This window comes from Marilutibacter spongiae, assembly GCF_014145325.1.
GTDB classification, from domain to species: domain Bacteria; phylum Pseudomonadota; class Gammaproteobacteria; order Xanthomonadales; family Xanthomonadaceae; genus Marilutibacter; species Marilutibacter spongiae.
The window spans coordinates 1-56912 of record NZ_JACHTF010000012.1 but is presented as its reverse complement, the minus strand read 5'-3'; the positions used below and the strand labels follow the sequence as shown (position 1 = coordinate 56912).

Annotated in this window: 51 protein-coding genes; 35 read left to right on the top strand and 16 right to left on the bottom strand. The window is 69.6% G+C overall.

Going from position 1 to position 56912, the window contains the following annotated elements; all coding sequences use genetic code 11:
- Positions 1-1182: 1182 nt before the first annotated feature.
- The 3 genes from H4F98_RS11685 to H4F98_RS11675 all read right to left on the bottom strand — a co-directional run bounded on the left by H4F98_RS11685 (position 1183) and on the right by H4F98_RS11675 (position 4660).
- Positions 1183-1572: an RcnB family protein gene (locus H4F98_RS11685; RefSeq protein ID WP_182687858.1), complete on the bottom strand. Its 390-nt coding sequence runs from the start codon at positions 1570-1572 to the stop codon at positions 1183-1185.
- Between the two features lie 98 nt (positions 1573-1670).
- Positions 1671-4202, bottom strand: a complete 2532-nt coding sequence (locus tag H4F98_RS11680) for a mechanosensitive ion channel family protein (RefSeq protein ID WP_182687856.1) — start codon at positions 4200-4202, stop codon at positions 1671-1673.
- Positions 4203-4429: 227 nt separating this feature from the next.
- Positions 4430-4660 carry a hypothetical protein gene (locus H4F98_RS11675; RefSeq protein ID WP_182687854.1) on the bottom strand — a complete coding sequence of 77 codons (231 nt, stop codon included), beginning with the start codon at positions 4658-4660 and terminating at the stop codon, positions 4430-4432.
- Between H4F98_RS11675 and H4F98_RS11670 the strand changes: the two genes are divergently transcribed.
- The 10 genes from H4F98_RS11670 to H4F98_RS11625 all read left to right on the top strand — a co-directional run bounded on the left by H4F98_RS11670 (position 4650) and on the right by H4F98_RS11625 (position 11691).
- Positions 4650-5258, top strand: coding sequence for a hypothetical protein (locus H4F98_RS11670; protein ID WP_182687852.1), 609 nt, complete (start codon positions 4650-4652; stop codon positions 5256-5258). The genes H4F98_RS11675 and H4F98_RS11670 overlap by 11 nt on opposite strands.
- A 101-nt stretch (positions 5259-5359) precedes the next feature.
- Positions 5360-6175, top strand: coding sequence for a hypothetical protein (locus tag H4F98_RS11665; RefSeq protein ID WP_182687850.1), 816 nt, complete (start codon positions 5360-5362; stop codon positions 6173-6175).
- A gap of 130 nt (positions 6176-6305) precedes the next feature.
- On the top strand, positions 6306-6740 hold the full coding sequence (locus H4F98_RS11660; protein WP_182687848.1) for a hypothetical protein: 435 nt from the start codon (positions 6306-6308) through the stop codon (positions 6738-6740).
- Positions 6741-6795: 55 nt separating this feature from the next.
- Positions 6796-7227, top strand: a complete 432-nt coding sequence (locus tag H4F98_RS11655) for a hypothetical protein (RefSeq protein WP_182687846.1) — start codon at positions 6796-6798, stop codon at positions 7225-7227.
- Between the two features lie 76 nt (positions 7228-7303).
- The gene (locus tag H4F98_RS11650) at positions 7304-7849 is read left to right on the top strand and encodes a lipocalin family protein (protein ID WP_182687843.1); all 546 of its coding nucleotides are present in this window, start codon (positions 7304-7306) and stop codon (positions 7847-7849) included.
- A gap of 189 nt (positions 7850-8038) precedes the next feature.
- Entirely contained in the window at positions 8039-8620 is a 582-nt protein-coding gene (locus H4F98_RS11645) for a hypothetical protein (protein WP_182687841.1), read from the top strand.
- The gene (locus H4F98_RS11640) at positions 8617-9327 is read left to right on the top strand and encodes a hypothetical protein (protein WP_182687838.1); all 711 of its coding nucleotides are present in this window, start codon (positions 8617-8619) and stop codon (positions 9325-9327) included. The genes H4F98_RS11645 and H4F98_RS11640 overlap by 4 nt, the downstream gene beginning before the upstream one ends.
- A 114-nt stretch (positions 9328-9441) precedes the next feature.
- Positions 9442-9960 carry a DUF1993 domain-containing protein gene (locus H4F98_RS11635; protein ID WP_246373136.1) on the top strand — a complete coding sequence of 173 codons (519 nt, stop codon included), beginning with the start codon at positions 9442-9444 and terminating at the stop codon, positions 9958-9960.
- 75 nt (positions 9961-10035) lie between these two features.
- Positions 10036-10914 (top strand): N-acetylmuramoyl-L-alanine amidase, encoded by an 879-nt coding sequence (locus H4F98_RS11630; RefSeq protein ID WP_182687836.1) that lies wholly within the window; start codon positions 10036-10038, stop codon positions 10912-10914.
- 6 nt (positions 10915-10920) lie between these two features.
- The gene (locus tag H4F98_RS11625; RefSeq protein WP_182687834.1) at positions 10921-11691 is read left to right on the top strand and encodes a helix-turn-helix domain-containing protein; all 771 of its coding nucleotides are present in this window, start codon (positions 10921-10923) and stop codon (positions 11689-11691) included.
- A 25-nt stretch (positions 11692-11716) separates the two neighbouring features.
- On the opposite strand, the gene H4F98_RS11620 is transcribed toward H4F98_RS11625, so the two are convergent.
- The 11 genes from H4F98_RS11620 to H4F98_RS11570 form a co-directional block, all read right to left on the bottom strand.
- On the bottom strand, positions 11717-12469 hold the full coding sequence (locus tag H4F98_RS11620; RefSeq protein ID WP_182687832.1) for a sulfite exporter TauE/SafE family protein: 753 nt from the start codon (positions 12467-12469) through the stop codon (positions 11717-11719).
- 2 nt (positions 12470-12471) lie between these two features.
- The gene (gene ccoS, locus H4F98_RS11615) at positions 12472-12681 is read right to left on the bottom strand and encodes a cbb3-type cytochrome oxidase assembly protein CcoS (RefSeq protein WP_182687830.1); all 210 of its coding nucleotides are present in this window, start codon (positions 12679-12681) and stop codon (positions 12472-12474) included.
- 21 nt (positions 12682-12702) lie between these two features.
- Positions 12703-15159, bottom strand: a complete 2457-nt coding sequence (locus tag H4F98_RS11610) for a heavy metal translocating P-type ATPase metal-binding domain-containing protein (protein WP_182687828.1) — start codon at positions 15157-15159, stop codon at positions 12703-12705.
- Positions 15160-15165: 6 nt separating this feature from the next.
- On the bottom strand, positions 15166-15762 hold the full coding sequence (locus tag H4F98_RS11605; protein WP_182687826.1) for a FixH family protein: 597 nt from the start codon (positions 15760-15762) through the stop codon (positions 15166-15168).
- On the bottom strand, positions 15759-17294 hold the full coding sequence (locus tag H4F98_RS11600) for a 4Fe-4S dicluster domain-containing protein (RefSeq protein WP_182687824.1): 1536 nt from the start codon (positions 17292-17294) through the stop codon (positions 15759-15761). Before H4F98_RS11600 ends, H4F98_RS11605 begins: the two co-directional genes overlap by 4 nt.
- Positions 17295-17317: 23 nt before the next feature.
- On the bottom strand, positions 17318-17614 hold the full coding sequence (locus H4F98_RS11595) for a hypothetical protein (protein ID WP_182687822.1): 297 nt from the start codon (positions 17612-17614) through the stop codon (positions 17318-17320).
- A gap of 4 nt (positions 17615-17618) precedes the next feature.
- Positions 17619-18566: a cytochrome-c oxidase, cbb3-type subunit III gene (gene ccoP, locus H4F98_RS11590; protein WP_182687820.1), complete on the bottom strand. Its 948-nt coding sequence runs from the start codon at positions 18564-18566 to the stop codon at positions 17619-17621.
- On the bottom strand, positions 18563-18721 hold the full coding sequence (locus H4F98_RS11585) for a cbb3-type cytochrome oxidase subunit 3 (RefSeq protein WP_182687818.1): 159 nt from the start codon (positions 18719-18721) through the stop codon (positions 18563-18565). Before H4F98_RS11585 ends, ccoP begins: the two co-directional genes overlap by 4 nt.
- 1 nt (position 18722) lies before the next feature.
- Positions 18723-19340 carry a cytochrome-c oxidase, cbb3-type subunit II gene (gene ccoO / locus H4F98_RS11580; RefSeq protein ID WP_182687816.1) on the bottom strand — a complete coding sequence of 206 codons (618 nt, stop codon included), beginning with the start codon at positions 19338-19340 and terminating at the stop codon, positions 18723-18725.
- A gap of 10 nt (positions 19341-19350) precedes the next feature.
- The gene (ccoN, locus tag H4F98_RS11575) at positions 19351-20790 is read right to left on the bottom strand and encodes a cytochrome-c oxidase, cbb3-type subunit I (RefSeq protein WP_182687814.1); all 1440 of its coding nucleotides are present in this window, start codon (positions 20788-20790) and stop codon (positions 19351-19353) included.
- Positions 20791-21050: 260 nt separating this feature from the next.
- Positions 21051-22256 carry a PQQ-dependent sugar dehydrogenase gene (locus tag H4F98_RS11570; protein WP_182687812.1) on the bottom strand — a complete coding sequence of 402 codons (1206 nt, stop codon included), beginning with the start codon at positions 22254-22256 and terminating at the stop codon, positions 21051-21053.
- A gap of 135 nt (positions 22257-22391) precedes the next feature.
- Here H4F98_RS11570 and H4F98_RS11565 point away from each other — a divergent pair, with 135 nt between their 5' ends.
- The 6 genes from H4F98_RS11565 (at position 22392) to H4F98_RS11540 (ending at position 25837) form a co-directional block, all read left to right on the top strand.
- The gene (locus tag H4F98_RS11565) at positions 22392-22580 is read left to right on the top strand and encodes a CPXCG motif-containing cysteine-rich protein (protein WP_182687810.1); all 189 of its coding nucleotides are present in this window, start codon (positions 22392-22394) and stop codon (positions 22578-22580) included.
- Between the two features lie 264 nt (positions 22581-22844).
- Positions 22845-23186: an EF-hand domain-containing protein gene (locus H4F98_RS11560; protein WP_182687808.1), complete on the top strand. Its 342-nt coding sequence runs from the start codon at positions 22845-22847 to the stop codon at positions 23184-23186.
- A gap of 168 nt (positions 23187-23354) precedes the next feature.
- Positions 23355-24077, top strand: a complete 723-nt coding sequence (locus tag H4F98_RS11555; protein ID WP_246373135.1) for an HAD family hydrolase — start codon at positions 23355-23357, stop codon at positions 24075-24077.
- Positions 24078-24228: 151 nt separating this feature from the next.
- Positions 24229-24708, top strand: a complete 480-nt coding sequence (locus H4F98_RS11550) for a hypothetical protein (protein WP_182687806.1) — start codon at positions 24229-24231, stop codon at positions 24706-24708.
- A gap of 122 nt (positions 24709-24830) precedes the next feature.
- Positions 24831-25268 (top strand): hypothetical protein, encoded by a 438-nt coding sequence (locus tag H4F98_RS11545; RefSeq protein WP_246373134.1) that lies wholly within the window; start codon positions 24831-24833, stop codon positions 25266-25268.
- An 8-nt stretch (positions 25269-25276) separates the two neighbouring features.
- Positions 25277-25837 (top strand): hypothetical protein, encoded by a 561-nt coding sequence (locus H4F98_RS11540; RefSeq protein WP_182687804.1) that lies wholly within the window; start codon positions 25277-25279, stop codon positions 25835-25837.
- Between the two features lie 108 nt (positions 25838-25945).
- Here the strand turns inward: H4F98_RS11540 and H4F98_RS16715 are convergent, their stop codons facing one another.
- The gene (locus H4F98_RS16715; protein ID WP_220479200.1) at positions 25946-26434 is read right to left on the bottom strand and encodes a hypothetical protein; all 489 of its coding nucleotides are present in this window, start codon (positions 26432-26434) and stop codon (positions 25946-25948) included.
- A gap of 668 nt (positions 26435-27102) precedes the next feature.
- On the opposite strand from H4F98_RS16715, the gene H4F98_RS11530 reads away from it, so the two are divergent.
- From H4F98_RS11530 to H4F98_RS11490, 9 genes are all read left to right on the top strand, one after another.
- The gene (locus tag H4F98_RS11530; protein WP_182687802.1) at positions 27103-30237 is read left to right on the top strand and encodes a TonB-dependent receptor; all 3135 of its coding nucleotides are present in this window, start codon (positions 27103-27105) and stop codon (positions 30235-30237) included.
- Positions 30238-30381: 144 nt separating this feature from the next.
- Positions 30382-31125, top strand: a complete 744-nt coding sequence (locus H4F98_RS11525; RefSeq protein WP_182687800.1) for a SapC family protein — start codon at positions 30382-30384, stop codon at positions 31123-31125.
- 7 nt (positions 31126-31132) lie between these two features.
- On the top strand, positions 31133-32149 hold the full coding sequence (locus H4F98_RS11520; RefSeq protein WP_182687798.1) for a cupin-like domain-containing protein: 1017 nt from the start codon (positions 31133-31135) through the stop codon (positions 32147-32149).
- Positions 32150-32166: 17 nt separating this feature from the next.
- Positions 32167-33696 (top strand): tryptophan halogenase family protein, encoded by a 1530-nt coding sequence (locus tag H4F98_RS11515; RefSeq protein WP_220479199.1) that lies wholly within the window; start codon positions 32167-32169, stop codon positions 33694-33696.
- A gap of 24 nt (positions 33697-33720) precedes the next feature.
- Entirely contained in the window at positions 33721-34422 is a 702-nt protein-coding gene (locus H4F98_RS11510; RefSeq protein ID WP_182687796.1) for a DUF6445 family protein, read from the top strand.
- A gap of 220 nt (positions 34423-34642) precedes the next feature.
- Entirely contained in the window at positions 34643-36136 is a 1494-nt protein-coding gene (gene xylB, locus H4F98_RS11505; protein ID WP_182687794.1) for a xylulokinase, read from the top strand.
- 42 nt (positions 36137-36178) lie between these two features.
- A complete protein-coding gene (gene xylA, locus H4F98_RS11500) occupies positions 36179-37513 on the top strand; it encodes a xylose isomerase (protein ID WP_182687792.1) in 1335 nt (444 codons plus the stop codon).
- 40 nt (positions 37514-37553) lie between these two features.
- Positions 37554-38969 carry a sugar porter family MFS transporter gene (locus H4F98_RS11495; protein ID WP_182687790.1) on the top strand — a complete coding sequence of 472 codons (1416 nt, stop codon included), beginning with the start codon at positions 37554-37556 and terminating at the stop codon, positions 38967-38969.
- The gene (locus H4F98_RS11490; protein ID WP_425487601.1) at positions 38966-41530 is read left to right on the top strand and encodes a glycoside hydrolase family 3 N-terminal domain-containing protein; all 2565 of its coding nucleotides are present in this window, start codon (positions 38966-38968) and stop codon (positions 41528-41530) included. The genes H4F98_RS11495 and H4F98_RS11490 overlap by 4 nt, the downstream gene beginning before the upstream one ends.
- A 58-nt stretch (positions 41531-41588) precedes the next feature.
- Here H4F98_RS11490 and H4F98_RS11485 read toward each other — a convergent pair whose 3' ends face one another.
- On the bottom strand, positions 41589-42650 hold the full coding sequence (locus H4F98_RS11485; protein ID WP_182687973.1) for a LacI family DNA-binding transcriptional regulator: 1062 nt from the start codon (positions 42648-42650) through the stop codon (positions 41589-41591).
- A 113-nt stretch (positions 42651-42763) separates the two neighbouring features.
- On the opposite strand from H4F98_RS11485, the gene H4F98_RS11480 reads away from it, so the two are divergent.
- The 10 genes from H4F98_RS11480 to H4F98_RS11435 form a co-directional block, all read left to right on the top strand.
- Positions 42764-44947 (top strand): alpha-glucuronidase family glycosyl hydrolase, encoded by a 2184-nt coding sequence (locus H4F98_RS11480; protein ID WP_182687787.1) that lies wholly within the window; start codon positions 42764-42766, stop codon positions 44945-44947.
- Positions 44944-46926: a sialate O-acetylesterase gene (locus tag H4F98_RS11475; protein ID WP_182687785.1), complete on the top strand. Its 1983-nt coding sequence runs from the start codon at positions 44944-44946 to the stop codon at positions 46924-46926. Before H4F98_RS11480 ends, H4F98_RS11475 begins: the two co-directional genes overlap by 4 nt.
- Positions 46923-48671, top strand: coding sequence for a glycoside hydrolase family 43 protein (locus tag H4F98_RS11470; RefSeq protein ID WP_182687783.1), 1749 nt, complete (start codon positions 46923-46925; stop codon positions 48669-48671). Before H4F98_RS11475 ends, H4F98_RS11470 begins: the two co-directional genes overlap by 4 nt.
- Positions 48671-51373 carry a glycoside hydrolase family 3 protein gene (locus tag H4F98_RS11465; RefSeq protein WP_246373133.1) on the top strand — a complete coding sequence of 901 codons (2703 nt, stop codon included), beginning with the start codon at positions 48671-48673 and terminating at the stop codon, positions 51371-51373. Before H4F98_RS11470 ends, H4F98_RS11465 begins: the two co-directional genes overlap by 1 nt.
- 62 nt (positions 51374-51435) lie before the next feature.
- Positions 51436-52920, top strand: coding sequence for an MFS transporter (locus H4F98_RS11460; RefSeq protein WP_182687971.1), 1485 nt, complete (start codon positions 51436-51438; stop codon positions 52918-52920).
- 17 nt (positions 52921-52937) lie between these two features.
- Entirely contained in the window at positions 52938-53975 is a 1038-nt protein-coding gene (locus H4F98_RS11455; protein WP_182687779.1) for a glycoside hydrolase family 43 protein, read from the top strand.
- Positions 53965-54813, top strand: a complete 849-nt coding sequence (locus H4F98_RS11450) for an aldose 1-epimerase (RefSeq protein ID WP_182687777.1) — start codon at positions 53965-53967, stop codon at positions 54811-54813. Before H4F98_RS11455 ends, H4F98_RS11450 begins: the two co-directional genes overlap by 11 nt.
- Before the next feature lie 39 nt (positions 54814-54852).
- Positions 54853-55893: a glycoside hydrolase family 43 protein gene (locus tag H4F98_RS11445; protein WP_182687776.1), complete on the top strand. Its 1041-nt coding sequence runs from the start codon at positions 54853-54855 to the stop codon at positions 55891-55893.
- 150 nt (positions 55894-56043) lie between these two features.
- Positions 56044-56460, top strand: coding sequence for a hypothetical protein (locus H4F98_RS11440; protein WP_182687774.1), 417 nt, complete (start codon positions 56044-56046; stop codon positions 56458-56460).
- Positions 56461-56735: 275 nt separating this feature from the next.
- Positions 56736-56912 (top strand): transposase (locus H4F98_RS11435; protein WP_182687772.1); only part of this gene is annotated, 177 nt, incomplete at its 3' end.

The window sequence follows — 56912 nt, the reverse complement described above, 5'->3', positions numbered from 1 at the left end:
GCGAAGCCGCACGCACGACGTGAGATGGGTTTTGCTTCGCGCTACCCATCCTACGAGGGGCGTGGGATCGCGAGGCAACCGCAAAGGCGACTCGCTGCGTAGGCCGGGTAAGCGAAGCGCCCCGGGGCCCTGATGTGGGGCTCAGGGCCGTAGGGTGGGTAGAGCCGAAGGCGAAACCCACCTTCGCGAAGCCGCACGCACGACGTGAGATGGGTTTTGCTTCGCGCTACCCATCCTACGAGGGGCGTGGGATCGCAAGGCAACCGCAAAGGCGACTCGCTGCGTAGGCCGGGAAAGCGAAGCGCTCCCGTGGCCCTGATGTGGGGGGCAGGGCCGTAGGGTGGGTAGAGCCGAAGGCGAAACCCACCTTCGCGAAGCCGCACGCACGACGCGCGATGGGTTTTGCTTCGCGCTACCCATCCTACGAGGGGCGTGGGATCGCGAGGCAACCGCAAAGGCGACTCGCTGCGTAGGCCGGGTAAGCAAAGCGCTCCCGGGGCCCTGATGTGGGGGGCAGGGCCGTAGGGTGGGTAGAGCCGAAGGCGAAACCCACCTTCGCGAAGCCGCACGCACGAAGCGCGATGGGTTTTGCTTCGCGCTACCCATCCTACGAGGGGCGTGAGATCGCGAGGCAACCGCAAAGGCGACTCGCTGCGTAGGCCGGGTAAGCGAAGCGCCCCGGGGCCCTGATGTGGGGGGCAGGGCCGTAGGGTGGGTAGAGCCGAAGGCGAAACCCACCTTCGCGAAGCCGCACGCACGACGTGAGATGGGTTTTGCTTCGCGCTACCCATCCTACGAGCGGCGTGGGATCGCAAGGCAACCGCAAAGGCGACTCGCTGCGTAGGCCGGGTAAGCGAAGCGCCCCGGGGCCCTGATGTGGGGGGGCAGTACTTGGGCCGCAGGACGGGGTTCGGCCGTGCCGTGGCTGTTGCGACATCGCCGGGCTCAGGGCCGTAGGGTGGGTAGAGCCGAAGGCGAAACCCACCTTCGCGGAGCCGCACGCACGACGCGCGATGGGTTTTGCTTCGCGCTACCCATCCTACCTTGCTACGACACCACCCACCGTCATCCCAGCGAAAGCTGGGATGACGGCATGCGCCACCCGCTCCCGGGTTACGAGCAGAAAAAAGGCCCCGCGTCGGCGGGGCCTCGTGTGGCACGATGCGTGCGACATCGCCGGGATCAGTAGCCCAGCACCTCGCTGATCACGCCGGTGGCGATCTCGACCAGCAGGTAGCGGCCGTCCATCGGGCGGACCCAGCGGTAGCCGCGCGGCGGCGCATGCAGGTGGTAGTCGCGATAGTCATCGAGGTAGTAACGCGGCTCGATGTAGGCCAGCGGGACGCGGTCGCCGCGCTTCCACTGCTGCTTGTACCAGCCCAGGTGCTGGCCGTTGTCGTGTCGGCCATTGTCGTGCGGGGCATTGCCCGGCGGGCCGTGCTCGACATGGGCCGGCGGACCGCCGTGACCCTTGTTCTTGCCCTGGCCGTTGCCATTCCCAGCCAGGGCCGGCGTGGTGGCCAGGGCCAGCACGGCGATGACGGTGGCGATGTGGGTGCGTCGATTGTTCATGGCATTCCTCCTTGCAGAGGCGTTCGGTGGACATGGGACCACCCTAGGCGGGGTGGCGTGAATGTTCGGCCAGAATTGGCTGAATACGCTACAACGGTTCAGGTGGCCGGTTCGGGACCGGCGTCGGACTTCGATTCGGGCGGCGGCGGGCCCAGCGCGGCGCGTGCCGCCTCCGATACGCTGCGCAGGTGGAGGTCCTGCTGCGGGAAGGGGATCTCGATCCCGTTCTCGTTGAGCACGGCATAGATCCGGGTCAACAGGCGGCTGCGGATGCCGACCCAGTTGTTGTAGTCGCGCGTCCAGGCCCGGATCGAGAAGTCCAGTGAACTCGCGCCGAAGGCCATGAAGAACACCGTGGGTTCGGGGTGGCGGGAAATCGACTCGTCGGTCGTGATCACTTCGGTCATCAATTCGATCACCTGGTTGGGGTCGGCGCCGTAGGCCACGCCCAAGTTGATCTCGATGCGTCGGAACATGTCGCGCAGGGTCCAGTTGACCAGGTTCTCCGAGAGCAGGGTGCCGTTGGGCACCACTACGTCGGCGCCGTCGAAGGTCTTGATGACGGTCGCGCGCATGCCGATCTCGCGCACGCTGCCCGAGGTGCCGGTGATGTCGACCACGTCGCCGGGCTGGATCGGGCGTTCGAACATCAGGATCAGGCCGGAGACGAAGTTGTTGACCACGTTCTGCAGGCCGAAGCCGATGCCCACGCCGAGCGCACCGAACACGAAGGCCAGCTGGCTGACCTCGAAGCCGGTCGCGGTGAGGGCGAGCATGAAGCCCAGCAGTAGCACCGCGTAGTAGGACAGCGAGGCGACGCTGTTGTCGACGCCGCGCGGCAGCGACATCTTCGGCAGCACTTCTTCGTGCAGCACGAAGCGCACCAGCTTGGCCGCCCAGAACGCCACCACGACCGACACGATGAACACCAGCACGTGCCCCAGGGTGATGCTGAGCGCGCCGATGGTGAACTCGTGCGACAGGATGCCGCTGGCCGTCGAATAGATCGGCCGGAACAGGCGGAAGCGGTTGGCGGTGAAGCCCAGCCAGGCGATCACCGCGACGACGCCGAGCAGGCGGCTGAAGCCGCGCATCATCGAGCCGTCGCGCAAGCGTGCCATGCGCAGTTTCGACAGGCCGGGCTGGGCGAAGGTCAGTCGCAGCAGCGCCAGGAACACCGCGACCGCGGCGTAGAGCATCAAGGCCATGTAGCCGCTGTCGAGCAGTCCGCCGGTGAGCATCTCCGCCAGCGAGACATTGCCCAGCACGTTGGACAGCGCCGACACCGCCAGCATCCCGACGCCGGTCCAGCCGACGACGTGGATCGCGGTGCGCGCCCGGCCCTGCAGGCCTTTCGTGGGTGCCTTGCGCCGCGAGCGCCACAGCAGCCACAGGGTCAGGGCCAGGGCCAGCAGGGTGATGGACAGCGAGTACGTCCGGTACATCAGGACGTTGCCCATGAACAGGAAGCCCAGGCGCTGCAACAGGTACAGGCCGGTGGCGACGTAGGGCCAGGGCCCGAACAGCTCGAACACGCGGGCGGGCAGCAGGCGCAGCGTGGGCACCAGGGCGATCAGCATGACCATCTGGTGCAGCAGCAGCGGGGCGTCGGGTTCCAGCGCCAGCACCGCCATCATCGACAGCAGCAGCCACGCCGAGATGGGCCGGTGGAGGACGTTCTCGGAAGCTTCCAGCAGCGAGGCCCGCCCCGCGGTCGCGGCGTCCGCCCCGGACCCATGTGGGAGCCGTGCCTGGTGGCGTCGATAGTAGAAACTCAGCCAGACCAGCAGCGGCAGCAGGAGCAGCTGCACGATGTTGAGCAGCCGTTGGTGGTCGACGTTCGAGGCGCTGTACTGCTTGAGGAAGTCGGCCTCGATCGTCAGGCCGGTCTTCAAGGCCGCCAGCGAGGCGTCGGACTCGTGACCGCTGCCGCCCAGGGCCCAGATCGGCGGCGCGTCCATGTGCACCAGGCGACGGTCGATGTCGGCGATGGCCGCCGCCACTTCCTGGCGCCCGGCGTCGATCCGCGCCTCCAGCGTGTTGGCCTGGCGCCCCAGCTCGATGTACTGCGCCAGCGGCGCGGACAGTGCGCTCTCCGCCCGGCCCAGATAGCCCAGGACCTCGTCGATGCGGTCCGACAGCGCCTTGGGCATGCTGCCGTCGGCATTGGCCGCGCGCGTGGCCTCCCAGGCCGCGCGCCGGGTGGCGATCTCGGCCGCGGACTCCACGTAGGGCGCGCTCGCCTGCTTGAGGTCGGCGCGCCAGCGCTCGAACAGGCGGGCATCGAAGCCCCAGTGCCGGTCCAGGCTCTCCAGCCGCAGGACGGGCAGCGTCTGCAGGTCTTCGCCTTCGGCCAGTCGCGCCTTCTGTCGGGTCGAGCTCTCGATCGCCGCCAGGCGTTTCTGCAGCGACGCCACGGAGTCGCGCCGCCTGGACTGCAGCACCACCCCCTCGGCGAAGCGCTCATCGGCATTGGCCTGGTCGGGGATGTCGGCGAATTCGATCGCCTTCGGCGCTTCATTCTCCTCGCCGGTCAGTACGCTGGCGATGTCCTGGGCCGCCACGGCCGGTGTCGATGCAAGTGCCCAGGGCAGGAGCAGGCAGGCGAGGAGGGCGAAGCGACGCGTCATCGGGACTCCCGGGGCTGGCATGGCCGGAGGCGCCGGGACCGCGACGCGAGGCGCTCGCGTGGTGTTCCGGTGCTGCCGGAAGTCTAGCAGCGCCGACGAGGGCGGCGCGCCGCGGCGCGGTTGCATCCTGGCGGCACGCGAGACCACGCGGGTGCCCGGTGTCGGCTCGCCGTCAACGCGCCGTCGATGCGCCGCCGCCCCGGCGGCCGGGGCGGCGGCACCTCCCCTCAACGGTTGTCGCGCTTGCCCTGGGCGTGGCGGTCATGGGTGCTGATGCTGCCCTGGATCGCCTGGACGCGGCTCTCGGCGGCGTGCAGGTCGACCGCCTTGCTGCGGGCGGCATCGGACTGGTAGCCCGCATGGTCGACATGGCCATGGTGCTCGCCGATCTCCTGCCACGGCGCCGGCTGGCGGTCGTGTTCCTGCTTGGCGGCGAGCAGCTTGCGGGTGTTGGCCAAGGCCTGCCGCGGCGTGATCCGGCGCTTGGCCGCCTTCTTCGCGGTCTTCTTCGTGGGGGTTTTGCGGACAGGGGTCGGCTTGGCCGTGGCGACTTTCTTCGTTGCCGCCTTCTTCGTGCCGGCGGACGTGCGCGCAGTGGATTTGGCGGCGGCCTTCTTCGGCGCGGCCTTCTTCACGGTCTTCTTCGTCGCTGGCTTGCTGGTCGCGGCCTTCTTCGCCACCGTCTTCCGGGCTGCCGGCTTCCTGGTCGTCGTCTTCTTCGCGGAGGCCTTGGCTGCCGGGGTTTTCTTCGTGGCCTTCGCGCCCGCGCTGCGTGCCGGGGCGGCGGCCTTCTTCGTGGTTTTCTTCGTCGCGGGGGTGGGCGTGCCGGCCCGGGCGGTGCGCGCACGCTTGCTCGCCTTCAGGGCCTTGGCTTCCTTCTTCGCGCTTGCACTGGCGTTGCGCAGCGACGCGCGCGCCGTGCTCACGGCCTTGCTTGCGGTCTTCTTGATGGCCTTCTTGGTGGCCGCCGCCTTGCGTGTGGGTGTTGCCATGGGTGCCTCCGTCGTATGCGGTCCATGCCGCGTCGTGTCCATGGGGTATCACGCGCGGCATTGACGGCAGGTGATGGCGAGCCGGAGCGCGTGGCCTTCGCGGCGGGATGCACCGTCGCGCGCAAGCCGGTAGCGTGTCCGCATTCCCCGGCGATGGAGGTCGCGATGACGTTCCGGTCCATGCGTGGCGTGATCGCCGCAACCTGGCTGTTGCCGGCGCTGGCGGTCGCGCAATCCGCCACCGACGAACTGCAGGCCTGCGTCGCACGCGCGGCCGCGGCGCTGCCGTCGAAACCCGCGTCGGCCCTGCGCGGGATCGACGGCCTGCCGCGCCAGCTGTTGGCCCTGCGTTCGTACCTGCGGGCCGGGGATGTCGGCGCGCGCTGGAGCTGGACCGACGCCGAGGTCGGCGCATACGAGCAGTCCCCGGCGCACGAGGAGGCGCTCGCGGCCCTGGCCTGGGCGCAGGCGCGCTTCGCCGAGCGCAATCCCGGCTACAGCCTGTACGTGAACACCCGCGCGCGCAGCCTGGATACCCAGCTCGAGCGATGGAACACGAACGCCTCGGTCGGCGTCGCGGCCGAGGCCATGGCGCGTGCCGCCGCGGAGGCGTGCGTGGCGGCGCCTTCGACGTTCGCCGAATGGGTACGGGGCTGGCGGCCCGATCCGCCCGCCAACCTGGCCGCGCCGGGCCTGTCCGCGCATGGCCAGGCGCGCGCCTTCGATTTCCAGGTCTTGCAGGGCGAGGTGCTGGTCGCGGGTACCGATTCGCGGCGCATCGATGCGGACTGGATCGAGGGCGGCTGGGCGCGCAGGCTGGCCGAGGTCATGGCCGAATCCCCAGCCTTCGAAGGCCCGCTGCGCAGCCCGCGCGAACCCTGGCACTACGCCTATGCACCGGCCGAGGGGGCCTCGCCGGACGGCCATGCGTCCTGCGATGCCGACCCCGACGCCCCCGTCGACGCGACGGACGCCGACTAGGCGCGAGGGCGTGGCGCGCGGCAGCTGAACGCACGCCGCGCGTGGACTCCGCCATCGGCCGTGGCTCGGGTAAGCTGGCCCGGGCGGCGCGAGCGACCGCCCAGACCATCCAGAGCCGGCAGGGGGCCCCATGTCCAGACAGTCCAAGGCGCGCCGCGACATCCGCCGCAAGCAGGCTCCCGCGCGTCCCATCCGTCGCCTGGGCGGGACCCTGCAACCGCATGCGCAACTGGTCGGAGACGATGGCGGCGTGGTCGGCGGCGCCGGGTTCCGCGACGGGGAATGGGTGCTCGTCCTGGGTGGCAAGTCCGTGACCGCCACCGAAAGCCCGGCGATGATGCTGGCCATGCTCAAGCACGCCGTCGCGGTGCAGGAGCGCACGGGCCGCAACCTGGAGCTGCACGTGTCGGCGGCCCTGGACACCGCGGCCACGCACGAGGCCACCGCGGCGGGGCATTCGTTGCCCCGTTACCTGGACATGCTCGAGGCCGAGCGGGTGGAACGCCTGTCCGAGTCCGCGCCGGGCGCCGGTCCCGCCGGCGGGGCGCCGCCGCTCGCGCACTGAGCCCGCCGCGGCCCGCGGGCGTATGCTGGCGCCCAGACCGGATCGGGAGCGGGACATGGCAACTTCCAACAAACCGTCGAAGGGGTTCTGGATCGTGGGCGCCATCGCGCTCGCCTGGAACCTGGTGGGCGTGGCGACGTTCATCGGTCAGGTGACCATGTCGCCTGCGACGCTGGCGGCGTTGCCGCCCGGCCAGCAGGCGCTCTACGCGCAGATGCCGGTCTGGATCGAGGCCAGCTATGCCGCCGCGGTCTTCGGCGGCACGCTGGGTGCACTGGCGCTGCTGTTGCGCAAGCGCATCGCCATGGCCCTGTTCCTGCTGTCGGCGATCGGCGCTGCGTTGCAGTTCGGCGGCGTGTTCGCGCTCACCGACGCCTACCGCGTGCTGGGGCCGAGCAGCGTGGTGATGCCCATCGTGATCGTCGTCGTGTGCGTCGCGCTGTGGCTGTATGCGCGACGCTGCACCGCGCGCGGCTGGCTTGGCTGAATCGCGGTCGCGCGCATCACGCCGCGACGACGCGGCAGCGACGAAGGTCCGGGGTTTCGACGACCCGGAGTCTCCGATGCGCACATCCCTGCTTGCCCTGGGCCTGGTCCCGGCCCTGCTCGTGGCGCCCGTGCGCGCCGCCGACCCGCTCCCCAACGTGCCGGTCGAAACGCTCGACCTGCAACGCTACAGTGGCCAGTGGCACGAGATCGCCCATCTGCCGATGTTCTTCCAGAATCAGTGCGTCGGCGACGTCACCGCGACCTACACGCCGCGCGAGGACGGCCTGATCGGCGTGCGCAACGCGTGCCGCACGGACGACGGCAGCATGGATGTCGCCGAAGGCACCGCGCGGCCGGCGGGCGATGCCCAGGGCCAGCTCGAGGTCCGCTTCGCCCCTGACTGGCTGTCCTGGCTGCCGATGGTCTGGGGCGACTACTGGGTGCTCGAGACCGGGCCGGACTACGAGTGGGCGGTGGTCGGTTCGCCGGGCAAGGACTACCTGTGGATCCTCTCGCGCACGCCGACGATGGACCGCGAGCGCTTCGAGGCCCTACGCGAGCGCGCCGCGCAGCGCGGATATCCCGTCGACGAGCTGGTGATGATGTCGCAGGTCGACTGAGGCCCAGGGCCCGGAGGGGCATATCCGACCGTTCGGCGGCCCGCTACGCCCGTTCGTGCCGCGCTGGCGTCGTCGTCGCGGTCCTCCTGTGGCGATACTGGGCCGGGGAGCGCGCGCGGCGGATGGCGGGATTTCCGTACCGATTGCGTTCGTGATTGCAGGCAGGGCGTTGACGCCGGGGAGGCATGCATGACGAAGGAACGGATCAGGCGGTACCTCGGGGCCTGCGTGGCGGCGTCGCTACTGGCGATGCTGGCCGGGCTGGCGGTGGCGCAGGAGGCCGGCAAGCCGATGACCATCCGGCTCGAACCCAAGGCGCTGGCGGGCGTGGACACCGGCAAGGCCGTGGTCGTGAAAGGCCGCGCCGGCCGCACGCCGCAGCGTTTCCTGCTCGAGGGCATTTCCTACATGAACCCCGTCGGGGTGGTGCTGCGACCGGTGGAGGCGGGCGACGAGGTCGCCCTGTCGATCACCAAGTACGCCTGGAACCAGCCCCTGCGCGAGGGCAGCACGGACGAAGCCCCCCTGCGCTTCCTGTTCCGCACCGAGGGCGAATTCCAGGTGTCGGTCAGTGCCGACGAAGCCGACACGCCGTACCGGCTGCTGGTCTGGGTGGGCGAGGAGACCAAGCCCGACTTCGCCCCGGTGGTGGTGGATGCCAGCGCCTTCGACGGCGGCGGCGGATTCCCCTGGACCTGGGCGGTGATCGGCCTGCTGGTGCTGGCGGTCGCGGTGATGGCGGTCCTGATGATGCGGAGGAAGCGGACATGAAGCGTGCACGGGGCGGGATTCTGGCCGGGCTTCGGCTCGGCGTGCTTGCGATGGCGGCACTGGTCGCGGTGGCCGCCTCCGCACAGTCGGGCGACGGCCCGCCGGCGACGGAGGGCGACTGGGAGAGCTTCTTCGATGGCATGGACGGCGATCGCGCGCTGGACATCATCGACGTGCTGGTCGACAGCGATGCGATCGGCGTGGCGCGCGACGCCAACACCTTGCTGAACGACCTCGACGCGCTCGACGCGACCGAGGCCGGCTGCGGCTCGGCGTATACCGACAGCTCGGGCCCCACCGTGCCCTCGCATTGCGCCGAGGGCGATGCGTGCCGGCAGTGCTACGAGGAAGCGGTGCGCAAGATCGACTTCAACCGCTTCTACATCGAGCGCGCGCGCTGCATCACCGCGGCCAACGTGAAGATGGCCAACTCGGCGATGGCCTTCGGCGACAGCGCGTCGGGCATCCACGCCGTCTCCGGACTGTCCTGGCAGCTGCAGGGCAAGCCGCAGATCGAGCAGGCCGTCGGCAAGCTCAAGCAGACCTACACGCACAAGGCCGGCCAGTACCTCGACGGCCTGCAGGGCGCGCTGAAGGAGCTGGGCCAGTGCGAGGCCGAGCACTACGGCGAAGACGACTGGTACCAGCGCTACGGCTGGATCTACCACAACTTCATGCAGGCCAAGTACGGCTCGCCGCCGGAGTGACCGGCGCGCGTGGGATTGTCCGCGCCGCGGGACGCTGATTCCCGGCCTGCCGCCTGTTCGCGTCCGTGGGCGCGGCGTAGCCTTGCCGCTCCCCCACCGCGAACAGGAAGGCGCATGACCACGATCTCCATGTACACCGCATCGGTGCCCGGCTTCATCCAGGGCCTGCAGAACCTGGCGCATGTACTGCGCAAGGGCGAGGCCCACGCGCAGGCGCACGAGTACGCGCCCGAGGCGCTGCTGCAGGCCAGGCTCGCCCCGGACATGCTGCCGCTGGTGAGGCAGGTGCAGATCGCCACCGACATGGTCAAGAACGGCGCCGCCCGCCTGGCCGGGATCGAACCGCCGGCGTTCGCCGACGACGAAACGGATTTCGCGCAGTTGTATGCGCGCCTGGACCGCGCCATCGCGTTCCTGCGCAGCCTGTCGCCCGAGCAGGTCGACGGCAGCGAAGCGCGCGACATCCAGCTCAAGTTCGGCCCGCGCACGCTCGAGTTCAAGGGGCAGGACTACCTGGTGGGCTTCGTCTATCCGAACTTCTACTTCCATGCCAGCATCGCCTACGCCGTGCTGCGCAAGTCGGGCGTCAGGCTGGGCAAGCTGGACTACATGGGCGCCGACATCGAGCGCTGAGCCGCGCGCGTGCCGCGCCCGCGCGACGCGCGATGAAGTAGGGTGGGCATCCGGCCCACCCGCATCGACCCCGCCATGCGCCTGATCCGTCCCGTTTTCCCTCGAGGGCTGCTTGTCGCGGCCCTGGCCTGCGCCCTGCTGGCGGCCTGCGCCAGCGCGCCGCCGCGCAATCCCCTGGCCGAATGGCGTGGCTCGCCCAACCACGACGTCCGCCGCGCGCGCCTGGTGGTACTGCACCACACCGACATGGAAAGCGCCGAGGCCGCCCTGCACACCCTGCAGACCGGGAATGCCGGCGGCCCGGTGAGCGCGCACTACCTGGTCGGCCGCGACGGCCGCCTGTACCAGCTGGTGCCCGAGCAGTTGCGTGCCTGGCACGCCGGCGCCGGCCGGTGGCAGGGCCAGGACGACCTGAACTCCGCCTCGATCGGCATCGAGATCGACAACGACGGCCATTCGCCGTTCCCGGACGCGCAGCTCGAGGCCCTGCTGCGCCTGCTGGAGGACATCGTCGCGCGTACCGGCATCCCGCGCGCGCAGGTCATCGGCCATGCCGACCTGGCACCGGCGCGCAAGCGCGATCCCAGTGCCGTGTTCCCGTGGGCGCGACTGGCCGAAGCCGGCTTCGGCCTGTGGCCGCGCGCTGCGCCCGCGCCCGCGCCGGACGACTTCGACCCCTGGCGGGCCCTGCGCCTGGTCGGCTACGACCTTGCCGACCCGGAGGCCGCGCGCTGCGCGTTCCAGCGGCACTTCCGCGCCCATGAATGCACGCTCGAAGAAGACGGCCACATGGCCCGGGGCGCGTGGCGGCCCGGCGACTTCGACATCCTCCACGACCTCGAACGCCAGCGCCTCGGGCGCGGCGACCGGGCCCTGCCCGGCCTCGCGCCGGCGCCGGACGACGAGGCGGCCGCATCGGCAAGGGCGACCCGCGGCGGCGGCGTGCGACAATAGGCGCCGATGAACGAAGCCGTCTCCGTCGACCTGGCGCACCTGCGTCGCAGCTGCGCGCACTGTTCCTTGCAGCAATTGTGCCTGCCCGCCGGCATCGGCGTCGATGCGCTGGCACGGCTGGAAGCGATCGTCCGTCGCCCGCGCACACTGCGCCGCGGCGAGCGCCTGTACCGGATCGGCGATCCCCTGGGGGCGGTCTTCGTCGCCAGCGGCGGTGCCTTCAAGACCGCCAGCCTCAGCGAGTCGGGCGAGGAGCAGATCACCGGCTTCCACCTGCCCGGCGAACTGATCGGCCTGGACGGACTGGGCGAGGGCGCGCATCGCTGCGAAGCGGTCGCCCTGGTCGACTCCAACGTCTGCGAGGTGCCGCTGGACCGCTTGACGGCGGTGGCCCTGCAGCTGCCCGGCCTGCACGAGCAGCTGTTGCGCGTCATCGGCCGCAGCATGGACCGCGACCACATGCACACCGACCTGCTGGTCCGGCGCCAGGCCCACGAGCGCCTGGCGTTGTTCCTGCTGGGCCTGTCCGAACGTTACGCCCAGATCGGCCAGTCCGCGCGCGAGTTCCGCCTGCCGATGAGCCGAGAGGAGGTCGCGCGCTACCTCGGCCTCGCGCTCGAGACCGTCAGCCGCGGGCTTACCCGCATGCAGGAAGACGGCGTGCTGGCGGTGCACGGGCGGCGCGTGGAGGTGCTCGACGGCGAGGCGCTCAGCGCCCTCGCGCACGCACGCAGCGGCTGCGCCGAGACCGAGCCCGGCAAGCGCCGGCAGGCTTGAGACCCGTCGCCGTGGCCTGCGCCGGCTAGGGCGCGGGCAAGCTGCCGCAACCCAGCGCCGCCAGCAGCCCGTGCAGGGCCGGAACCCGCATCAGCCAGGGCGCCGACAGGGTCAACAGGCCCGCCGCCAGCACCAGCAGGGCCGCCGGGACGCGCCAACGCGGGTCCTTCAGGTGACGGCCCACGTGCGCACCCGACCAGGTCAGGGGCAGCATCACCGGCAGCGTGCCCAGGCCGAACGCGGCCATCGTCAGTGCACCGTTCAGTGCGTCGGCCTGCAGCCAGGCCGCCAGCAGCAGGGTCGTGCTCAGCCCGCAGGGCAACCAGCCCCACAACATGCCCAGCGCCAGCCGGCGTGGACGGGTGTTGGCCGGCAGCAGGCGTGCCTGCAGCGGGCGGATGCGTTGCCAGAAACCCTGTCCCAGCCGGGCGAGGAAGGCGAGGCGCCCGCCGCGGTCGAGCAGGCGCAGTGCGACCAGCACCAGCACGGCGCCGACCAGCATGCGCAAGCCGGTCGCCAGGCTTTCGACCTGGGCGACGCGCAGGATTCCCTGGCCGACCCCGCCGGCGATGGCGCCGGCCACCACGTAGCCAGCGACGCGACCGAGGTTGGCGTCCAGCGCCGGCGCCCAGCGTGCGCGCGCCGGCACGGCGGCGGGACTAACCCCCTGCAGCGCCGGGAAGCCGGTGGCGATGCCGCCGCACATCGCGGCGCAGTGCAGGCCGCCCAGCAGGCCGCTGAGCAGGGCCGCGCCCAGGGTCAGCCAGTCGATCGGCATGTTCAGGCCGCTCCGTCGTTCCCGTCGCCCTCGGGCTTCGCGTCGGACTTGGACGCATCCCGGGGCCGGGGCAGCGGGTCGTCGCGCAGGATGTCGAGGGCCGGTGTGTCCAGGTCGTCGAACTGGCCCTTGCGCACCGCCCAGGCGAACGCCCAGATCGCGGCGACGAGCAGGCCGAGGCTGAGGGGGATGAGCAGCAGCAGGACGGTCATGGTCGGGGCGGTTCCGGCGGCTCAGGGCAGGGCGGTGGCGGGGTGCGCCGACGCGTCCGGGGCCGCGCGCGGCGCGCGGGCGAGCCGCAGGGCATTGAGGGTCACCAGCAGGGAGGATACCGCCATCCCCAGCGCGGCCATCCAGGGCGTGACGTGGCCGCTCGCGGCCAGGGGCAGCGCGAGGACGTTGTAGGCCAGCGCCCAGGCCAGGTTCTGGCGCACGATGGCGCGGGTGCGGCGGGCCAGGGCGACCGCTTCGGGGATCCGCGACAGCGACGGACTGGTGACCACGAAGTCGGCGGCGCGCTGCGCCAGCGCGGCGCCGTCGGCCATCGCCAGCGAGACGTCGGCGCCGGCCAGCACCGGGGCATCGTTGAGCCCGTCGCCGACCATCGCCACGACATGGCCGTCGGCCTGCAGGGCGCGCACGTGCGCGAGCTTGTGTTCGGGCGACTGGCGCGCCAGCGGGGCGTCCACGCCGAGCGCCGCGGCGAAGCGCGCCACCGGCGCGGCGGCGTCGCCGCTGCAGATGCCGACCGCCAGGCCCAGCCGTCGCAGCGAGGCGAGCGCCGCCGCTGCATCGGCGCGCGGGGTCTCGCGCACCTCGAAGCGCGCGGCCGCGACCGTGCCGTCGCCCAGCCACAGGCCGCCGTCGTCGTCGCGGTCCTGGCAGGCGAAGCCGGCGCGACCCAGGTACCAGTCGCGCCCGTCGACGCATCCCTGCAGGCCATCGCCCGGGTGCAGCCGGGTCGCCTCGGCCGGCGGCACCTCGCCGACATGGGCGAAGGCGCGCGCCAGCGGGTGGCGGCTGTCGCGTTCCAGTGCCGCCGCGATGCGGAGCGCGTCGCCGGCATCGATCCCGGCAGGGTCGAAGACCGCCACGCCGTCCAGCACCGGCCGGCCATCGCCGAGGGTGCCGGTCTTGTCGAACACGATGCAGTCGGCCCGCGCCAGTGCCTCCAGCGCGTCGCCGTGCAGGCCCAGCACGCCCATCCGGGCCAGTGCGCCATGGGCGGTGGTCAAGGCGGTCGGCACGGCCAGCGCCAACGCGCAGGGGCAGCTGACCACGAGCACGGCGAGGGTGACTTCGAGCGCGCGCGAGGGATCGTACAGGCGCCAGCCCAGGTAGACCGCGACCGCGACCAGCAGCAGGGCGCTCACGAAATGGCTGGCGATGCGCGCCGTGGCACGGGCGAGGCGCGGGCGGTCGGCCTGGGCGCGGTCGACCAGCCGGGTGAGCTGCGAGAGCCGGGTGTCGCTGCCGGTGCGGGTCAGGCGCACGCGCGCCGGCAGCTCGCGGCAATGGCTGCCGGCGAGCACGGCCTCGCCCGGACGGCGCGGCACCGGCTCGGACTCGCCGGTGAGCAGGGCTTCGTCGAAGGCCGAGGCGGTGTCCAGCAGGATGCCGTCGGCCGGCACCGCCTCGCCGGGTACGATGCGGACGATGTCGCCCGGCTGCAGGTCGCCGAGCGGGACCTGCTCCACGTGCATCGCGCCGTCGCATGCGTCCATGCGCTCGCGCGCGGCCAGCGCCGGCCGCGCCCGGGCCAGCGCGTCGACCTGGGCGCTGGCGATCCCCCGGGCACGCTGCTCGAGCATCCGCGCGACCAGCAGCAGGAGGACGAACATCACCGCCGCGTCGTACCAGACGTGGACGCCGCCGCGCACGGTCTCCAGCAGGCTGGCGAAATAGGCGAGCAGGGTCGAGCCGGCGATCAGCGTGTCCATGCCCGGCTGCCGGCCGCGCAGTTCGTGCCACATGCCTTCCAGGAAGGGCCATCCGGAATAGAACACGACCGGCGTGGACACCAGGAACGCCAGCCAGCGGAAGAAGTCGCGCGTGGCCAGCGACATCGCCTGCTCGGTGTCCAGGTACAGCGCCTCGGCCAGCATCATCGCCTGCATCGCGCCCAGCCCGGCCACGCCCAGGCGCAGCAACCAGCGGCGACGCTCGCGGCGGCGCGCTTCCTCGCGAGCCTCGCCGGTGGCCAGCCAGGGGCGGTAGCCCAGCGCGGCCAGGCGCGCCATCAACGGCGACAGCCGGGTCACGTCGGGATCCCAGGCCAGCCGTATGCGCCCGGTCACGGCGTTGGCGGTGATGTCGATCACGCCGGGGACCCGACGCAGGGCGCGGTCGATCAGCCAGGCGCATGCCGCGCAGCGCATGGCGTCGGTGAGCACCGTGATCTCGCGGCCGCCGGCGACCGTCCGGCTGTGCTCGGCGAGCACCGCGTCGCGGTCGAAGGCGGCGTAGTCGGGCAGCTCGCTGCCCACCCGACCTGCCGGTGCTTCGCGCAGGCGGTAGTAGTCGTCCAGGTCGGCGCTGTCGATCCATTGCGCGGCGGCCGCGCACCCTTCGCAGCAGAAGCGCCGAAGGATGCCGGCGACATCGGCCTCGACCCCGCCGCGCGGCGCCGTCGCCGACAGCGTTTCGCCGCAGTGGTAGCAGGCCTCGGGAGCGGGCGGGGCGGTGGACACGCCGGTCTATTCCGTCGCCAGCGACGGTCCCAGGCGGGTGGCCTGCTGGCCGGCGACCAGGCGTCCGTGCAGGCGCCACTGGGTGTCGGGCGGCGTCAGCTGCACCAGCCAGTCATGGTCCGTGTCGAGCGGCGCGGGCAACTCGACGCGCCAGCCCAGCGCCTCGGGCTGCATCTGCAGGCGCAGGTCGCGCGCCGCATCGGTGGGGTGCGAGAGCACCAGTTCCAGCGGCTGGTCGTGCGCGGTGGCGTCCTGCGTGCGTCGCGCGGCGTCGCCTCCGGCTTCGTCGGCGTCGCCCGCGGCGTCTTCCCCAGGCGTCGAGCCGGTGGTGTCGCGCACCCAGTCGCCGCTGGCCGGCAGCAGCCTCAGTCGCGGGCCGTCGACCTGCAACACCGCCGAGAGCTTCAGCGCCTGCGCGCGCGCGTCGGGGCCGAGTTCGGCGGTCTGGATCTGGGCGGTGCGCGCGACGGTATCGATGACCGCGTCGCTGCTGCCGCTGCGGGTGGCGATCACCAGCAGCGCGATGCCGGCGACGACGGCGACGACGGGCAGTCCGATCACCAGCCAGACCATGGGTTCGCGAAGCGGCGGGCGCGGGCTCATTCGACGGGTCCGAAGAAACTGGATTCGACGTCTTCGCGGGCCTGGCCGTCGACGGACGCGATGTTGAAGGTGATCGGCTGGCGGCCGCGGACCGAGGCATCGGCCGACAGCGCCAGCGGGATCTCCATCACCTGCTCGGCAGCGGCCTCGATATGGCGCTCGCCGCCGACCAGCTCGATCCCCGCCGGCGCCTGCAGGGTCAGGGTGTAGCGTTGCGGCGCGACGGTCTTGTTGACCAGCTTGAGCGTGTAGCCGTTCTCGATGCGGCCGCCGGCGACCTCCCGATAGAGGGCGTTGCGGTCGCGCAGGACCTCGGCGATCAGCGGGCTGCGATGGGTGACGCCCCAGGCCCAGGCCGCGCAGAGCCCGGCGAGCAGCAACCCGTAGACGAACACGCGAGGCCTGAGCACGCGCGAGGGCTTGCCGTCGATCGCGTTCTGGGTCGAATAGCGGATCAGGCCCCGCGGATAGTTCATCTTGTCCATCACCTGGTCGCAGGCGTCGATGCACGCGCCGCAGGCGATGCATTCGATCTGCAGGCCATTGCGGATGTCGATCCCGGTCGGGCAGACCTGCACGCAGAGGGTGCAGTCGATGCAGTCGCCCAGCGCTTCGGGCTCGAACTTCGGCAGGGGTTCGGCCTTGAGTCCCGCGTCGACGAAGGACGTGGTCCCGGCGCTGGCCACCTTCTGCGTGGCATGCGCGAAGCGGAACACATAATCGGTCGCGGCGTCGAGCCCGAGCAGGCCGCGACCGCGCTCGAGGACGCTGGCCAGGCCGCGCCGGCGCGGACCACGCGGCTCGCCCCGCATGGGATCGTAGGCGATCAGCAGGGTGTTGCGATCGAACATCGCGCTCTGGAAACGCGCGTACGGGCACATGTACTTGCAGACCTGTTCGCGCAGGAAGCCGGCGTTGCCCCATGTCGCCAATGCATAGAACAGGACCCAGAACACCTCCCAGGCGCCCCAGCCCAGGGGCGCGCGCGCGGCGAGGTCGTGGATGGGGGTGAAGAAGCCGGTGAAGGTGAAGCCCGTCCACAGCGCGAACAGCAGCCAGAGCACGTGCTTGCCGCCCTTGCGCAGCCACTTGTCGCGGTTCCAGGGGCCGGCGTCGAGCTTCATGCGGCGGGCGCGGTCGCCCTCGGTCCACTGCTCGATCCAGAGGAACACCTCCGTCCACACCGTCTGCGGGCAGGCGTAGCCGCACCACAGGCGCCCGGCGAGGGTGGTGAAGAAGAACAGCGCCATGCCGGCGATCACCAGCAGCATGGCCAGGAAGATGAAGTCCTGCGGCCAGAAGTTGAGCCCGAAGACGTAGAACTTGCGCGCGGGCAGGTCGAACAGCACCGCCTGGCGCCCGTCCCAGGACAGCCAGGGGAAGACGTAGAACATGCCCAGCAACACGAACACGGCGATCTTGCGCAGGCGCTGCAGGCGGCCGTCGACGTCGCGCGGGTAGACCTTGCGCTCGCTGACATACAGCGCGCTGCCGCCGTCGTCGAGCAGGTCGATGGGGATTTTGTCAGTCATGGGCGACGCTCATCCCGCTGCCGTCATTCCGGCGGCAGGGGCTTGTTGTAGCGGCTCGAGGGACGCAGCAGGATCCAGGTGAACAGGCTCGACGAGGCCGTCGCCAGCCAGAACATGAAGAAGCCGATGCTGTAGCCCACCGCCCGCGTCAGCGGGAGCCCGGGAAAGGTCAGGTCGCGCAGTTCCAGCGGGTCGACGTGGGCGAAGAAGACCATCGTGCACACGCAGGCGGTGAAGAAGCTGGGCCAGACGATGGCGCCGACCCGCTGGGCGAGCGGGCGCGGCGGATGGTCGAAGCGCGGGGCGGTGAAGTCGGGCATGGCGTCAGCGGGCCCCGGCGGCGGACGCGTCGGTGTCCTTGTCGGCGCCGCCGTGCGACAGCGACCAGACATAGGCGGCGACCAGGCGCGAACGCGTCTCGCCGAGCAGCGCCCCATGCGCCGGCATCACGCCATGGCGGCCGTGGGCGATGGTCTGGTACAGACTGGCCTTGCTGGTGCCGTACATCCAGTAGCCGTCGGTCAGGTCGGGCGCGCCCAGCTCCTGGTTGCCCTTGCCGTCGGGGCCATGGCAGGCCACGCAGACGCCGTCGTAGAGCGGCTTGCCCTGGGCGGCCATGAAGTTGTTCTGCATCGAGGCCGGGTCCGACAGGGTGCGCACGTAGGCGATCACGTAGTCGACCGCGTTGTCGCCCTTCATGCCGGTCAGGACCTTGCCCCACTCGGGCATCACGCCCTCGCGGCCGTGCATCACCGTCTCCAGGATCCGCTCGGGGCTGCCGCCCCAGTGCCAGATGTCGTCGGTCAGGTTCGGATAGCCGATCGCGCCCTGGGCGGACGAGCCGTGGCAGGTCGCGCAGGTGTTGCTGAAGATCGAGCGGCCCAGTGCCACCGCGTTGGGGTCGCGCGCGATCACGTCGATGCGCTGGCCGACGTAGGGCCGGAAGGTCTCTTCGAGGGTGGCGTCGAAGCGCTCCTTGTCCAGCTGGTGCTTGCCGGCCGAGGTCCAGTTGCCGATGCCGGGCAGGTTGCCCAGTCCGGGGTAGTAGACCAGGTAGCCGATCGCGAAGACGATGGTGATGTAGAAGAGGTTGATCCACCACTTCGGCATCGGCTTGTTGTATTCGGTCAGGTCGCCGTCCCAGTAGTGGCTGGTGTCGGTCGGCGCCGGGTCGCCCGGGCGGCGCTTGCCCGTCCACCACAGCAGCCAGACGCAGCCGAAGATGTTCAGCGCGATCAGTGCGATCACATACCACGACCAGCCAGCGCTCATCGCTGCGTCTCCTCAGGCGTCGGGAGGGGGGCGTCTTCTTCGAGCGGCAGGCGCGCGGCCGCGTCGAGCTCGGGTTTCAGGCGCGGGTTCCACAGGCGGATCCAGCCGCCGACGAACAGCACCAGCAGGATCAGGGTGACGATGCCCGAGACCATGTCACTCGCCTCCCCGTGGCGCGTGCCGCCCCAGTCCCTGCAGGTAGGCGACCACGGCGTCGAGTTCGCTCTTGCCCGACACCGCCTCGCGCGCGCCGGCGATCTCCTCGTCGCTGTAGGGGTCGCCGATCGACTGCAGGGCCTTCATCTTCTTCTCGACCAGCGCGCCGTCGACCCGGGCGCCGGCCAGCCACGGGAAGCCGGGCATGTTGGACTCCGGCACCAGGTCGCGCGGGTTGATCAGGTGCACGCGGTGCCAGTCGTCGGAGTAACGGCCGCCGACGCGGGCCAGGTCGGGCCCGGTGCGCTTGCTGCCCCACTGGAACGGGCGGTCGTAGACCGACTCGCCGGCGAGCGAGTAGTGGCCATAGCGTTCGGTCTCGAAGCGCAGCGTGCGCACCATCTGGGAATGGCAGTTGTAGCAGCCCTCGCGGACGTAGATGTCGCGCCCGGCCAGTTCCAGCGGCGGGTAGGGCGTCACGCCCGGCAGCGGTTTGATCGTCTCGGCCTGGTACATCAGCGGCACGATCTCGGCCAGGCCGCCGAACGAAACCGCCACCGCGATCAGCACGGCCATCAGGCCGACGTTGGTCTCGACTTTCTCGTGGGAATGGCTCATCCGTCGGTCCTCAGGCGGTCGCTTCGGCACGGTCCGGCGGCAGCACCGGCGTGGGTTCGAGCGCGGGGGCGCGCTGCCAGGTCCGCACCACGTTCCAGCCCATCAGCAGCATGCCCGCCACGATCAGCAAGCCACCGGCCAGGCGCCCGAGGTAGTACGGGTAGGTCGCGTTGAGCGCCTCGACGAAGCTGTAGGTGAGCGTGCCGTCGTCGTTGGTGGCGCGCCACATGAGGCCCTGCATGACGCCGGCGATCCACATCGAGGCGATGTAGAACACCACGCCGATGGTGTGGATCCAGAAGTGCACGTCGATCGCCTTGACCGAATGCATTTCCTTCTGCCCCAGCAGGCGCGGCAGCATCGAGTAGATCGAACCCAGGGTGATCATCGCCACCCAGCCCAGCGCGCCGGCATGGACGTGGCCGATGGTCCAGTCGGTGTAGTGCGAGAGCGAGTTGACCGTCTTGATCGACATCATCGGCCCCTCGAAGGTGGCGATCATGTAGAACGAGATCGCGACGATGAGGAACTTCAGGATCGGGTCGGTGCGCAGCTTGTGCCAGGCGCCCGACAGGGTCATCAGGCCGTTGATCGCGCCGCCCCAGCTCGGCGCCAGCAGGACCAGCGAGAACACCATGCCCACCGACTGCACCCAGTCCGGCAACGCGGTGTACTGCAGGTGGTGCGGACCGGCCCACATGTAGATCGCGATCAGCGCCCAGAAGTGCACGATCGACAAACGGTAGGAATACACCGGTCGCTGCGCCTGCTTGGGCACGAAGTAGTACATCATCCCCAGGAAGCCGGCGGTCAGGAAGAAGCCCACCGCGTTGTGGCCGTACCACCACTGCGCCATCGCGTCGACCGCGCCGGTGTAGAGCGAGTAGGACTTGCCCATGGTCACCGGGATGGCCATGTTGTTGACGATGTGCAGCAGCGCGATGGTCAGGATGAAGGCGCCGTAGAACCAGTTGGCGACGTAGATGTGCTTGACCCGGCGCTTGGCGATGGTGCCGAAGAAGACCACCGCGTAGGCCACCCAGACCGCGGTGATCAGCAGGTCGATCGGCCATTCCAGTTCGGCGTATTCCTTGCCCTGGGTCAGGCCCATGGGCAGGGTGATCGCGGCCAGCACGATCACCGCCTGCCAGCCCCACATGACGAAGGCCGCCAGCCTGTCGGAGAACAGGCGCACGTGGCAGGTCCGCTGGACCACGTGGAAGCTGGTGGCCATCAGCGCGCTGCCGCCGAAGGCGAAGATCACCGCGTTGGTGTGCAGCGGCCGCAGGCGGCCGTAGCTGAGCCAGGGCAGGTCGAAATTCAGCGCCGGCCAGTACAGCTGGGCGGCGATGAACACGCCGACCGCCATGCCGACGATGCCCCAGATGACGGTCGCGGCCACGAACTGGCGCACCACCTTGTCGTTGTAGGTTTCCACCGACGTTTGCATCCGCACGTTCCCCAGTCCAGGCGAGTTCAGGCAACTCAGACCGATCGGTCGGGTGCGTCGGACCGACCCGCGGGGGTCGGTGCCTGCAACTCGGGCCCGTGGTCGCCGCGCAGCTTAGTCCCCGGGTCGCGAGTCGCGTTTGACATGGATCAAATCGCCCGGCGGGAGCCAGGCTCCCGCCGGCGTCTCCGACGCCCGACCCCAGCCTGCCGCAGGCGATGGCAGCGTGATGTGAAGGTGAACAGGGGCGTGCGGAGGGCTCAGGGCTCGGCAGGGGCCACCGGCGCCGGCGGCGCGACCAGTTCCAGCAGGCGCGCGCCGTCGCCGTCCTCGAGCAGCCACAGGTGGCCCTGCGGGCCCTGCTCGATCTCGCGCATCCGGTGGCCCATGTCGAAGCGCTCGGCCTCGCGCGCGCCGCCCTCGCCGTCGAACGCCACCCGGACCAGCGATTCCGAAGACAACCCGGTGATGAGGGCATTGCCCGTCCAGTCGGGGAAGGCGTCGCCGCTGTAGATCACCAGGCTCGACGGCGAGATCACCGGCGTCCAGGTGATCACGGGCGCGTTGTACTGCGGCTGGGTGTCGTGGTCCGGGATGGGACGGCCGTCGTAATGGTCGCCGTTGGAGACGATCGGGTACCCATAGTTCCCGCCGCGTTCGACGCGGTTGAGCTCGTCGCCGCCCTTGGGGCCCATCTCGTGGTTCCACAGCTGGCCGTCGGCGTCGAAAGCGATGCCCAGGACATTGCGGTGGCCCAGCGACCAGACTTGAGCGGCGACCTCGCCCTGGTCGGGGAAGGGGTTGTCCGCCGGCACGCTGCCGTCGTCGTTGAGGCGCAGGATCTTGCCCAGGTTGCTGGCCATGTCCTGGGCCGGATCGAACTTCTGCCGCTCGCCCGAGCTGATCCACAGGTGGCCGTCCGGACCGAAGGCCAGGCGGTGGCTGTAGTGGCCCTGGCCCGTCACCTTCGGCACCTGGCGCCAGATCACCTTCAGGCCCTCCAGCCGGCCGCCACCCTGGTTGTCCAGCACCAGGCGCGCGCGCGCCACCGCCGCGCCGCGGGTGTCGCCGTCGCCCGGTTCGGCATAGCTGAGGTAAACCAGGCCGTTGTTCTTGAACTTAGGATGCACGATCACGTCGCCCAGTCCGCCCTGGCCGCCGTAGTCCACCTCCGGCAGCCCGGTGATCTCGCCGACCGCACCGGCCGCGTGGGTGCCGTCGGGCAGGGCCTCCAGCGCCAGCAGCTTCAGGTGGCCCTTCTTTTCGGTCACCAACAGGCGGCCGTCGGGCAGGAAGCTCATCGCCCAGGGCTCGTCGAAGCGCGCGACTTCGTGGCTGGCGAACGGGCCGCTGGCGGCCTCGGCCGGCGGCGGCGCGGTGGTCGCCGCCGTGACGTCGCCATTGCGGGAGCCGCATGCGACGAGCAGCACGGCGATGCAGGCGAGGCAAAGCGGACGTACGGTCATTGAGGGCTCCGGTGGCAGGCGGGTGCCATGCGATGGCATGCCCCGATTCTCGCATCCGTGCCCGCGGATGCAACGCGCCTCGCGCCCGGGCGCCCACCCATGCCACAGTCGGCACACCGCCGATGGAGTTCCGCCATGCTGCCCAGCGCCGAAGTCCACTGCCCCTATTGCGGGGAAGCCCTGGAGCTGCTGCTCGACGTGGCGCCGGGCACGCAGCGCTACATCGAGGACTGCCAGGTCTGCTGCCGCCCGATCACCGTCACCGCCAGCCTCGACGAGGACGGCGCGCTGCATGTCGAGGTCGCGGCCGAGGACGAGGCCTGAGGCCGCTGCGCGTTAATGTTGTGTTTCGTTCATCCGCGCGCGACGCGCGAAGCTGGCGCGCAATCACAGCTTGCGCAGGGCCGGGGTCACGTTGTGCCGCATGGCTAGCGCGCTCGCGCGGGGAAGGGGTTAAACACTTGTTTTGCAGTGTTTCGCGCAGGTCTTTGCGTTCATGCGGGGATTGGCAGTGTGTGTCCCGTACGGTCGACTCACGAAAACAACAAGGACCGTGCGGTTCATTTCATATCCCCCAGGAGGAACACCATGAACAAGTCCAACCGCAAGCCGCTGATCGTTGCCCTGGCCCTGACGGCCGCCATGTCCAGCTCGATGGCTTTCGCACAGGAACAGGACGCGACCGCCACCGAGGGTGCCCAGCAGGCCGAGACCGCCACCATGAACGATGCCGAGGCGCCGCGTAAGAGCTGGGCCGACATCGACGTCAACCAGGACGGTTCGGTGAGCAAGGACGAGGCCGCCTCCGTGCCGGCGCTGAGCCAGGTGTTCGACGAAGCCGACGCCGATGCCGACGGCAACCTGACCGCCGACGAGTACAAGGCCTACGTGGCCAAGGCCCAGGGCGGCGAGGCCTCTTCGGGCCAGTAAACCCCGCAACGACGGCCTGGGACGAGCAGGCCGGCAGCATGCAGGCACTCCATTGCCTGTAGTCGCGTCCATTCCCCCTGTTCTCCCCTGACAGGACGCGACCGGAAGGGCGGCCCCGTGCCGCCCTTCCTCCTGTCCGGATCCGCGAACGCCCGGCATACTGGGCGCATGACACGCATACGCATGGTCGGCTTCGACGCCGACGACACCCTGTGGCGCAGCGAGGACTACTTCCACGCCGCGCAGGCGGAATTCGAACGCATCGTCGGCACCTACGTCGACCTCGACGACGTCGGCGCGCGGTTGTACGCGATCGAGAAGGCCAACATCGAACTGTTCGGCTACGGCGTGAAGGGCATGGCGCTGTCGATGGTCGAGGCCGCGGTGCAGATTACCGATGCGCGCATCCACGCCCGCGACCTGCACCGCATCGTCGGCCTGGCCAAGGAGCTGCTGCAGCACCCGGTCGAGCTGCTGCCGGGCGTGCGCGAAGCGGTGGAGGCGGTCGCGCGCGACTTCGATATCGTGCTGATCACCAAGGGCGACCTGTTCCACCAGGAAAAAAAGGTCCGCGACTGCGGCCTTGCGGGCCTGTTCCGCCGCATCGAGATCGTGAGCGAGAAGGACACTGGCACGTATGGCCGCCTGCTGGAGGAGTTCGACTGCCAGGCCCGCGAGTTCCTGATGATCGGCAATTCGCTGCGTTCGGACATCGCGCCGGTCCTGGCGTTGGGCGGCTGGGGCGTCCACGTGCCCTATCACCTGACCTGGGCGCATGAGACCGAGGCCGAGGTCGCCGCCGATGCCCCGCGCCTGCGCGTCGTCGAGGACGCGCGTGGCATCCCCGCCGCCGTGGCCGCCGCGGCGCGCGAGGCCGCCGCCCTCGCCTGAACCTGAACGGCGAGGGTGCGCATGAAGGGCGCATCACGCCGCGGTTAAAAAAAGGTTCACCGAGCGCATCGCAGGGTGGAGTCGCGCCAGCCCGACCCGTCCCCCCTCCCGGGGCCGGCCTGGCCTCCACCCCGACCATGGAGCGCGACACATGACGATTCTGCCCCGCTGGCTCATCCCCACCGCCCTGGCCGCAGGCCTGGGCATCGCTTCGCTCCTCCCGGCGCCCGCACGTGCGAGCGACGACCTGGTCCGCGTGCTGGTCGATATCGCCGACGTGGTCTACCACAGCGGCCAGCCGTACTACCGCCATGGCAACTACGGCCGCTACGACCGCGTCATCGTCGTGCGCGATCCGCGTGGCTATCGCCGCTACTACCGCGACGTGCCCCGCTACATGTACCGCCCGGGCCCGCCGCAGCGCGTGGTGTACCGCTACCCGGCCGTGCGCTACGACCGCAAGTGCAACCCGCATGGAAAGTGCAAGGTCCATTACTACGACCCGCGCCACGACGACCGCCGCTACCGCGACCGCCACGATCGCCGCTACGACGGCCGCTACGACGTCGGCTATCGATACGGCGACGACGACGATCAGGGCCATCGCCGCCATCGCCGTCGCGGCGACTGAGCCGCCGGCGTGTCCCTCACGCCGGATCGACCCCGGCCGGTGCTAGCCTAGCCTTCTGGTCGACGTGCGCCGGGCACCGCCCGGCGCGCGCCACGCCGTCCCTCGCCGTACCGGAGAAGCCCATGTCCCTGCATCGTCTCGTCCTGATCGGCAGCCTCGCCGCCGTGGGTGCGTTCGCCACCGTCCCGGCCCAGGCCGGCGAAGTGGATTGCAAGCTGCATTTCAACCTGTCCGGCTGGTCGGTGTTCTACAAGACCGCCTCCGGCAACGGCACGATCACCTGCGACAATGGCCAGAGCATGGCCGTCAAGATCGAGACCCGCGGCGGTGGCCTGAGCTTCGGCAAGTCGAAGATCGAGAACGGCGTCGGCGAGTTCTCCGGCGTCAACGGCATCAGCGAACTGCTGGGCACCTATGCCAGCGCCGAGGCGCATGCCGGCGCGGTCAAGTCGAGCAAGGCCCAGGTGGTCACCAAGGGCGAAGTGTCCCTGGCCCTGGCCGGTACCGGCGAAGGCTGGGACATCGGCGTGGCCTTCGGCAAGTTCGTGATCTCCCGCTGAGCGCGTCCATGACGGCGCGGCGCTCCACCCGGGCCACGTCGCGCCGGATCCTCCCGGTCGTCCTGCTGCTCGTCGCCTGCGCCTTCGCGCCGGCCTGGGGCCAGGACGACTGGAGTCCGCGCACCGGCGATGCCTGGGTCGATGCCTGGCTGGGCGACATGAACCGTTACGGCGCCAGCTATCCCGACGCCTTCATCGACGAGATCGTGCGTTACCAGGAGGCGCCGCGCGCGCTGGTGCGCGAGTTGCTGCTCGATCGCGGATGGCGACCGGGCGACGTCTATTACGCCTGCGGCCTGGCCGCGGTGAGTGGCCGGCCCTGCCGCCACGTCGCCGACCGCTGGCAGCGCGACGCGGCAGGCGGCTGGGGCGCGATCGCGGTTGAACTCGGCGTGGAGCCCGGCTCGGCCGCCTTCATGCGACTGAAGAAGGGCTTCGTGCCCAGCTACGACCGCTGGGGTCGGCCGATCCGCGTCGACGATGCCCTCGCGCGCGAATTCCCCGGTCGCGAGCGCATGCCCGCACCTGCCGGGAACGATGTCGGCGAAGAGGCGAAGTCCGGCAACTGAGTCCCCTGGGCCCGCTGCGGGAAAGCGCAGGCGTCGCGGCGCGAGCCCCTTCAAGACGGCGTATCGGAAACGCACCGCGGGAGGGGCCCCGCGGTGCGTCGGTGCCGTTCAGTTGGCGAGCGTGCAGACGCCGTTCGCGCCGCCCTTGCCGGTATACGACACCGACAGGCTGCCGTCGGTATTGGTCGATACCGAGATCGTCACGCCACTGGCGTCGTCGCGGGCTTCGTAATAGGCCTCGCTGAAGGACTTGTACGAGGCTTCGTTGCCGTTGACGAAGACCGGGCCGCCGTCGTCGGCGTGCACTTCGATACCGCCCGGGCAGGTCGCGTTGAACAGCGAGATCTTCGCCTTCGGCGCTTCGTCCGCGGGCGCGGGGGCGTCGAGCGGCGCGGTCGCTTCTTCGGGAGCGGGCATCGTCTCGTCCGGCATCTCACTGGTTTCGGGCGCCGGCATCGTCTCGGGCGCATCCGGTGCCGGGGTCGTGGCGTCGGGCGTTGCGTCGGTGGCCGGCGCCGCGGCCTCCGGCGTTTCGGACGGACCACTGCAGGCAGTGGCGACCAGGCACAGCGGCAACAGCAGGTAAGCGACTCTCATCGGATGTCTCCGTTTGAAAGGGGAGTGGACTGGCCACGCGCGCACCCCCTCGCACAGGGGCGAACACGGACCGAGCGTAAGGCCGTCGGGGTTAAGGCGGCATTGACGCTTCCCGATGGGCGTGCGAGCGCCCCGACGTCTGCACCCTGGCAACGGCCACACGAGGCGCGCGTCGCCCCGGCCAACGGGCCTGCTGCAGGCATGCCCATGGGATGCCGAACCCGGACGGCGATGCCCCAGCCGTGGTCCGCGCCCGCTGCGGTCGGGGCGCCTGCGCGCCCGGTGCAATGGGAACGACATCGCTGTCATCCGTTGCAGCCCGCTGCCGGCGACGGCACCGGCCGGCGATCCGCGGGACTTTGTTGCGCTGCACGGTGACAAGTGCGGAGGCCCGTGATTAGTCTGCGTCCATCGTGATGGTAGCGCTACCACCAAGTCCGGCCGGAGGGGCCGGCGGGAGCGCCGCCACCGCGTCGTCGTTCGTCACGTTGGAAGCCGGAACTCGCGCTACGGAAGCCTGCCGGATGTTTCCGTACCCATACCCGGCCAGGAAGACGGGCCCAGCCCGCGGGTGCCCCTTCGGGGGCGAAACATCCATCGATGCAGCGAAAGGGGAAGTCCATGAACGCGTGCAGTTTCCGTGCAACTCCAGACCCGAGGGCACGTCAATGAGCCGTAAGTTGGCGACACTCAGATCGAAGGCCATGTTCACCTTTGTCGGGGGCGTGCTGGTCATCAATCCCGCTTTCGGCCAGGAAGCACCGACCCCGGCCGCGCCGACCGAGCAGGCCCAGGCGCAGCCCGAGGCGACCGACCTGGACGCGGTGGTGGTCACCGGCATCCGCAACAGCCTCAGCCAGGCCATGGACGTCAAGCGCGATGCCACCGGCGTCGTCGATGCGATCAGCGCGGAGGACATCGGCAAGTTCCCCGACACCAACCTCGCGGAGTCGTTGCAGCGCATCACCGGCATCTCGATCGAGCGCCGCGACGGCGAAGGCGCCCAGGTCACCGCACGCGGCTTCGGCCCGCAGTTCAACATGGTGACCCTCAATGGTCGCCAGATGCCGGGCGCCGACGCCTTCGGCGCGTCGGGGCAGGTCGCCATCGGTGGCGTGGACGGGGGCACGCGCGCGTTCAACTTCGCGCAGCTCGCCGCCGAAGCGATCAACGGGATCGAGGTCTACAAGACCAGCCAGGCCCAGGTGCCCAGTGGCGGCATCGGTGCGACGATCAACATCCTCACCGCGAAGCCGTTCAACTACGACGGCATGGTCGCGAGCGCCGGAGGCAAGCTGGTTTCGGACGAGAGCCAGCCCTTCGACAACGACATCACCCCGGAGCTGTCGGGCATCTTCAGCTACGCGAACCCGGACAAGACCTTCGGCGTCAGCCTCAGCGGCAGCTACCAGAAGCGCGAGGGCGGCTCGGTCCAGGCGACCGAGAACTACTGGAACGTGCAGCCGTGGACGGGGACCATGCCCGGCAACCCGACGGTGGTCAACGCACCGGGGATCGGCGAACTCTATGCTCGGCCGAACGACCTGCGCTATGCCTTTTCCGAGTTCGAACGCGAGCGCGTGAATGGCCAGGCGGTCGTCCAGTTCGCACCGACCGACGCGCTGACGTTCACCCTGGACTACACCTACTCGACCAACGAGATCACCGAGAACCGAGGTGAGCAGGCGATGTGGCTGCAGAACAGCAACTACACCGACGTCGAGTTCGACACCAGCGGCGCCGTCGCCACGCCCATCTACATCCGCGAGATCGCGGGCACCAAGGACTTCGGCCTCGAGCAGCAGCGCAGCGCGCAGAAGTACAAGCTCGGATCGCTGGGCTTCAATGCCGAGTGGTTCGTCAGCGACAACTTCCGCCTCAGCTTCGACGCGCACGATTCGAAGAACGAGAGCCTGCCGAACGATCCGCTGACCGGCGGCGGCTCGATTTTCATGAGCATCGCCGGCACCAACAACTGCACCACCGGACCCCATTGCGGCGGCTCGTGGGTGCAGGAGCTGATCTTCAACGACGGCCTGCCCGTCGGGATCCAGACCTGGTATCCGTCCACCACGGACGCGGTGGCAGGCACCAACGGCGTGGTCAATCCCGGATTCGTGGAAGGCGAGGTCGGATCGCAGGTGTTGCGCATCAACGCGCAGACCCAGATCAGCGAGATCAAGCAGGCCCGCATCGACGGCGAATGGCTGTTCGACCAGGGGCGCTTCCAGTTCGGCGTGGACACCAACAAGTCCAGCACACATCGCATCCAGGCCGCGGAGGCCTACTCGACCCTGGGCGACTGGGGCGTGGCCAACGTGGACTCGGACACGGCGGCGGGGCTGATGGACCTGCTCCGTCCGGTCAACATCGGCGGCCTGTTCAGCGACTTCAGCGTGTCCAGCTGGCCGGGCTGGCGCGGCGACGCGGGCGAGCTCGCGCAATGGGCGTCCGGCGTGTACGGGGTGGGCCTGGGCGTCAGCCCGCAGCGTGCCGCCGACAACCGCGTGGAGGAGAAGACCCACTCGGCCTACATGCAGGTTGAGCTGGACGGCTCGCTGGGCGACATGCGCACCAACACCCGCCTGGGCGTGCGCTACGAGACCACGGATGTCGTGTCGACCTCGGTGATCGCGATCCCGGAGGCGATCGAGTGGCAGGCCAACAACGATTTCCGCATCGTGCTGTCCGATGAGCAGCAGCCCTTCAGCGAGCGGGCGAGCTACAGCTACATCCTGCCCAACCTCGACTTCAGCATCGATTTCACCGAAGACCTCAAGGGCCGCGCTTCGTTCGGCAAGAGCATCGCCCGCGCGCCCTACGGCAACCTGTACGCCGGTCCGGGTGCGCAACAGCCGTTCGGCTCGGTGCTGATCGATCCCTCGACCCGGGCGAGCGGCAACGCGCAGAACCCGAGCCTGGAGCCGCTCGAGTCGGACAACCTCGACCTGGCCCTGGAGTGGTACTTCGCCGATTCGAGCTACGTGTCGGTGACCTATTGGAACAAGTCGGTCGACAACTTCATCGGCAACACGGTCGGCCAGGAGTCGCTGTACGGCCTGCGCGACCCCACGTCGGGTCCCGATGCCCAGGCGGCGCTGGACTTCCTGACCAGTGCGGCCTGCCTGGCGCAGGTCGGTCCGGCCAACGCGTCCGCGTGTTCGGCCAACGACACCTCGCTGTTCACCGCGCTGGCGCTGCTGCGCAACGACCCCGCGGGGCTGGCGGCGTACAACGGCACCGATGCCCAGGTGCTCACCACCGAGGCGGCCTACGACCTGTACGGAGAAGCGGACGATCCGTTGTACATGTTCAACGTCAACCGGCCGATCAACCAGAACAAGGCCAAGCTGCACGGCTGGGAAATCGGTGGGCAGTACTTCTTCGGCGACAGCGGTTTCGGCATCCTCGCCAACTACACCGTCGTCGACGGCGACGTGGGCTACGACGACGGCGGCGACCCCGGACTGGACCAGTTCGCGCTCACCGGCCTGAGCGACACGGCCAACGCCATGCTGATGTACGAGAAGTACGGCTGGTCGGTCCGCCTGGCCTGGAACTGGCGCGACGAGTACCTGATCCTCGCCAACCAGGGCTCCAGTCGCAATCCGTACTACGTGGAGGAGTACGACCAATGGGACCTGAGCGTGAACTACACGCTCAACGACCACTGGTCGTTCGGCCTGGAGGCCATCAACCTGACCGGCGAGGACGTGCGCTGGCGCGCGCGTACCGAGGAGATGATCGTCAAGCTGGCCGACCAGGACCCCCGCTACATGCTGGGCGTCCGCTACAAGTTCTGAGTTTGGCGACTGATACCCTCTCCGCGTGTCGCCGGACGGGACCGCTGCGCAAACAGCGGTCCCTTTTTGAGGATGCCCCGGGGTAGCGGCGCCGGCGCGACCGGCGGGCGCTAGTATGGGGAACGGCTTTCCACAAGGCTGACGATGGCCCGCTACGAGCTGCTCAACAACGTGACCCACAAGGACCTGCGCGTCGCCACGGGGTTTGGTCCCGAGTTCGGCGACGACGTGGGCATGGTGCCGGCGTTCCCCAGCGAGTTCGCGGAGCTGCAGCGCGAATACCCGATCTTCCTGAAGAAGGGACCGGGGGAGGGCGAGTGGCAGTCGGTGGCCCTGCTCGGCTTCGAGCAGCGCGAGAACCTGTTCCTGCGCGACGGGCGCTGGAATGCCTCTTACCTGCCGGGCGCCGCGGCCAAGGGGCCGTTCCTGATCGGCTTCCAGGAGCAACGCGTCGACGGCGAGGCGATCATGGAACCGGTGGTGCACGTCGACGTGGAGCATCCGCGGGTGGGCCGGGACGAAGGCGAGCCCCTGTTCCTGCCGCAGGGCGGCAACACCCCCTACCTGGAGCACGTGGCCGGCATCCTGCGGGGCATCCACGACGGCAACCGCTTCGGCCAGCGGATGTTCGCCGCGCTGGACGCCGCTGGCCTGTTGGAGCCGGTCGGACTGGACGTGCAGCTGGACGCCCAGCACCGGGTCGCCGTCGGCGGACTGCATGGCATCGCCCGCGAACGACTCGCTTCGCTGGACGCGCCGGCGCTGTTCGAGCTCAACCGGGCGGGTTACCTGGAGGGGGCGTACCTGATGCTGGCATCGCTGCACAACGTGCGCCGGCTGATGGCGGAAAAGCAGCGCCGCCTGCGCGAGCAGGACGGCAAGGGCTGACGCCCGGATGGACGGCACGGCGATCAGGACGCTGCGCGGGATCGCGGCCGATGCGCTGCCGCTCGATGCGCTGGTGGCCGATGGCCAGCCGGTCGTGCTGGAGGGCATCGCCCGGGACTGGCCGCTGGTGCAGGCGGGCCTGCGCTCCACGCAGGGCGCGATGGCCTGTCTGCGCGACCTGGATGCGGGCCTCCCGATCCAGTATTCCCGGGGCGGGCCGGAGATCGGCGGGCGGCCGTTCTACAGCGACGACTTCACCCGCCTGAACTTCGAGGTGAAGCGAGGCCGCCTGGGCGACGTGCTCGACGCGATCCAGGACCACCTCGGCGATCCACGGCCGCCGACCTACTACGTGGCGTCGCTCCTCGTCGACTGGGCATTGCCCGGCTTCTCGCGAGCCAACGGACTCGGGCTGGAGGCCCATGGTATCCACGCGCCCGCCAGCATCTGGATCGGCAACCGGGTGGTCGCGTCCTGCCATTTCGATGCGCCGGAGAACCTGGCCTGCTGTGCCGTGGGACGCCGCCGGTTCACCCTGTTTTCCCCGGACCAGGTCGGGAACCTCTACCCGGGGCCGCTCGAACCCACGCCCGGCGGGCAGGTCGTCAGCGTGGTCGATTTCGACGCGCCGGACTTCGAGCGCCATCCGCGCTTCCGCGAGGCGCTCGCCCATGCGCAGAGTGCGACGCTGGCACCGGGCGACGCGATCTTCATCCCCAGCATGTGGTGGCACCACGTACGCAGCCTGGAACCCTTCAACGTCCTGGTCAACTACTGGTGGCGCCGCTCGCCCGAGCATCTGTCCTCGCCCTTGCCGGCGCTCCACCATGCGCTGTGGACCATCCGGGACCTGCCCGAGCGCGAGAAGCAGGCCTGGGCCCATGTCTTTGAGTACTACGTGTTCGGCCCGGCCGGACGGGCAGGGGCGCACCTGCCCGAAGAGGCCCGCGACATGCTGGGACCGATGGACGATACCCGGGCCAGGCGCATGCGCGCCATGCTTCTGAACCGCCTCAACCGCTGACGCACGGAGCCACGCCCTTGGATGCCACAGACGCCCCGAAAGGCCCGGTCCGCAAGGTGGTGATCGCAGGCGGCGGTACCGCGGGCTGGCTGGCCGCCTGCGCGCTGTCGCACCAGTTCCGTGAGCGGCTCGAGATCACCCTCGTGGAGTCCGAACAGATCGGGACGGTGGGCGTGGGCGAATCCACCGTGCCTCCCATCCGGACCTTCCACCGTTTCCTGCAGATCGACGAACAGGAGTTCCTGCGCGCGGTGGCCGGCACGTTCAAGCTCTCGATCTCGTTCGAGAACTGGCGCCGCCCGGGCGAGCGCTACATTCATCCGTTCGGGATCACCGGGCAGGGCACCTGGGCGGCGGCGTTCCATCATTTCTGGCTGGACAGCGTTCGACGCGGGATGCCGTCGGAGCTCGGCGACTTCTGCCTGGAGACCGTCGCCTCGCGCGGCGACCGGTTCTCGCTGCAGACGCAGCCCCAGGTCAACTATGCCTACCACTTCGATGCGAGCCTGTACGCGCGGTTCCTGCGCCGCATCGCCGAGGGCCATGGCCTGCGGCGACTGGAGGGCAGGATCCGCGAGGTCAGGCAGCACGCGCAGGACGGTTCGGTGAGCGCCCTGGTCCTCGAGGACGGCACCGTGGTCGAGGGCGACCTCTTCATCGACTGCACCGGCTTCCGTGGCCTGCTGATCGAGCAGACCCTGCAGACCGGCTACGAGGACTGGAACGAATGGCTGCCCAGCGACCGCGCCGTGGCGGTGCAGACCGAGTCCGTCGGCCCGCCGGTCCCCTACACGCGCGCGATCGCGCACGAGGCCGGGTGGCGTTGGCATATCCCGCTCCAGCACCGCGTGGGATGCGGGCTGGTGTTCTCCAGCCGCCACATGTCCGACGACGAGGCCCGCGCCAAGCTGCTGCGCGACGTCGGCGCGCCGGCCATCCGCGAGCCCTGGCTGGTGCCGTTCCGCACCGGCCGGCGGCTGAAGGCCTGGAACAGGAACGTGGTGGCCCTGGGCCTGGCGAGCGGCTTCATCGAACCGCTGGAGTCGACCAGCATCCACCTGGCCATCAGCGCGGTGGTGCGCCTGGTCCAGTTGTTCCCCTTCGATGGCATGGCGTCGTCGCTGGTGGACCTGTACAACGACGTCAGTCGCGCGGAGATGGAGCACGTGCGCGACTTCATCATCCTCCATTACCACGCCACCCGGCGCGACGAGCCGATGTGGAAGGCCTGTCGCGAGATGGCGCTTCCCGATTCGCTGGAGATCCGTTTGCGCGCCTGGCGCGAGCGCGCGCATGCCTGGCAGGATCCCGACGAGCTCTTCCGCATCGACTCCTGGACCCATGTGTTGCTGGGGCAGGGGATCGAACCCGGCCCGGCCCATCCGCTGGCGCGCGCGCTGGGGGACGAGGGCCTCCGCTCGCTGCTGGATTCCATCCGCCGGCCCATCGACCGGGCGGTGGCCACGATGCCGTCGCAGCAGGCGTTCATCGATGGCTATTGCAGGACCGGCGCCGATGTATGGGGCGGCCGCCCCGCGCCCCGCTGACGCACGCGGGAACGGGGCGGACCGATGCTGCTCGACACGCATCCCGGGTTGCGCATCAGCCGGCGGCTGATCGGTCGCGAGCGGGCGCCGCTATTGGTCATCGACCAGCTGCTCGCCGACCCCGAACGCATGGTGGGCAAGGCCATCACCCGCCACTACGGGAAAATGGCTTCGATGTTCCCGGGCCTGCGCGCCGCCGCACCCCTGTCGTACGGGCGATTCCTGGAGTCGGTGCTCAATCCGTTGCTGGCCGAGTGCTTCGACCTGGCGCCGGGGCGCTTCGTGTTTCCCATGTGCCATTTCTCCCTGGTCACCCAGGCCCCCTCCAGCCTGCACTACCTGCAACGCATCCCCCATATCGACTCAGTGCACCGGAACGGCCTGGCGACCGTGCACTACCTGTTTCGAGGCGACTGGGGCGGCACGGACTTCTACCGGCACCGTGCCACCGGGTTCGAGTATGTCGACGAGGGGCGCCATGCGGCCTACTTCGCGCGCCTGGAGGAAGAACGCCGTCGCGAGGCAGGGGTGGCCGAGGGGGGCTACATCGATGGCGACACCCCGTTCTTCGAGCGGATCGACGGCGTGGAAGGCGTGTTCAACCGGCTGATCGTGTACCGGCGGAACTCGCTGCACTCGGGCCGGATCGGGAACGATCGCGCCCTGCCGTCCGATCCCGCCACCGGTCGGCTGTCGATCAACAGCTTCATCGATGTGACGGCGTGAGCTCGCGAACCGGCCTGGCGGGGACGGCGATACGCCTGCAAGTGATTGTCCCAAATGAAATTCCGCGGTGCAGCACGCTTTTTCGGGCGACGCTGGGTAGAGTGTCCCCAGGACCGGTGGGGGCGCACCCGGCATGCCGTGGAAGGGGCAATCGACCGATTCCCCTTTTTCTGGGGAACGGAATGGTAGCGCTAACTTTTTTGTTCTGGAGGTGGGTGGGATGGCTTTTGCCGCGGGGATCGATGCGGGCACGCAGAGCCTGAAGGTGGTGGTCTACGACCCCGCCGACCGTGCGCTCGTGGCGACAGCCAGCGAGCCGCTCGACCTGATCAGTGGCCAGGACGGCCGCCGCGAACAGCATCCCGCCGACTGGGTCGCGGCCATGCAGGCCTGTTTCGACCGCATCGACCCGTCCGTGCGCGCGCGCATCGTCGCGCTGGCGGTGTCCGGACAGCAGCATGGCTTCGTGCCGGTGGATGCCGCGGGCGAGGTGCTGGCGCCCGCCAAGCTCTGGTGCGATACCAGCACCTCGGCCGAATGCGCGCGGATCATGGACGCCGTGGGCGGCGTCGCATCCACCATCGAGCGCGCCGGCAATCCCATCCTCGCCGGCTACACGGCGTCCAAGCTTCCCTGGACGAAGACCCATCGTCCCGAGGCCTATGCGCGCCTGGCCACGATCCTGTTGCCGCACGACTACCTCAACTTCGTGTTGACCGGCGAGCGCTTCTGCGAACATGGGGACGCCTCCGGCACCGGCTGGCTCGATGTCCGCACCCGGACCTGGTCGGCCGACCTGTTGGAAGCGACGGACCCGGAGCGCGACCTGGCGTCCTGCCTGCCCCCGATCGCCGCACCGGATGCCCTTTTCGACATCGCCCCGGCAACCGCCGCCCGACTCGGATTGCCCGCGACGGTGAAGGTCGCCGTCGGCGGCGGCGACAACATGATGGCCGCGATCGGCACCGGCTGCGTGGAGGAGGGGCGGCTGGCGATGAGCCTGGGCACCTCCGGCACCCTGTTCGCGCACTCGGATACGCCCGTGGTCGATCCGGCGGGCGCCTGGGCGGCGTTCTGCTCGTCGACCGGCGGCTGGTTGCCGCTGGTCTGCACGATGAACTGCACCCTGGCGACCGAGCAGGTCGCCCGGGCGTTCGGCCTGGGCGTGCGCGACGCCGACACCCACCTGCAAGCCACGCCGCCCGGTGCCGATGGCCTGGTCATGCTGCCGTTCCTCAATGGCGAGCGCACGCCCGACCTGCCGCTCGGAAAGGGCGTGCTGGCCGGAATGGACACGACGAACCTGTCGCCGGCGCATGTCTTCCGCGCGGCGATGGAAGGCGCGACCTACAGCCTGAAATACGGCTACGACGCCTTCGTTCGCGCGGGCATGCGCTTCGATCGCATCGTGCTGACCGGCGGCGGCAGCCACAGCACGGCGTGGCGGCAGATGGTCGCCGACGTGTTCGGCCTGCCGGTCGACGTGCCCGCGCAGGCCGAGGGCGCTGCGTTCGGCGCCGCACTCCAGGCGATGTGGGCGTGGGGCCGTGCACGTGGCGACGGTGCGTCCATCGCCGAGCTCGCGCGGGTGCACGTGGCGGTCGATCCCACCCTCTCCGCCACGCCGGACGCGTCCCGCGCCGCCGCCTACACGACGGCGTACCGCCGGTTCCTCCAGTACCTCGACGCGGTCAGCCCGCTGCAGCGCGGCTGACGCCCCAAACATCATTTCCCGTTCAACCACAGGACCCCCACCATGAGCACGCAGCCCTTCATCGGCGCCAAGGAGTACTTTCCCGGCATCGGCCGCATCCCGTTCGAAGGCCGCGGTTCGGACAACCCGCTGGCGTTCAAGGTCTACGACGCCGGCAAGAAGATCGGTGGCAAGACCATGCAGGAGCACCTGCGCTTCGCGGTCTGCTACTGGCACACCTTCGGCAATGCCGGCCACGATCCGTTCGGCCCGGGCACGCGCCATTTCCCCTGGGAGGCCGGCGCGCCGATGGCCACGGCCGAGGCCAAGGTCGACGCGGCCTTCGAATTCTTCACCAAGCTCGGCGTGCCGTACTGGTGCTTCCACGACGTCGACCTCGCGCCCGATGCCGACGACATCGGCCAGTACGAGAAGAACCTCAAGCACATGGTCGGGTTGGCCAAGGCGCGCCAGGACGCCACCGGCATGAAACTGCTGTGGGGCACGGCCAACCTGTTCTCGCATCCGCGCTACATGAACGGCGCGGCGACCAATCCCGATTTCGCCGTCGTCGCGCGCGCCGCGGTGCAGGTGAAGGCGGCCCTGGAGGCGACCGTCGAACTGGGCGGCGAGCACTACGTGTTCTGGGGCGGCCGCGAGGGCTATGCCTCGCTGGTCAACACCGACATGAAGCGCGAGCTCGCGCATTTCGCCCGCTTCCTGGCCATGGCGCGCGACTATGGAAGGAGCATCGGCCTGAAGGGCAACTTCCTGATCGAGCCCAAGCCGATGGAGCCGATGAAGCACCAGTACGACTTCGACAGCGCCACGGTCGCCGGCTTCCTGAAGGCGCACGGGCTGGAGAAGGACTTCAAGCTCAACATCGAAGCCAACCACGCCACGCTCTCGGGCCATACCTTCGAGCACGACCTGCAGGTGGCCGCCGACCACGGCCTGCTCGGCAGCATCGACGCCAACCGCGGCAACGCGCAGAACGGCTGGGACACCGACCAGTTCCCCACCGACCTGTACGACACCGTGGGCGCGATGCTGGTGGTGCTGCGCCAGGGCGGGTTGGAAGGTGGCCTGAACTTCGACGCCAAGCCACGCCGCGAGTCGACCGACATGGAAGACCTGTTCCTGGGCCACATCGGTGGCATGGATGCGTTCGCGCGCGGCCTGGAGGTCGCGCATGCACTGCTGACCGACTCGCCGTGGGAACAGTGGCGCCGGGAACGCTACGCCAGCTTCGACGCGGGACAGGGCAAGGCGTTCGAAGGCGGCGCGCTGGACCTCGCCGGCCTGGCGGCACTGGCCGCCGGCCAGGGCGAGCCGGTCCAGGCCAGCGGCAAGCAGGAACGCTACGAGAACCTGCTCAACCAGTACCTGCTGCGTTGAGCGCCACGGCGCAACACCACGACGATCGAGGAGGGGGGCGATGACGGGCCAGGCGACGAGGGGAGGCGAGAACACCCGGCTGATCATCATGATCAGCGTGGTGGCGACGATCGGCGGGTTCCTGTTCGGGTTCGACAGCGGGGTCATCAACGGCACGGTGGATGGCCTGCAGCGGGCGTTCGACTCGGACTCGGTGGGGACCGGGTTCAACGTCGCCTCGATGCTGCTGGGGTGCGCGGTGGGTGCCTTCTTCGCCGGTTGGCTGGCCGACCACTACGGGCGCCGCAACGTGCTGATCGTGGCGGCGGTGTTCTTCCTGGTTTCGGCCTGGGGCTCGGGCATCGCCAGCGGATCGCTGGAATTCGTGCTGTACCGTGTGCTGGGTGGTCTTGCGGTGGGCGCGGCCAGCGTGATGTCGCCGGCCTACATCAGCGAGGTCTCCGCCGCGCAGTACCGGGGCCGGTTGGCGACGGTGCAGCAGATCGCGATCATCGGCGGCCTGTTCGCGGCCTTCCTCAGCAACTACCTGCTGGCCCGCATGGCCGGGGGGTCGGTGACGCCGCTGTGGGGCGGGCACGAAGCCTGGCGCTGGATGTTCTGGGTGGAGATGCTGCCGGCAGCCCTGTTCCTGCTCGCCCTGCTGTTCATTCCCGAGAGCCCGCGCTACCTGGTGGCGCGGGGCAGGAAGGTGCAGGCATCGGCCGTGCTGCATCGCCTCTACGGAGAAACGGAAGGCAACCGCAAGCTGGCGGAGATCGATGCCTCGCTGGCGTCCGACCACCACATGCCGCGCTTGTCGGACGTGGTGAACAGGACCACGGGCCGCATCCGCCCCATCGTCTGGGTGGGCATCGGCCTGGCCACGTTCCAGCAACTGGTGGGCATCAACGTCGTCTTCTACTACGGCGCGGTGCTGTGGCAGGCGGTGGGCTTCTCCGAAAACGACGCCTTGCTGATCAACGTGATCTCCGGCGCGCTCAGCATCGGCGCGTGCGTCGTGTCGATGTTCCTGGTGGACAAGGTGGGGCGCAAGCCGCTGCTGTGGACGGGTTCGGCGGGCATGGCCGTGACCCTGGGCCTGGTCGCATTCGCGTTCGCGAGCGGCGAGCTGGACGGCGCCGGCACGCTGCGGCTGTCGGACGGCATGGGCGTGCTGGCCCTGGTGGCCGCCAATCTCTACGTGGCGTTCTTCAACATGTCCTGGGGGCCGGTGATGTGGATCATGCTGGGCGAGATGTTCCCGAACCAGATCCGCGGTTCGGGCCTGGCCATCGCCGGACTGGCGCAATGGTCGGCCAACTTCCTGGTCACCTGGACCTTCCCGATGCTGCTGGCCGGCATCGGACTGGCCGGCGCGTACGGCATCTACACGCTGGCCGCGGCGCTGTCGGTGGTCTTCGTCCTGAAGTACGTGCACGAGACCCGGGGCAAGGAGCTGGAACAGATGGAGGGATGAGCACCATGACGAACCGGACTGCGATGCGGCGGCCCACGGCCGCGCTGGTGGCCGCCGTCGTGCTGGCACTGGGCGCCTGCCAAGGCGGCGAGCCGGCGGCGGCACCCGCCACGGCCGATGCCAATCCATGGCCGCGGGTGGACTGGCCCCTCGCCGGGGACCCCGCGCTCGAGCAGCGCATCAGCGAACTGATGGCCACGATGACCGTGGAAGAGAAGGTCGGGCAGCTGGTCCAGGGCGACATCGCCAGCCTCACGCCGGAGGACGTTCGCAAGTACCGCCTGGGATCGATCCTCGCGGGCGGCAACTCCGATCCCGGCGGCCGTTACGACGCCTCGCCCGCCGAATGGCTGGCGCTGGCGGATGCCTTCCATGAAGCGTCGATGGACACCTCGCAGGGGGGCAAGGCGATCCCGGTGCTCTTCGGCATCGACGCGGTGCACGGGCAGAGCAACATCGTCGGCGCGACCCTGTTCCCCCACAACATCGGCCTGGGCGCCACGCGCAATCCGGAACTCTTGCGCCGGATCGGCGAGATCACCGCGCTGGAGACGCGCGTCACCGGCATGGAGTGGGCGTTCGCGCCGACCGTGGCCGTGCCACAGGACGATCGCTGGGGGCGTACCTACGAGGGCTACTCGGAATCGCCGGAGATCGTCGCCCGCTATGCCAGCGCGATGGTCGAGGGCCTGCAGGGCAAGGTGGGCACGCCGGCCTTCCTCGACGGACGCCACGTCATCGCCTCGGTGAAGCACTTCGTGGGCGACGGCGGCACCGCGGACGGCAAGGACCAGGGCGACACCCGCATCAGCGAGGCCGACCTGGCGCGTATCCATGGCGCCGGCTACCCGCCGGCGATCGCCGCCGGCGCGCAGACGGTGATGGCCTCGTTCAACAGCGTCAACGGCGAGAAGATGCACGGCAACGCGCCGTACCTGACCGATGTGCTGAAGGGCCGCATGCGCTTCGGCGGTTTCGTCGTCGGCGACTGGAACGGCCACGGCCAGGTGAAGGGCTGCACGAACAGCGACTGCCCGGCGACGATCACCGCCGGCCTGGACATGGCGATGGCGTCCGACAGCTGGAAGGGCTTCTACGAGACCGCGCTGGCGGCCGCGAAGTCGGGCGCGATCAGCCAGGAGCGGCTGGACGACGCGGTGCGACGGATCCTGCGGGTGAAGTTCCGCCTGGGCCTGTTCGAGGCGGGCAAGCCGTCCTCGCGCGAGATCGGCGGCGACTTCGCCCTGCTCGGCTCGCCCGAGCACCGTGCCGTGGCGCGCCAGGCGGTGCGGGAGTCGCTGGTGTTGCTGAAGAACGCAGGTGGCGTCCTGCCCCTCGCTCCTGGCCAGCGCATCCTCGTCGCAGGCGACGGCGCCCACGACGTCGGCAAGCAGGCCGGCGGCTGGACGCTCAACTGGCAGGGCACCGGCACCGTGCGCAAGGACTTCCCCAATGCCGACTCGATCTACGAGGGGATCGCACGGCAGGCGAGCGCCGCGGGCGGCGAAGCGCTCCTGTCCGAGGACGGGACGTACACCGACAAGCCCGACGTCGCGGTGGTGGTGTTCGGGGAGGACCCGTACGCGGAGTTCCAAGGCGACCTCCAGACCCTGCTGTACAAGCCCGGCGACGACACCGACCTCGCCCTGATCAAGCGCTTGAAGGCCGACGGTATCCCGGTGGTGGCGGTGTTCCTCAGCGGCCGGCCGCTGTGGGTCAACCGCGAGATCAATGCGGCCGACGCGTTCGTCGCGGCCTGGCTGCCGGGCTCCGAGGGCGAGGGCGTCGCGGACGTGCTGCTGCGCAAGGCCGATGGCAGCGTCCAGTACGACTTCAGCGGCAAGCTGTCCTTCAGCTGGCCGCGCACCGCGACGCAATACGTCAACAACACCGGACAGGAGGGCTACGACCCGCTCTTCGCCTTCGGTTTCGGCCTCGGCTACGCCGACGACGGCGAGCTGCCCGCGTTGCCGGAGGACCCCGGCCCGGTGGGCGACGCCGGTGCGAGGGGCGTCTACTTCGCGCGCGGCGAAGCGGCGTCGGGCATGGCGTTGCGCCTCGAAGGCACGGGCGGCCAGAGCGTCACCGTCACCCAGGTGCCGGAGGCGTTGGACGGCGACCTCGTGCGCGTGACCGGCGTCGACCACATGGCGCAGGAAGACGCACGCCGGCTGGCCTGGTCCGGCGCGGGCGAAGCGGTCGTGGCCCTGCAATCGCATGTGTCGCTCGACGTGCAGCGCGAAAGCAACGGCGATGTGATGCTGCTGACCACGCTGCGCGTTGACGCGCCGCCGCGTGGCGAGGCCTGGCTGTCGGTGGGCTGCGGACCGGGATGCACGGGGCGCGTTGCACTGGGACCGACCCTGGCGAAGCTGCCCGCCGGCGAATGGACACGGGTCGGCGTGCCGCTCAAGTGCCTGGCCAAGGCCGGCGCGGACGTGGGCCGGCTGGACCGGCCCTGGTCCATCGGTACCGACGGGGCGATGACCCTGTCGGTGTCGCGCGTGGCCCTGGGGGCACTCAATGAAGCCCAGGCGAGCGTGGCGTGTCCCGACGCATGAGCCCGTCGCGGCGCCTGTCCGCGCTGTCGTGGCCGCCGGTCACGGGGGCGCCCGCGCGCTACTTTCGCTTGAGTGGCGCCGCCACCGAATCGCGGGTGACCAGGCCGTGAGGCACGACATGGTCCATCAGCACGCGCGCGCTGTCGCTCCTGCGCTTGATGCTGCGCAGGAGGATGTCGATCGCCGTGTCGGCCATCGAGGCGATCGGCTGGTGGATGGTGGTGAGCTCGGGCCATACCGTGGTCGCCGCCGAGGTGTCGTCGAAGCCCACCACCGACAGGTCGCGCGGCACGTCGAGGCCGCGGCGATGCGCGACCGAGATGGCGGCCGCCGCCATGTCGTCGTTGCTCGCGATGATGGCGGTGGGCGGATCCCCGTGCTCGAGCAGCTTCTCGGCGGCGGCGAGTCCGGCGCGGTACGTGTAGTCCCCGTCCTGGACGAGCTCGTCGGCGACCTCGAGGCCCGCCTCGTGCAGGGCGGCCAGGAAGCCATCGTAGCGGCGCGCACTGGCATTGAGATCGGTGCGGCCGCGGATGAAGCCGATACGGGCGTGGCCCCGCTGGATCAGGTGCTCGGCCAGCTCCTTGCCCGCGCGGAAATCGTCGATGCGGACGCAGGAAATCTCGTCGCTGAGCCGGCCGGATGCGATCGCGACGACCGGCACGCCGCCCTTGACGAATTCGGCCACCGCCGCGCGCGACTCGCACAACGGCGGCGGCAGGATCACCCCATCGACGCGCTTGCACAGGCCGCGGGCGGCCTTGCGTTCGGCCTCGGCATCGAGCTCGTCCCAGTAATCGACGACCAGCTGGACCGCCGTGCGCGAAGCGGCGCGCAGCACGCCCAGCAGGAGTTCGCGGAGGTAGGCGCCGCTGGGGTTGGTGTAGATGAGTGCGATGCGCGTGTGCTGCGCGGCCGCCAGCGAGCTCGCCGCGAGGTTGGGCGTGTAGTCGAGCTCGCGCACCGCGTGCATGACGCGCTCGCGGGTGGCGTCGCGGACCTTGCCCTGGTTGTTGATGACCCGCGATACGGTCATCGGCGACACGCCGGCCAGCGCGGCCACTTCGTCGATCGTCACGCCACTGCTTTTCCGGCGGATCGATTTCTTCGGCTTGTTCAACACGCGTTCCCTTCTGCGACCATGACGGTGCCGCGCAGCGGCCGACCGATCCGGACCTCGCTCAGGAACGGATGATGATGCATATCGTCGCCCACGGTCCGTCGGATCGAGCAATGTTACCGCTAACTTCGCGTTCCGGTGAACGTTGGCGGGTCGTGCTGGCCGGTGTGCTGGCGTGGCTGGCCTTCGGAGCCGCCGCGCGGGCCGAGGATGGCCATGCCCTGTGGTTGCGATACGCAGAGGCCGGCCCCGTCAGTCTGGAAGCCTCGGGGATCGGTCTGGGCGATGTCAGCGCACCCGATTCCACGCCCATCCAACGTGCCACCCGCGACGAGCTTCGCCGGGGATTGGCAGGTCTCCTGGGCAGCGCGCCCCGGTTCCGCGAGGGGGATGGGAGACCTGGTGGGCTGGTCGTGGGGACGCCGGATGCCTCGCCGTGGATCGCGCCGATGCGAGCGGAACTGGACGGGCTCGGCGAGGAGGGCTACCTGCTTCGCGAGACGCGCGTGGGCGGGCGGAAAACACTGGTGGTCGCGGCGCGTCGCGACATCGGCGTGCTGTATGGGGTGTTCCACCTGTTGCGGCTGCTGCAGACCGGCGTCGAACTGGACGGGCTGGACGTCCGCGAGGTGCCGCACGTCAAACTGCGCGTCCTCGACCACTGGGACAACCTGGACGGCTACGTGGAGCGCGGTTATGCCGGCCGCTCGCTGTGGGACTGGCACACCCTGCCGGGCTGGCGCGATCCGCGCTATACCGACTATGCCCGCGCGAATGCGTCGGTGGGCATCAACGGCAGCGTCCTCAACAACGTCAACGCCGAGGCATTGAGCCTGTCGCACGAGTACCTGCGCAAGGCGGCCGCGCTGGCGGACGTGTTCCGGCCCTATGGCATCCGTGTCTACCTCAGTGCCCGCTTCAGCGCGCCGATCGAGCTGGGCGGGCTGGACACCGCCGATCCGATCGATCCGCGCGTGCAGCGCTGGTGGCGCGACAAGGCCGACGAGATCTACGCGCTCATCCCGGACTTCGGCGGATTCCTGGTCAAGGCGAACTCGGAAGGCCAGCCGGGCCCCCAGGACTATGCGCGCACGCACGCCGAAGGCGCCAACCTGCTCGCCGATGCGCTGGCACCGCACGGCGGCGTGGTCATGTGGCGTGCATTCGTCTACGCGCCCGACGCTCCGGAGGATCGCGCCCGGCAGGCGTACAGCGAGTTCGCCGGCCTGGACGGCGCATTCCGCGACAACGTGCTCGTGCAGGTCAAGAACGGCCCCATCGACTTCCAGCCGCGGGAGCCCTTCCATCCGCTGTTCGGCGCGATGCCGCGAACGCCGCTGATGATGGAGTTCCAGGTCACCAAGGAATACCTGGGTTTCGCCACCCACCTGGTGTACCTCGGGTCGCTGTACGAAGAGACCCTGCGTTCGGACACGCAAGCTCAGGGCGCGGGGTCCACCGTCGCGAAGGTGGTGGACGGCTCGCTGGATGGCCATGCGCTGTCGGGCATCGCCGGCGTGGCGAACGTCGGCGACGACCGGACCTGGAGCGGCTCGCACTTCGACCAGGCGAACTGGTATGCCTTCGGCCGGCTGGCGTGGAACCCCGACCAGTCGGCGCGCGACATCGCGGCCGACTGGGTGGCCATGACCTTCTCGCGCGACCCCGGTGTCGTGGCGCCCGTCGTCGACATGATGATGGGCTCGCGCGAAGCCGCCGTCGACTACATGACCCCGCTCGGCCTGCACCACCTGATGGCGCGCGGCCATCACTATGGACCGGGGCCGTGGGTCGACGGGGGGCCGCGCGCGGACTGGACGTCGGTGTACTACCACCGGGCCGATGCCCGCGGTATAGGTTTCGACCGCTCCAGTACGGGCAGCAACGCGGTGTCGCAGTACGCGCCGCCGCTGGCAAGGACCTTCGACGACGTCGAACAGGTGCCCGAAGCGCTGCTGCTCTGGTTCCACCATGTCCCCTGGGATCACCGCATGCATTCCGGGCGTTCGCTGTGGGACGAGATGGTGCATCGCTACACGCGCGGGGTGCAGTACGTCGAGGACATGCAGGCCACGTGGGAAACGCTTCGCGGCCGGATCGATGGACCGCGCCACGCGCACGTGGCCGCGTTCCTGGCCATCCAGCGGGCCGAAGCGCAATGGTGGCGCGATGCCAGCATCGCGTACTTCCAGTCGATCAATGGCCTGCCGCTGCCCGCGGGGGAGATGCCGCCACCGCACCCGCTGGCGTACTACGAGGCGTTGCGGTTCCCGCATGCGCCGGGAGACGGACGATGAGGCGAACGCATCTTCCGCTTGTGGCCGCGACGCTGATTGGGCTCGCCTGCGCCCTCGGTGCCCACGCGCAGGCACCGCCGCAAGCCCCGTTGCTGCATCCGCTTTTCCAGGACCACGCCGTGTTGCAGCGGGGCGCGCCGATCCTGCTGTGGGGCCAGGCCACGCCGGGCGCCGCGGTCACGGTGAGGTTCGACGACGAGGACGTCGCTGCCCGCGCGGGCACTGATGGTCGCTGGGAGGCCCGCTTCACCGCCCGCCCCGCCGGCGGTCCCCATGAGCTGGAGGCGAGGGTCGGGGAAACGGTCCAGGTCGTGCATGACGTCCAGGTCGGCGACGTCTGGCTGTGTTCGGGACAGTCGAACATGGAGCTGCCGGTGTGGCGGTCGCTGGACGCGGAAAACGAAATCGCCTCGGCAGCGGATCCGGATATCAGGCTGCTGGTGGTCCCGCGTGCGGCCGCGGTGGAGCCTCAGCCGCGCTTCGCAGCGCCCGTGCGCTGGATGCCGGCATCGCCCGATAGCGCCCGCGACTTCTCCGCCGCCTGCTTCTACTTCGCGCGGGAACTGCGCAAGACCGTCGACGTGCCGATGGGACTGATCCAGGCGGCGTGGGGCGGCTCGCGCATCGAGGCCTGGACCAGCGCCGCGTCATTGCGCGCGCAGGGCGGCATGGACGAGGCACTCGATGCGCTGGCGCTCTACGAAGAAGACACATCCGCCGCGCTCGCGCAGTGGGGCGACTACTGGCAGCACTGGTGGACCACCCGCGCCGGCACGGCAAACGATGAAGCGCCCTGGCGACCCGAGGCGAATGACGCGCGCTGGCGCGATGCGCCGATGGACCTCGGTGCCTGGGAGCGCTGGGGCATCCCCGCGCTGGCCGACTACAACGGCATGCTGTGGTACCGGACCCACGTGGACCTGACGGCCGGCCAGGCCGCGCGCGTGGCCACGCTCGAGTTGGGCGCGGCCGACGAGACCGACATCACCTGGGTCAACGGCACCGTCGTCGGCAGCCTCTATGGTCCCGGCGACACACGTGCGTACGCCGTTCCGCCCGGGCTGTTGAAGGCCGGCCGCAACACCGTGGTGGTCAACGTGATGGACACCTGGCGCGACGGTGGGCTTGCGGGCCCGGCGGACGCGCAAGCCCTGCGCTTCGACGACGGCACGCGCGTGGTCCTGGACACGCCCTGGACGTACCTGTCGTCGCCCGACGCCGGCGAACCGCCGCGCGCACCCTGGCAGGCGGCGACGGGCCTGGGCACCTTGTACAACGGCATGATCGCGCCGCTGGGCCGCTACGGCATGCGCGGCATGCTCTGGTACCAGGGCGAATCCAACACGGGCGAGGGCGCTGACTACGCCACGCGACTTCGCGCCTTGCGTCGCGACTGGCGCCGTCGGTTCGGCGACGTGCTGCCGATGCTGGTGGTGCAGTTGGCCGGATACGGCATGCCGCCGCGCGCACCGACCGAAAGCGGCTGGGCGCAGGTACGCGAGGCGCAGCGCCAGGTCGTCGCGGAAGACCCGCATTCCGGCCTCGTCGTGAGCATCGACATCGGCGACGCCTTCGACATCCATCCGCCGAACAAGCAGGAACTGGGGCGCCGCCTGGCGCGCGCCGCGCGCCATGTCGTCTACGGCGAGCAAGCGATCGCGGCCTCGGGTCCGGCGGTGCGCTCGGCCTGGCAGGCGGAGGACGGCATCCGGGTCGCTTTCGACGATGTCGCCGGCACCCTGGCGACCACCGGTGCCGACGGCCCCATCGGCTTCGAGCTCTGCGGTCCCGCGCATTGCGAGTATGCAGAGGCCTCGATCGATGGGCAGCAGGTCCTGCTCCAGGCCCGCCGGCGACTCGCGCCCGAACGCGTGCGCTACTGCTGGGCGGACGGCCCGGTCTGCACGCTGCGCGACGAGGCCGGGCATCCGGTCGGCCCTTTCGAAATGCCCCTCATGGCCCACGAGGTGTCCCGATGAAGGCATCCCCGCATCGCCTGCTGGCCGGGCTTCGCCGCGCCGCCTGCAGGGGCGTCGCCGGCTGCGCCCTGGCGACCGCGCTGCTGCCGGCGTCCGCCGCGCAGCCCACGCCATCGTCTTCGCCGCCCCCGGTGTTCTTCGACTGGTTCGAATACGCCGGCCACGACGCCGCGTTCGAGCCGCCGCTGCCCGCCGGCCACTACCGCAATCCGGTCCTGGCCGGCTTCCATGCCGATCCCGGCATCGTCGCCGCCAACGGCCGCTTCTACCTGGTCAACTCCAGCTTCACCTACTTCCCCGGCATCCCGGTGTTCGAGAGCAAGGACCTGGTGCACTGGAAACAGATCGGCAACGTCATCGACCGTCCCACGCAGCTGGACTTCGACGGCCTCAGCGTGTCGCGGGGCATCTTCGCGCCCACCATCGAGTTCAACGCCGGCACGTTCTACGTGGTCACCACGGCGATCGACAGCGGCGGCAACTTCATCGCCACCGCGAGCGATCCGGCCGGTCCGTGGTCCGATCCCCACTGGCTGCCCGGCATCGGTGGCATCGACCCGTCGCTGTTTTTCGACGACGACGGCAAGGTCTACCTGCTCAACAACGACGCGCCGCCCGGCCCGGCGCGCTACGACGGCCACCGCGCCATCTGGATGCAGCAGATCGACCTGCAGCGTTTCGAGCCCATCGGTCCGCGCCAGGTGCTGATCGACGGTGGCGTGGAACCCGACAAGAATCCGATCTGGATCGAGGGGCCGCACATCTACAAGCGCGAGGGCTGGTACTACCTGTCCGACGCCGAAGGCGGCACCGGCCCGCAGCATTCGCAGGTGGTGCTGCGCAGCCGCGAGGTATGGGGGCCCTACGTGCCCTACGCGAAGAATCCGATCCTGACCCAGCGCGACCTGCCGGCCGATCGCCCGCTGCCCATCACCAACGCCGGGCATGCCGACCTGGTGGAGGGGCCCGACGGCAGCTGGTGGGCGGTGTTCCTCGCAAGCCGCAATTACCAGACGCGCCACTACAACACCGGGCGCGAAACCTACCTGCTGCCGGTGCACTGGCGCGAGGGTTGGCCGGAGATCCTGCCGCCGGGCGAGGCGATTCCCTATGTCGTCGGCGCCCCGTCGTGGATGCGCGGCAAGGCCTCGCAGGCGCCTTCGACCGGCAACTTCGTGCGACGCGATGAATTCGATGGCGACGCGCTGTCGATGGAGTGGATGCGCGTACGCGTACCCAAACAGGCCTGGGCCGACCTGGCGACGCGGCCGGGTGCCCTGGCGGTGCATCCGTTGACCGAGGACCTGGACACCCTGCGCAATCCCGCGTTCCTCGGGCGCCGCCAGCAGCACCTCCGCTTCGAAGCGAGCACCTCGATGTCGCGACCGGCTCCGGGCGTTGCCGCCGGCCTGGCCGCCTTCCAGAGCGAGGCCTACTGGTACTTCCTTGGCGTCCGGAGCGCCCCCGGCGATCGCGTGAGCGTGTTCCTGGAGGGCCGCGATGGCACGGGCACCACGCGTACCCTGGCCACGCGCGTGGTGGACGCCGCTGACGAGCTTCGCCTGAAGATCGGGGCCGACGAAGGCGACTATGCCTTCTCGTTCGACACTGGAGACGGCACGGGCTGGCAGACGCTGGCCGGCCAGGTCGACGGCACCGTACTGAGCACCGATCGCGCCGGCGGCTTCGTCGGCGCCCTGCTGGGACCATTCGCGCGCGATGAGCGCAACCTGGGGAACGACTGATGATGGACACGAACCCATGCATTCCAGCGGCGCCGCGTGCGGCTTCCGGCCTGCGCGCCACTGCGCTGGGCATCGCGCTGCTGTTCGCCACCTCCGCGCAGGCTGGCGGAGAAGAGGCCTGGCTCGACCCCTCGCGAAGCTTCGAGGACCGCGCCGCCTCGCTGGTCGCCGAGATGACGCTGGAGGAGAAGGTCGCGCAGATGCAGAACGCCGCGCCGGCGATCGAACGCCTGGGCGTGCCGGCGTACGACTGGTGGAACGAGGCCCTGCACGGCGTGGCCCGGGCCGGACAGGCCACGGTGTTCCCGCAGGCCATCGGCCTGGCGGCGACCTTCGACGTACCGCTGATGGGGCGGGTCGCCACGACCATCAGCGACGAGGCCCGCGCCAAGCACCACCAGTTCATCCGCGACGGTTCGCACGGGCGCTACGAGGGCCTGACCTTCTGGTCGCCGAACATCAACATCTTCCGGGATCCGCGCTGGGGCCGGGGACAGGAGACCTACGGCGAGGATCCCTACCTCACCGCGCGCATGGGCGTGGCCTTCGTCCAGGGCCTGCAGGGCGACGATCCGGTCTATCGCAAGCTGGACGCGACCGCCAAGCACTTCGCCGTCCATAGCGGGCCGGAGGCCGACCGCCACCATTTCGATGCGCGGCCCAGCAGGCGCGACCTCTACGACACCTACTTCCCGGCCTTCGAGGCCCTGGTGAAGGAGGGCGACGTGGACGCGGTGATGGGCGCGTACAACCGGGTGTACGGTGAATCCGCGAGCGCCAGCCAGTACCTGCTGCAGGACGTGCTGCGCCGCGACTGGGGGTTCGAGGGCTACGTGGTCTCCGACTGCTGGGCCATCGTCGACGTGTGGAAGCACCACCGCATCGTGGAAACGCGCGAAGAAGCGGCAGCGCTGGCGGTGAAAAGCGGTACCGAGCTCGAATGTGGCGAAGAATACGCCACCCTCCCCGAGGCGGTGCGCAAGGGCCTCGTCAGCGAAGCCGAGATCGACGCGTCGGTGACGCGGCTGTTCGCCGCGCGGATGCGGCTGGGCATGTTCGATCCGCCCGAGCGCGTGCGCTGGGCGAGGATCCCGTACTCGGTGAACCAGGCTCCCGCGCACGACGCGCTGGCACTGGAGGCCGCGCGGGATTCCCTCGTGCTGCTGAAGAACGACGGCGTGCTGCCGCTCTCGCGCGAGCTCAAGCGCATCGCCGTGATCGGGCCCACCGCGGACGACACGATGGCGCTGCTCGGCAACTACTACGGCACGCCGGCCGCCCCGGTGACGATCCTGCAGGGCATCCGCGACGCCGCGGGCTCCGTCGACGTCAGCTATGCGCGCGGCGTCGACCTGGTGGAAGGGCGCGACGGCCCGGCGGCCACGCCGCTGATCGACACCGCCTACCTGCGTCCGTCGGCCGGCTCCAGCGAGCGCGGCCTGCGTGGCGAATACTTCAGGAACCGCGAGCTGACGGGCACCCCGGCCCTCGTGCGTACCGACGCGCGCATCGGCTTCCGCTGGGACCGCGGGTCGCCGACCGACAACCTGCTGGCGCGTGGCGAAGCCGCGCCGGGGCAGGATGTCCCGGACGATGGCTTCGGCATCCGCTGGAGCGGCCAGCTGCTGCCGCCGGTCTCGGGCCGCTACCGGCTCGAAGTCGCGGCCGACGACGGCTACCGGCTGTACCTGGACGGCAAGCGGGTGCTCGAACGGTGGACCCAGGCCGATCGCCTGAGTGGCGACGGCGTGGACGTCGAGCTGGAAGCCGGGCGCGCCTACGACCTGCGCCTGGAGTACTACGATGACCAGCGTGACGCCGCAGTGCGCCTGGCGTGGCGCATGCCCGGCGCGAAGCCGCCGTTCGAGGAAGCCCTGGAACTCGCCCGCGACGCGGACGCGGTGGTGTTCGTCGGCGGCCTCACCGGCGACGTCGAAGGCGAGGAAATGACGGTCAGCTATCCGGGCTTCGCCGGCGGCGATCGCACCGACCTGCGCCTGCCCGCGACGCAGCGCACGCTGCTGGAAGCCCTGCAGGCCACGGGCAAGCCCGTGGTGCTGGTGCTGACCGGTGGCTCCGCGCTCGCGGTCGACTGGGCGGACGCGACCCTTCCGGCCATCCTGATGAGCTGGTACCCCGGCCAGCGCGGCGGCACCGCCGTGGGCGAGGTGCTGTTCGGCGACACCAATCCCGGCGGGCGCCTCCCGGTCACGTTCTACAAGGCCGACGAGGCGATGCCGGCGTTCGACGATTACGCGATGGAGGGCCGCACCTACCGCTACTTCCGCGGCACGCCGCTTTATCCCTTCGGCCATGGCCTCTCGTACACGCGCTTCGACTACCGCAACCTGCGCACAAGCGCGCAGGAGGTCGCGGCCGACGGGCGCCTGCGCGTGCAGGTGGACGTGGCCAACGCCGGCCAGCGCGCCGGCGACGAGGTGGTCCAGCTCTACGTGCGACCCGTGCGTCCGGCCCCCGGCGATTCACTGCAGGAGCTGCGCGGGTTCCAGCGCATCCACCTGGCCCCCGGCGAGCAGCGGACCGTCGAGTTCGAGCTGGAGCCGCGGCAGGCCTTGCGCCGCTACGACGCGTCGCGCGACGACTACGCGGTCGCGCCCGGTGCCTACGAGGTCCGCCTGGGCGGCTCCAGTGCCGATGCACGGGTCCATGCGACCTTCAAGGTGGAGGCGGCGCAGGAATGAACCCGACCGCCACCGCCACCGCCACGCGCCCTTCCACCGACGACAGCCCGGACCTCGCTCGCATGGCCAGCACCGACCACACCTTGTCGATCCGGGAAAAGCTGGGCTACAGCCTCGGCGACCTGGCGGCGAACCTGATCTTCCAGACGCTGGTGACCTACCTCGCGTTCTTCTACACCGATGTCTACCGCCTGCCGGCATCGACCGCGGCGACCATCATCTTCGTGGTCGGCATGCTCGGCGCGTTCCTGTTCACGCCGATGATCGGCATCCTGGCCGACCGCACGGCGACGCGCTGGGGTCGCTTCCGCCCCTGGATCCTGTTCACCGCGGTCCCGTTCGGCGTGCTGTCGCTGCTGGCCTTCACCACGCCGGACCTGGGCGAGGGCGGCAAGGTGGCGTACGCGCTGGTCACCTACGCCCTGCTGGTCCTGGTCTACGCGGCCAACAACCTCCCGTACTCCGCGCTCAGCGGCGTGCTGACCGGCAGCATGAGCCAGCGCAACAGCCTGTCGGCCTACCGCTTCGTCGCGGTGATGATCGCGCAGTTCATCATCCAGGTACTGCTGATGCCCCTGGTGCTGATCCTCGGCGACGGCGACCGCGTGCAGGGCTTCGAGCGGGTGATGACCGTGTTTGCCGTGGTGGGCACGGTGTTCTTCCTGATCACCTTCGCCACCACCCGCGAGCGCATCGTGCCGACGAAGGCGCAGTCCGGCGGCGTGCTGCAGGACCTCTCGGACCTGGTCGCCAACCGGCCGTGGCAGGTCATGCTGGCGCTGACGATCCTGGTCTTCGCCAACCTGGCGCTGAAGGGCGGCACGTACATCTACTACTTCCAGTACTACATGAGCGAGGCGGCCCTGGCCGGCTTCCTGCAGGACACCGGCTTCAACGGCATGATCGACGCGCTCAACGCCGCGCTCACCGGCATGGGCCTGGCGGGTTTCCAGTGGCCGGAGGACCCGGCGACCTCGGCCTTCAGCCTGTTCAACGGCAGCGGCATCATCTGCATGATCCTGGGCATCGGCGTGTCGCGCCGGCTGGCCGATCGCTTCGGCAAGCGCGACGTGTTCGGCGGGGCGCTGTTCGCGTCCACGCTGTTCCTGCTGGCGTTCTACGCGTTCCCGCCGACCGCGGTCCCGATGGTGTTCGGCGCGTTCATGCTGCATGGCTTCTGCTACGGCATCACGATCCCGCTGCTGTGGGCGATGATCGCCGACGTCGCCGACTACTCCGAGCTCAAGAACGGTCGCCGCGCCACTGCGATCGTCTTCTCGGCCATGCTCTGCGGCCTGAAGATCGGGCTCAGCGTGGGCGGCGCCCTGGTCGCGGGCATCCTCGCGCACTACGGCTACGTGCCCGACGCGGACCAGCAGTCGACGGCGGTCGTCGATGGCATCCGCATGACCGTGAGCGTCTACAGCGCGATCCCCTTCCTGGTCGCCGTGGCGCTGCTTTTCACCTATGAGATCGACAAGCGCATGGAGGCGCGCATCGAACGCGAACTGGGCGAGCGCCGGCGCGCCGCCGGGACGGCGTCGTGACACGAGGAGCCCTACCGATGACCGACACGCTCGACCACGACGCCGCCCTTGAATCGACCCCCTGCCTGGAGGCGCTGGCCGCCCGCGCGATCTCCCGGCCGCTGGTGACCCACATCTATACCGCCGATCCCTCCGCCCACGTGTTCGAGGGCCGGCTGTACATCTACCCCTCCCACGACATCGACGGCGGCGCGCCCTTCGACGACGAGGGCGGGCATTTCGGCATGCAGGACTACCACGTGCTGAGGATGGACGCGCCGGACGGCGACGCCGTCGATTGCGGGCTGGCCCTGCACGTGCGCGACGTGCCCTGGGCGGACCGCCAGATGTGGGCGCCGGACGCGGCCACGCGCGATGGGCGGTACTACCTGTACTTCCCCGCCAAGGACCCCGGGGGCATGTTCCGCATCGGCGTCGCCATCGCCGAACGTCCGGAAGGGCCGTTCCGCGCGGAGCCCGAGCCGATCCCGGGCGCCTATTCGATCGACCCGGCGGTGTTCGAGGACGAGGACGGGGCGCACTACCTGTACTTCGGCGGCATCTGGGGCGGGCAGTTGCAGAAGTACCGCGACAACCGCCTTGACGCCTCGCACGAGGAGCCCGTCGGCGCCGCTCCCGCGCTCGGGCCCCGGGTCGCGCGCCTGGATCCCGGCATGACGACCCTGGCCGAGCCGACACGCGAGGTGGTGATCCTCGACGAGGCAGGCCATCCCCTGCGGGCGGACGATCATGCCCGGCGCTTCTTCGAAGGCCCCTGGGTGCACAAGCACGACGGCCGCTATTACCTGTCGTACTCCACCGGCAACACCCACCTGCTGTGCTACGCCGTTGGCGACAGTCCCTATGGGCCCTTCACCTATGGCGGCGTGATCCTGAAGCCGGTGGTCGGCTGGACCACCCACCATTCGATCTGCGCCTTCGACGGGCAGTGGTATCTCTTCTACCACGACGCCCTGCACTCGGGCGGCGTGACGCATCTGCGCTCGGCCAAGTGCACGGTCCTGCACCACGAGTCGGACGGTCGCATCCGCACGATCGATCCCTATGGCGGCTGACGCGTCCCGCGCCGCCTGGGACGATGCGATGGCCCCGATGGCGCCGGGGCGGTTGCACTGGTTGCGGCACGGCCCGTTGGAGGTCGCCCTGGCACCGGAGGCCGGGGGCCGCCTCGCGCAGATCAGGTTCGCCGGCGTGGACTGGCTGCTGGGCCCGGAAGAGGCGCCCGCGACGATCGCATGGGGCTGCTATCCGATGCTGCCCTGGGCGGGCCGCCTGAGGGGAGGGCGCTTCGAACACGGGGGCCGCAGCCACCAGTTGCGGCGCAACTTCGGCGCGCACGCCATCCACGGGATCGGCTACTCGCGCCCCTGGCAGGTCGACGCGCATGATCCGCGGCAGGCACGGCTGTCCCTGTCCCTGCCGCGCGACGACTACTGGCCCTTCGGCGGCATCGCCACGCAGTCGGTGACGCTGGGCGATGCCTCGCTGCAACTGGCGCTGTCGGTGCAGGCCGGGGACCATGCAATGCCGGCCGCCCTGGGCTGGCATCCGTGGTTCCGCAAACCGGAGCGGCTGGTGTTCGCACCGGAGGCGATGTACCCGCGCGACGCGTCCGGCATCACGACCGCGCCCCCGGTGGCGCCCGGGCCCGGCCCATGGGACGACTGCTTCATCGCCCACGACACCATCGTCCTCGAACGCGAGGGCCAGCGCCTGGCCCTGCGCGCCGACACCGATCACTGGGTCGTCTACGACGGCGACCCGTCCGCCACCTGCGTGGAACCGCAGACCGGACCGCCCGACGCCTTCAACCTGGCGCCCCGCGTCCTGTCGCCCGGCCAGCGGGTGGACCTGGCCTTCGAACTGTCGTGGCGCCTTGAACACAGCGGGTGACAGGCCCGCCCGCCTGCAGCCTTCACAAGGAGCGTCACCATGCAGTTGAATCGCCGATCCGCGCTACCGGTCCTCCGCGCCACGGTCGCCATCGCGGCCAGCATGATCGTGCTGTCGGCCGTGGCACGGGACAGCGTGGCGCCGCGCTCCAACCCGCTGTTCCGCGACCGCTTCACCGCGGACCCCGCGCCCCTGGTCGTCGGCGATCGCCTCTACCTGTATGTCGGCCACGACGAGGCCCAGCGCGACGAGATGTTCAACATGCGCGAGTGGCTGGTCTACTCGACCACGGACATGGCGACCTGGGTGGACCACGGGCCGATCATGAAGGCCACCGACTTCGCCTGGGCCAAGGGCGATGCCTGGGCATCGCAGGCGATCGCGAAAGACGGCCGGTTCTGGTTCTACGCCGCCGTCGAGCACGACGACACCCAGCCGGGCAAGGCCATCGCCGTCGCGGTGTCGGACAGCCCCACCGGCCCCTTCGTCGACGCCAAGGGTTCGGCGCTCGTCACCAACGCGATGACGCCGCGGGGCACGCACAGCTGGGAAGACATCGACCCGACCGTGTTCACCGATGAGGACGGCACCACCTGGATCGCCTGGGGCAACCGCCAGTGCTACATCGCGCGGCTCAAGCCCAACATGATCGAGATCGACGGCGACATCACCGAGATCACGCCGCCGCACTTCGAGGAAGGTCCGTGGCTGCACAAGCGCGGTACGCTCTACTACCTGACCTACGCTTCGCTCGACCGCAGCACGCATCGCGACGAAAAGGTGTCCTATGCCACCGCGCCATCGCTCCAGGGCCCCTGGACCTACCGCGGCGAACTCACCGGCTCGGGCAAGTACAGCTTCACCATCCACCCCGGCATCGTCGAGTTCAAGGGCCACTGGTACCTGTTCCTGCACAACGCCGCGCTCACCATCGGCGACCAGAACGGCGCCATCGGCAGGCGCGCCGTCACCGTCGAGCACCTGCAGTACAACCCCGATGGCAGCATGAAGCCCGTACTGCAGACCGAAGCAGGAATCTCCGTGCCACGGTCGACAGCTCAGACCGTGGCAGGCGATTGAGTAGGGGACGTATGCCGCCGATAATGCTTGCCGTCGTTTCGAACTGCCCGCCTCGCTGGGAAGGACAGCGGAAAATCCACCTGCTAGTTGAAGACCGAAGAAAATTCCAGCCGGTACACAGGCAAGGCGAAGGACGCAGGAAGCAATCAAATGGACATGAAAACCCTCTTGGTTGCCCACACATTGATTGCGGGCGCGTGCGGAATCCCAGCAAGACTCCGTGTCGCGGGATTCCTGCTGTCGAGCGAATCCATCCGGAGCCCGAGGATAGCGAGACGCTACTTCTACAGGTATCTCCTGTTCTGCTTCTATTACCTTGTCTCGTTCATGCTTACGCCGCTCGTACTGAAGCCAGTTCTCCCCTACTTCCGGGACATGGCATGGGCTGGAAAAGGCTATTTGTACTTCCTGCTGTGCATCCCGCTTGCGATCATCATGTACGTCGTCGATTACAGGTTCATATGCTGGGCGGATGGGCCGAAGTTGCGTGCCCGCGCCCGTCTTGCGGAGAAGTTGTCAACCCACGTGCATGCGAGTGCAGGTGTTAAGGAACGCACGAGACGATAAGTCGAGCGTCAGTTGGGTGTGCATGCGTGGCGGCAGGGCTTTACGCGGCTCATGCCCCTCCTTCCTTGCGCCGAGCCCTTCCAAATCCCGGGAGCGCAATTGTGGAAGTCTCAGTGAGCCCTTCGGATCACAACGTGGGCGCCGTCCCTTTGCAAGTACCAGTTGGATTGGTCGTGGCAGGATCGATTAGGCTCGGCAAGGAAATCGCGACGTCCCCCCGGTTTTGAGTAGCGCGGCGATCTGGAGTCCAATTCCCCAGAGTAAGGAGATTGGACGTGAAGAAGCGCTTTTCCGAAGAGCAGATCATCGGCTTCCTGCGTGAGGTCGAGGCCGGGCTGCCGGTCAAGGAGCTGTGCCGCAAGCACGGCTTCAGCGAGGCGTCGTACTACCTGTGGCGGAGCAAGTTCGGGGGCATGAGCGTGCCCGACGCAAAGCGCTTGAAGGAGCTGGAG

Excerpts from the sequence above, each read along its gene's own strand:
- H4F98_RS11685 (WP_182687858.1), bottom strand. The coding sequence starts at position 1,572 with ATGAACAATCGACGCACCCACATCGCCACCGTCATCGCCGTGCTGGCC.
- H4F98_RS11680 (WP_182687856.1), bottom strand. The coding sequence starts at position 4,202 with ATGACGCGTCGCTTCGCCCTCCTCGCCTGCCTGCTCCTGCCCTGGGCA.
- H4F98_RS11665 (WP_182687850.1), top strand. The coding sequence starts at position 5,360 with ATGACGTTCCGGTCCATGCGTGGCGTGATCGCCGCAACCTGGCTGTTG.
- H4F98_RS11660 (WP_182687848.1), top strand. The coding sequence starts at position 6,306 with ATGTCCAGACAGTCCAAGGCGCGCCGCGACATCCGCCGCAAGCAGGCT.
- H4F98_RS11655 (WP_182687846.1), top strand. The coding sequence starts at position 6,796 with ATGGCAACTTCCAACAAACCGTCGAAGGGGTTCTGGATCGTGGGCGCC.
- H4F98_RS11650 (WP_182687843.1), top strand. The coding sequence starts at position 7,304 with ATGCGCACATCCCTGCTTGCCCTGGGCCTGGTCCCGGCCCTGCTCGTG.
- H4F98_RS11645 (WP_182687841.1), top strand. The coding sequence starts at position 8,039 with ATGACGAAGGAACGGATCAGGCGGTACCTCGGGGCCTGCGTGGCGGCG.
- H4F98_RS11640 (WP_182687838.1), top strand. The coding sequence starts at position 8,617 with ATGAAGCGTGCACGGGGCGGGATTCTGGCCGGGCTTCGGCTCGGCGTG.
- H4F98_RS11635 (WP_246373136.1), top strand. The coding sequence starts at position 9,442 with ATGACCACGATCTCCATGTACACCGCATCGGTGCCCGGCTTCATCCAG.
- H4F98_RS11630 (WP_182687836.1), top strand. The coding sequence starts at position 10,036 with ATGCGCCTGATCCGTCCCGTTTTCCCTCGAGGGCTGCTTGTCGCGGCC.
- H4F98_RS11625 (WP_182687834.1), top strand. The coding sequence starts at position 10,921 with ATGAACGAAGCCGTCTCCGTCGACCTGGCGCACCTGCGTCGCAGCTGC.
- H4F98_RS11620 (WP_182687832.1), bottom strand. The coding sequence starts at position 12,469 with ATGCCGATCGACTGGCTGACCCTGGGCGCGGCCCTGCTCAGCGGCCTG.
- ccoS (WP_182687830.1), bottom strand. The coding sequence starts at position 12,681 with ATGACCGTCCTGCTGCTGCTCATCCCCCTCAGCCTCGGCCTGCTCGTC.
- H4F98_RS11605 (WP_182687826.1), bottom strand. The coding sequence starts at position 15,762 with ATGAGCCCGCGCCCGCCGCTTCGCGAACCCATGGTCTGGCTGGTGATC.
- H4F98_RS11600 (WP_182687824.1), bottom strand. The coding sequence starts at position 17,294 with ATGACTGACAAAATCCCCATCGACCTGCTCGACGACGGCGGCAGCGCG.
- H4F98_RS11595 (WP_182687822.1), bottom strand. The coding sequence starts at position 17,614 with ATGCCCGACTTCACCGCCCCGCGCTTCGACCATCCGCCGCGCCCGCTC.
- ccoP (WP_182687820.1), bottom strand. The coding sequence starts at position 18,566 with ATGAGCGCTGGCTGGTCGTGGTATGTGATCGCACTGATCGCGCTGAAC.
- H4F98_RS11585 (WP_182687818.1), bottom strand. The coding sequence starts at position 18,721 with ATGGTCTCGGGCATCGTCACCCTGATCCTGCTGGTGCTGTTCGTCGGC.
- ccoO (WP_182687816.1), bottom strand. The coding sequence starts at position 19,340 with ATGAGCCATTCCCACGAGAAAGTCGAGACCAACGTCGGCCTGATGGCC.
- ccoN (WP_182687814.1), bottom strand. The coding sequence starts at position 20,790 with ATGCAAACGTCGGTGGAAACCTACAACGACAAGGTGGTGCGCCAGTTC.
- H4F98_RS11570 (WP_182687812.1), bottom strand. The coding sequence starts at position 22,256 with ATGACCGTACGTCCGCTTTGCCTCGCCTGCATCGCCGTGCTGCTCGTC.
- H4F98_RS11565 (WP_182687810.1), top strand. The coding sequence starts at position 22,392 with ATGCTGCCCAGCGCCGAAGTCCACTGCCCCTATTGCGGGGAAGCCCTG.
- H4F98_RS11560 (WP_182687808.1), top strand. The coding sequence starts at position 22,845 with ATGAACAAGTCCAACCGCAAGCCGCTGATCGTTGCCCTGGCCCTGACG.
- H4F98_RS11555 (WP_246373135.1), top strand. The coding sequence starts at position 23,355 with ATGACACGCATACGCATGGTCGGCTTCGACGCCGACGACACCCTGTGG.
- H4F98_RS11550 (WP_182687806.1), top strand. The coding sequence starts at position 24,229 with ATGACGATTCTGCCCCGCTGGCTCATCCCCACCGCCCTGGCCGCAGGC.
- H4F98_RS11545 (WP_246373134.1), top strand. The coding sequence starts at position 24,831 with ATGTCCCTGCATCGTCTCGTCCTGATCGGCAGCCTCGCCGCCGTGGGT.
- H4F98_RS11540 (WP_182687804.1), top strand. The coding sequence starts at position 25,277 with ATGACGGCGCGGCGCTCCACCCGGGCCACGTCGCGCCGGATCCTCCCG.
- H4F98_RS16715 (WP_220479200.1), bottom strand. The coding sequence starts at position 26,434 with ATGAGAGTCGCTTACCTGCTGTTGCCGCTGTGCCTGGTCGCCACTGCC.
- H4F98_RS11530 (WP_182687802.1), top strand. The coding sequence starts at position 27,103 with ATGAGCCGTAAGTTGGCGACACTCAGATCGAAGGCCATGTTCACCTTT.
- H4F98_RS11525 (WP_182687800.1), top strand. The coding sequence starts at position 30,382 with ATGGCCCGCTACGAGCTGCTCAACAACGTGACCCACAAGGACCTGCGC.
- H4F98_RS11520 (WP_182687798.1), top strand. The coding sequence starts at position 31,133 with ATGGACGGCACGGCGATCAGGACGCTGCGCGGGATCGCGGCCGATGCG.
- H4F98_RS11510 (WP_182687796.1), top strand. The coding sequence starts at position 33,721 with ATGCTGCTCGACACGCATCCCGGGTTGCGCATCAGCCGGCGGCTGATC.
- xylB (WP_182687794.1), top strand. The coding sequence starts at position 34,643 with ATGGCTTTTGCCGCGGGGATCGATGCGGGCACGCAGAGCCTGAAGGTG.
- xylA (WP_182687792.1), top strand. The coding sequence starts at position 36,179 with ATGAGCACGCAGCCCTTCATCGGCGCCAAGGAGTACTTTCCCGGCATC.
- H4F98_RS11495 (WP_182687790.1), top strand. The coding sequence starts at position 37,554 with ATGACGGGCCAGGCGACGAGGGGAGGCGAGAACACCCGGCTGATCATC.
- H4F98_RS11490 (WP_425487601.1), top strand. The coding sequence starts at position 38,966 with ATGAGCACCATGACGAACCGGACTGCGATGCGGCGGCCCACGGCCGCG.
- H4F98_RS11480 (WP_182687787.1), top strand. The coding sequence starts at position 42,764 with ATGTTACCGCTAACTTCGCGTTCCGGTGAACGTTGGCGGGTCGTGCTG.
- H4F98_RS11475 (WP_182687785.1), top strand. The coding sequence starts at position 44,944 with ATGAGGCGAACGCATCTTCCGCTTGTGGCCGCGACGCTGATTGGGCTC.
- H4F98_RS11470 (WP_182687783.1), top strand. The coding sequence starts at position 46,923 with ATGAAGGCATCCCCGCATCGCCTGCTGGCCGGGCTTCGCCGCGCCGCC.
- H4F98_RS11465 (WP_246373133.1), top strand. The coding sequence starts at position 48,671 with ATGATGGACACGAACCCATGCATTCCAGCGGCGCCGCGTGCGGCTTCC.
- H4F98_RS11460 (WP_182687971.1), top strand. The coding sequence starts at position 51,436 with ATGGCCAGCACCGACCACACCTTGTCGATCCGGGAAAAGCTGGGCTAC.
- H4F98_RS11455 (WP_182687779.1), top strand. The coding sequence starts at position 52,938 with ATGACCGACACGCTCGACCACGACGCCGCCCTTGAATCGACCCCCTGC.
- H4F98_RS11450 (WP_182687777.1), top strand. The coding sequence starts at position 53,965 with ATGGCGGCTGACGCGTCCCGCGCCGCCTGGGACGATGCGATGGCCCCG.
- H4F98_RS11445 (WP_182687776.1), top strand. The coding sequence starts at position 54,853 with ATGCAGTTGAATCGCCGATCCGCGCTACCGGTCCTCCGCGCCACGGTC.
- H4F98_RS11440 (WP_182687774.1), top strand. The coding sequence starts at position 56,044 with ATGGACATGAAAACCCTCTTGGTTGCCCACACATTGATTGCGGGCGCG.